Origin of the sequence: Streptomyces sp. NPDC005017 (genome assembly GCF_042873115.1) — a bacterium.
GTDB lineage: Bacteria > Actinomycetota > Actinomycetes > Streptomycetales > Streptomycetaceae > Streptomyces.
Genome location: NZ_JBIALD010000031.1, coordinates 1 through 56473 on the forward strand (window position 1 = coordinate 1; position 56473 = coordinate 56473).

Annotated in this window: 50 protein-coding genes, 1 pseudogene and 1 riboswitch (1 of these 52 cut by a window edge); of the genes and pseudogenes, 34 read left to right on the plus strand and 17 right to left on the minus strand. The window is 72.3% G+C overall.

Annotated features, from left to right (window positions below):
- Positions 1 to 91 precede the first annotated feature (91 nt).
- Complete coding sequence (locus tag ACFYR0_RS32720; RefSeq protein ID WP_389336311.1) at positions 92 to 2236, minus strand: MMPL family transporter; 2145 nt, start codon at positions 2234 to 2236, stop codon at positions 92 to 94.
- A 161-nt stretch (positions 2237 to 2397) separates the two neighbouring features.
- On the opposite strand from ACFYR0_RS32720, the gene rpe reads away from it, so the two are divergent.
- The 6 genes from rpe to ACFYR0_RS32750 all read left to right on the plus strand — a co-directional run bounded on the left by rpe (position 2398) and on the right by ACFYR0_RS32750 (position 8554).
- Positions 2398 to 3084, plus strand: coding sequence for a ribulose-phosphate 3-epimerase (gene rpe / locus ACFYR0_RS32725; protein ID WP_389336314.1), 687 nt, complete (start codon positions 2398 to 2400; stop codon positions 3082 to 3084).
- 107 nt (positions 3085 to 3191) lie between these two features.
- A complete protein-coding gene (locus ACFYR0_RS32730) occupies positions 3192 to 4235 on the plus strand; it encodes a sugar-binding transcriptional regulator (RefSeq protein ID WP_389336317.1) in 1044 nt (347 codons plus the stop codon).
- Between the two features lie 163 nt (positions 4236 to 4398).
- The gene (locus tag ACFYR0_RS32735; protein ID WP_389336320.1) at positions 4399 to 4716 is read left to right on the plus strand and encodes a barstar family protein; all 318 of its coding nucleotides are present in this window, start codon (positions 4399 to 4401) and stop codon (positions 4714 to 4716) included.
- A gap of 129 nt (positions 4717 to 4845) precedes the next feature.
- Positions 4846 to 6288, plus strand: coding sequence for a GuaB1 family IMP dehydrogenase-related protein (locus ACFYR0_RS32740; protein ID WP_389336490.1), 1443 nt, complete (start codon positions 4846 to 4848; stop codon positions 6286 to 6288).
- Between the two features lie 318 nt (positions 6289 to 6606).
- Complete coding sequence (locus ACFYR0_RS32745) at positions 6607 to 8091, plus strand: amino acid permease (protein ID WP_389336323.1); 1485 nt, start codon at positions 6607 to 6609, stop codon at positions 8089 to 8091.
- A gap of 10 nt (positions 8092 to 8101) precedes the next feature.
- Positions 8102 to 8554, plus strand: a complete 453-nt coding sequence (locus ACFYR0_RS32750) for an Lrp/AsnC family transcriptional regulator (protein WP_205385847.1) — start codon at positions 8102 to 8104, stop codon at positions 8552 to 8554.
- Between the two features lie 359 nt (positions 8555 to 8913).
- Here the strand turns inward: ACFYR0_RS32750 and ACFYR0_RS32755 are convergent, their stop codons facing one another.
- Positions 8914 to 9654 carry a GntR family transcriptional regulator gene (locus ACFYR0_RS32755; protein WP_389336327.1) on the minus strand — a complete coding sequence of 247 codons (741 nt, stop codon included), beginning with the start codon at positions 9652 to 9654 and terminating at the stop codon, positions 8914 to 8916.
- A gap of 336 nt (positions 9655 to 9990) precedes the next feature.
- On the opposite strand from ACFYR0_RS32755, the pseudogene ACFYR0_RS32760 reads away from it, so the two are divergent.
- From ACFYR0_RS32760 to ACFYR0_RS32785, 6 genes and pseudogenes are all read left to right on the plus strand, one after another.
- A pseudogene (locus tag ACFYR0_RS32760) lies at positions 9991 to 10389 on the plus strand (hydrolase); the annotation flags it as partial.
- A 209-nt stretch (positions 10390 to 10598) separates the two neighbouring features.
- Complete coding sequence (locus ACFYR0_RS32765; protein ID WP_389336330.1) at positions 10599 to 12932, plus strand: nitrate- and nitrite sensing domain-containing protein; 2334 nt, start codon at positions 10599 to 10601, stop codon at positions 12930 to 12932.
- Positions 12929 to 13354: a roadblock/LC7 domain-containing protein gene (locus ACFYR0_RS32770; RefSeq protein WP_389336333.1), complete on the plus strand. Its 426-nt coding sequence runs from the start codon at positions 12929 to 12931 to the stop codon at positions 13352 to 13354. The genes ACFYR0_RS32765 and ACFYR0_RS32770 overlap by 4 nt, the downstream gene beginning before the upstream one ends.
- A 7-nt stretch (positions 13355 to 13361) precedes the next feature.
- The gene (locus tag ACFYR0_RS32775; protein WP_389336336.1) at positions 13362 to 13745 is read left to right on the plus strand and encodes a DUF742 domain-containing protein; all 384 of its coding nucleotides are present in this window, start codon (positions 13362 to 13364) and stop codon (positions 13743 to 13745) included.
- Between the two features lie 338 nt (positions 13746 to 14083).
- Positions 14084 to 14872, plus strand: coding sequence for a carbon-nitrogen hydrolase family protein (locus ACFYR0_RS32780; protein WP_389336339.1), 789 nt, complete (start codon positions 14084 to 14086; stop codon positions 14870 to 14872).
- A gap of 53 nt (positions 14873 to 14925) precedes the next feature.
- Positions 14926 to 16626, plus strand: coding sequence for a flavin monoamine oxidase family protein (locus ACFYR0_RS32785; protein ID WP_389336342.1), 1701 nt, complete (start codon positions 14926 to 14928; stop codon positions 16624 to 16626).
- A 100-nt stretch (positions 16627 to 16726) separates the two neighbouring features.
- On the opposite strand, the gene ACFYR0_RS32790 is transcribed toward ACFYR0_RS32785, so the two are convergent.
- Positions 16727 to 17413: a DUF5995 family protein gene (locus ACFYR0_RS32790; RefSeq protein WP_389336345.1), complete on the minus strand. Its 687-nt coding sequence runs from the start codon at positions 17411 to 17413 to the stop codon at positions 16727 to 16729.
- 161 nt (positions 17414 to 17574) lie between these two features.
- Between ACFYR0_RS32790 and ACFYR0_RS32795 the strand changes: the two genes are divergently transcribed.
- Entirely contained in the window at positions 17575 to 18711 is a 1137-nt protein-coding gene (locus tag ACFYR0_RS32795; protein WP_389336493.1) for a glycoside hydrolase family 6 protein, read from the plus strand.
- 101 nt (positions 18712 to 18812) lie between these two features.
- Positions 18813 to 19271: an acyl-CoA thioesterase gene (locus ACFYR0_RS32800; RefSeq protein WP_389336349.1), complete on the plus strand. Its 459-nt coding sequence runs from the start codon at positions 18813 to 18815 to the stop codon at positions 19269 to 19271.
- Here the strand turns inward: ACFYR0_RS32800 and ACFYR0_RS32805 are convergent.
- On the minus strand, positions 19231 to 20451 hold the full coding sequence (locus ACFYR0_RS32805; protein ID WP_389336496.1) for an MFS transporter: 1221 nt from the start codon (positions 20449 to 20451) through the stop codon (positions 19231 to 19233). The genes ACFYR0_RS32800 and ACFYR0_RS32805 overlap by 41 nt on opposite strands.
- Positions 20452 to 20637: 186 nt before the next feature.
- On the opposite strand from ACFYR0_RS32805, the gene ACFYR0_RS32810 reads away from it, so the two are divergent.
- Entirely contained in the window at positions 20638 to 21816 is a 1179-nt protein-coding gene (locus tag ACFYR0_RS32810) for an ROK family transcriptional regulator (RefSeq protein ID WP_389336351.1), read from the plus strand.
- A gap of 278 nt (positions 21817 to 22094) precedes the next feature.
- Here ACFYR0_RS32810 and ACFYR0_RS32815 read toward each other — a convergent pair whose 3' ends face one another.
- From ACFYR0_RS32815 to ACFYR0_RS32825, 3 genes are all read right to left on the minus strand, one after another.
- On the minus strand, positions 22095 to 22850 hold the full coding sequence (locus ACFYR0_RS32815) for an SDR family oxidoreductase (RefSeq protein WP_389336354.1): 756 nt from the start codon (positions 22848 to 22850) through the stop codon (positions 22095 to 22097).
- Positions 22851 to 22951: 101 nt separating this feature from the next.
- The gene (locus ACFYR0_RS32820; RefSeq protein ID WP_389336357.1) at positions 22952 to 23842 is read right to left on the minus strand and encodes an RNA polymerase sigma-70 factor; all 891 of its coding nucleotides are present in this window, start codon (positions 23840 to 23842) and stop codon (positions 22952 to 22954) included.
- A gap of 163 nt (positions 23843 to 24005) precedes the next feature.
- Entirely contained in the window at positions 24006 to 26369 is a 2364-nt protein-coding gene (locus tag ACFYR0_RS32825) for a chitinase C-terminal domain-containing protein (protein ID WP_389336360.1), read from the minus strand.
- 184 nt (positions 26370 to 26553) lie between these two features.
- Positions 26554 to 26684: riboswitch (FMN riboswitch) on the plus strand.
- A gap of 150 nt (positions 26685 to 26834) precedes the next feature.
- Here ACFYR0_RS32825 and ACFYR0_RS32830 point away from each other — a divergent pair.
- The 9 genes from ACFYR0_RS32830 (at position 26835) to ACFYR0_RS32870 (ending at position 34288) form a co-directional block, all read left to right on the plus strand.
- Positions 26835 to 27440, plus strand: a complete 606-nt coding sequence (locus ACFYR0_RS32830) for a riboflavin synthase (RefSeq protein WP_386384338.1) — start codon at positions 26835 to 26837, stop codon at positions 27438 to 27440.
- Positions 27437 to 28075: a nicotinamide riboside transporter PnuC gene (locus tag ACFYR0_RS32835; protein ID WP_389336364.1), complete on the plus strand. Its 639-nt coding sequence runs from the start codon at positions 27437 to 27439 to the stop codon at positions 28073 to 28075. The genes ACFYR0_RS32830 and ACFYR0_RS32835 overlap by 4 nt, the downstream gene beginning before the upstream one ends.
- A complete protein-coding gene (locus tag ACFYR0_RS32840; RefSeq protein ID WP_389336367.1) occupies positions 28072 to 29379 on the plus strand; it encodes a bifunctional 3,4-dihydroxy-2-butanone-4-phosphate synthase/GTP cyclohydrolase II in 1308 nt (435 codons plus the stop codon). The genes ACFYR0_RS32835 and ACFYR0_RS32840 overlap by 4 nt, the downstream gene beginning before the upstream one ends.
- Before the next feature lie 53 nt (positions 29380 to 29432).
- Complete coding sequence (ribH, locus tag ACFYR0_RS32845; protein WP_356694597.1) at positions 29433 to 29918, plus strand: 6,7-dimethyl-8-ribityllumazine synthase; 486 nt, start codon at positions 29433 to 29435, stop codon at positions 29916 to 29918.
- Between the two features lie 34 nt (positions 29919 to 29952).
- The gene (locus ACFYR0_RS32850) at positions 29953 to 30225 is read left to right on the plus strand and encodes a phosphoribosyl-ATP diphosphatase (RefSeq protein WP_026249121.1); all 273 of its coding nucleotides are present in this window, start codon (positions 29953 to 29955) and stop codon (positions 30223 to 30225) included.
- A 50-nt stretch (positions 30226 to 30275) separates the two neighbouring features.
- Positions 30276 to 31124: an ATP phosphoribosyltransferase gene (gene hisG, locus ACFYR0_RS32855; protein WP_386384328.1), complete on the plus strand. Its 849-nt coding sequence runs from the start codon at positions 30276 to 30278 to the stop codon at positions 31122 to 31124.
- A gap of 15 nt (positions 31125 to 31139) precedes the next feature.
- A complete protein-coding gene (locus ACFYR0_RS32860) occupies positions 31140 to 31595 on the plus strand; it encodes a PH domain-containing protein (RefSeq protein WP_389336372.1) in 456 nt (151 codons plus the stop codon).
- 258 nt (positions 31596 to 31853) lie between these two features.
- Entirely contained in the window at positions 31854 to 33179 is a 1326-nt protein-coding gene (locus ACFYR0_RS32865) for a hemolysin family protein (RefSeq protein WP_389336375.1), read from the plus strand.
- Complete coding sequence (locus ACFYR0_RS32870) at positions 33176 to 34288, plus strand: hemolysin family protein (protein WP_386384322.1); 1113 nt, start codon at positions 33176 to 33178, stop codon at positions 34286 to 34288. The genes ACFYR0_RS32865 and ACFYR0_RS32870 overlap by 4 nt, the downstream gene beginning before the upstream one ends.
- A gap of 223 nt (positions 34289 to 34511) precedes the next feature.
- On the opposite strand, the gene ACFYR0_RS32875 is transcribed toward ACFYR0_RS32870, so the two are convergent.
- Both ACFYR0_RS32875 and ACFYR0_RS32880 read right to left on the minus strand, forming a co-directional pair.
- Positions 34512 to 36380: an AAA family ATPase gene (locus tag ACFYR0_RS32875; RefSeq protein ID WP_389336378.1), complete on the minus strand. Its 1869-nt coding sequence runs from the start codon at positions 36378 to 36380 to the stop codon at positions 34512 to 34514.
- A 461-nt stretch (positions 36381 to 36841) separates the two neighbouring features.
- Positions 36842 to 37435, minus strand: coding sequence for a uridine kinase (locus ACFYR0_RS32880; protein WP_389336381.1), 594 nt, complete (start codon positions 37433 to 37435; stop codon positions 36842 to 36844).
- A gap of 184 nt (positions 37436 to 37619) precedes the next feature.
- Between ACFYR0_RS32880 and ACFYR0_RS32885 the strand changes: the two genes are divergently transcribed.
- The 3 genes from ACFYR0_RS32885 to ACFYR0_RS32895 all read left to right on the plus strand — a co-directional run bounded on the left by ACFYR0_RS32885 (position 37620) and on the right by ACFYR0_RS32895 (position 40174).
- Positions 37620 to 38990, plus strand: a complete 1371-nt coding sequence (locus ACFYR0_RS32885; RefSeq protein WP_389336384.1) for a peptidase C39 family protein — start codon at positions 37620 to 37622, stop codon at positions 38988 to 38990.
- 93 nt (positions 38991 to 39083) lie between these two features.
- On the plus strand, positions 39084 to 39227 hold the full coding sequence (locus tag ACFYR0_RS32890) for an SCO1431 family membrane protein (protein ID WP_389336387.1): 144 nt from the start codon (positions 39084 to 39086) through the stop codon (positions 39225 to 39227).
- 287 nt (positions 39228 to 39514) lie between these two features.
- The gene (locus ACFYR0_RS32895) at positions 39515 to 40174 is read left to right on the plus strand and encodes a TetR/AcrR family transcriptional regulator (protein WP_389336390.1); all 660 of its coding nucleotides are present in this window, start codon (positions 39515 to 39517) and stop codon (positions 40172 to 40174) included.
- 46 nt (positions 40175 to 40220) lie between these two features.
- Here ACFYR0_RS32895 and ACFYR0_RS32900 read toward each other — a convergent pair whose 3' ends face one another.
- Entirely contained in the window at positions 40221 to 41444 is a 1224-nt protein-coding gene (locus ACFYR0_RS32900) for a glycoside hydrolase family 18 protein (protein ID WP_389336393.1), read from the minus strand.
- A gap of 352 nt (positions 41445 to 41796) precedes the next feature.
- Between ACFYR0_RS32900 and ACFYR0_RS32905 the strand changes: the two genes are divergently transcribed.
- Positions 41797 to 42969, plus strand: a complete 1173-nt coding sequence (locus ACFYR0_RS32905) for an acyl-CoA dehydrogenase family protein (protein WP_389336396.1) — start codon at positions 41797 to 41799, stop codon at positions 42967 to 42969.
- A 578-nt stretch (positions 42970 to 43547) separates the two neighbouring features.
- On the opposite strand, the gene ACFYR0_RS32910 is transcribed toward ACFYR0_RS32905, so the two are convergent.
- Positions 43548 to 43985, minus strand: a complete 438-nt coding sequence (locus ACFYR0_RS32910) for a hypothetical protein (RefSeq protein WP_389336399.1) — start codon at positions 43983 to 43985, stop codon at positions 43548 to 43550.
- A 300-nt stretch (positions 43986 to 44285) separates the two neighbouring features.
- Here ACFYR0_RS32910 and ACFYR0_RS32915 point away from each other — a divergent pair, with 300 nt between their 5' ends.
- The 4 genes from ACFYR0_RS32915 (at position 44286) to fxsA (ending at position 48557) form a co-directional block, all read left to right on the plus strand.
- The gene (locus ACFYR0_RS32915; RefSeq protein WP_386384404.1) at positions 44286 to 44726 is read left to right on the plus strand and encodes an Lrp/AsnC family transcriptional regulator; all 441 of its coding nucleotides are present in this window, start codon (positions 44286 to 44288) and stop codon (positions 44724 to 44726) included.
- 234 nt (positions 44727 to 44960) lie between these two features.
- The gene (locus ACFYR0_RS32920; RefSeq protein ID WP_389336402.1) at positions 44961 to 46562 is read left to right on the plus strand and encodes an amidohydrolase; all 1602 of its coding nucleotides are present in this window, start codon (positions 44961 to 44963) and stop codon (positions 46560 to 46562) included.
- Positions 46563 to 47123: 561 nt separating this feature from the next.
- A complete protein-coding gene (locus tag ACFYR0_RS32925; protein ID WP_389336405.1) occupies positions 47124 to 47915 on the plus strand; it encodes a polyprenol monophosphomannose synthase in 792 nt (263 codons plus the stop codon).
- Positions 47916 to 47999: 84 nt separating this feature from the next.
- Positions 48000 to 48557, plus strand: coding sequence for an FxsA family membrane protein (fxsA, locus tag ACFYR0_RS32930; protein WP_389336408.1), 558 nt, complete (start codon positions 48000 to 48002; stop codon positions 48555 to 48557).
- A 182-nt stretch (positions 48558 to 48739) separates the two neighbouring features.
- Here the strand turns inward: fxsA and ACFYR0_RS32935 are convergent, their stop codons facing one another.
- The 4 genes from ACFYR0_RS32935 to ACFYR0_RS32950 all read right to left on the minus strand — a co-directional run bounded on the left by ACFYR0_RS32935 (position 48740) and on the right by ACFYR0_RS32950 (position 52182).
- Positions 48740 to 49114, minus strand: coding sequence for an RNA polymerase-binding protein RbpA (locus ACFYR0_RS32935; protein ID WP_009187548.1), 375 nt, complete (start codon positions 49112 to 49114; stop codon positions 48740 to 48742).
- 278 nt (positions 49115 to 49392) lie between these two features.
- On the minus strand, positions 49393 to 50739 hold the full coding sequence (locus ACFYR0_RS32940) for an MFS transporter (RefSeq protein WP_389336411.1): 1347 nt from the start codon (positions 50737 to 50739) through the stop codon (positions 49393 to 49395).
- A gap of 52 nt (positions 50740 to 50791) precedes the next feature.
- Positions 50792 to 51562, minus strand: a complete 771-nt coding sequence (locus tag ACFYR0_RS32945) for a glycerophosphodiester phosphodiesterase (protein ID WP_389336414.1) — start codon at positions 51560 to 51562, stop codon at positions 50792 to 50794.
- Complete coding sequence (locus tag ACFYR0_RS32950; protein WP_389336500.1) at positions 51559 to 52182, minus strand: YitT family protein; 624 nt, start codon at positions 52180 to 52182, stop codon at positions 51559 to 51561. Before ACFYR0_RS32950 ends, ACFYR0_RS32945 begins: the two co-directional genes overlap by 4 nt.
- A gap of 141 nt (positions 52183 to 52323) precedes the next feature.
- Here ACFYR0_RS32950 and ACFYR0_RS32955 point away from each other — a divergent pair, with 141 nt between their 5' ends.
- Positions 52324 to 53829, plus strand: a complete 1506-nt coding sequence (locus tag ACFYR0_RS32955; RefSeq protein WP_389336417.1) for a PLP-dependent aminotransferase family protein — start codon at positions 52324 to 52326, stop codon at positions 53827 to 53829.
- 66 nt (positions 53830 to 53895) lie between these two features.
- Here ACFYR0_RS32955 and ACFYR0_RS32960 read toward each other — a convergent pair whose 3' ends face one another.
- Positions 53896 to 55758: a hypothetical protein gene (locus tag ACFYR0_RS32960; RefSeq protein ID WP_389336420.1), complete on the minus strand. Its 1863-nt coding sequence runs from the start codon at positions 55756 to 55758 to the stop codon at positions 53896 to 53898.
- A gap of 40 nt (positions 55759 to 55798) precedes the next feature.
- The gene (locus ACFYR0_RS32965) at positions 55799 to 55993 is read right to left on the minus strand and encodes a hypothetical protein (RefSeq protein WP_356694637.1); all 195 of its coding nucleotides are present in this window, start codon (positions 55991 to 55993) and stop codon (positions 55799 to 55801) included.
- A gap of 262 nt (positions 55994 to 56255) precedes the next feature.
- Here ACFYR0_RS32965 and ACFYR0_RS32970 point away from each other — a divergent pair, with 262 nt between their 5' ends.
- On the plus strand, positions 56256 to 56473 hold the 5' portion of the coding sequence (locus ACFYR0_RS32970) for an ankyrin repeat domain-containing protein (protein ID WP_389336423.1). Its footprint extends 175 nt past the window's final position; 218 of the gene's 393 nt are visible here — the first part of the coding sequence; the start codon lies at positions 56256 to 56258; the stop codon falls past the right edge of the window.

A 56473-nucleotide genomic window follows, 5' to 3' on the forward strand; every position in this document is an offset into this window, starting at 1 on the left:
GAGTTGCCTGCGCGTCACGATCGCCTTCCTACCCAATCCCCGTTACCAGGAGACCCGGATCGGCAAGATTGATCACGACATCACACAGTCCCTAGTTCGCCGGGGTTTGTTGGGTGGTTTCGTGGGGGGTTCCGGGGAACGTGGTGGGGTCTTCCTTCGAGAGCTGGTGGGGCCACCAGACCTTTGGGCCCACGTCCAGGAAGAGGGCGGTGACCAGGACCGAGCGGACGATGAAGGTGTCGATGAGGACGCCCAGGGCGACCGCGAAGCCGATCTCGGCGAAGGCGACCATCGGCAGGGTGCCCAGGGCGGCGAAGGTGCCCGCGAGCACCAGGCCGGCCGAGGTGATGACCGCGCCGGTCGCCGCGAGGCCCGTGACCACGCCCTGCCGGGTGCCCTGGCGCATCGCCTCCTCGCGGATGCGTGTGGTGAGGAAGATGTTGTAGTCGATGCCCAGGGCGACCAGGAACACGAAGACGAACAGCGGGAAGTCCGTCGACTCGCCCGCGTAGTCGAAGATGTACCGGAACGCGAACGCGCTGATGCCGAGGGCCGCCGTGAACGACAGGATCACCGTGCCGATCAGCAGCAGCGGGGCGAGCAGCGCCCGCAGCAGGACGCACAGGATCAGCAGCACCACGAGCAGCACCAGCGGGATGATCACGATGTTGTCGTGCGTGGTCGCCTTGTCCATGTCGAGCAGCGCCGCCGTGCCGCCGCCGACCTGGGCGTCCGCGTCGGGCACCGCGTGCACGGCGTCCCGGACCCGCTCCACGGTCTGCTTCGCGGCCTCGCTGTCGGCCGGGTCGGTCATCGTCGCCTCGAACAGCACCTTGCCCTCGTGCACGGGTTTGGTGCCCGGTGGCAGCCCGAGCGAGGTCGGCACGACCCCTTCGGTCCCGGCGACGGCCAGTCCCACCTGCCGGGCCTGGGCCTCGTTGGAGATGATGACGAGCGGATCGCCGCTGCCCGCGGGGAAGTACTCCTCCGAGATCTCCTGACCCGTGATCGAGTCCGGTTTCCCGGTGAACGCGTCCGCGTTGGAGATGCCCTCCGCGCGCAACTGGATCAGACCGAGCGAGCAGACCGCCAGCACCAGCGCCGTGATCACCCAGACCATGCGCGGCCGGACGGACATCCGGCGGCCCATCTTGGCCCAGACGCCCCGCTCGTGCGGGTTCGGGGCGCCGAGATGCGGGATCACCGGCCAGAAGATCCACCGGCCGAAGATCACCAGCAGGGCCGGGAACAGCGTCATCATCGCCACCAGGGCGACGGCCACACCGATCGCGGCGACCGGGCCGAGGCCACGGGTGGAGTTCATCTCCGCCGCGAGCAGCACGAGCATGCTCAGCACGACGGTCGCGCCGGAGGCGATCACCGCCGGGCCCGCCCGGTGCAGGGCCAGGGCCATCGCCTCGTGCCGGTCCTCGTGCCGGCGCAGTTCCTCGCGATACCGGGCGACGAGCAGCAACGCGTAGTCCGTGCCCGCGCCGAACACCAGGACGGTCAGAATGCCCGCGCTCTGGCCGTTCACGGTCAGACCCGCGTGCTCGGCGAGGAAGTAGATCACCGCCTGCGCCGTGAACAGCGCGGCGATCACCGCCACCAGCGGCACCAGCAGCAGGGTGGGGCTGCGGTAGGTGATCAGCAGCATCACGATGACGACGCCCATCGCGGCGAGCAGCAGCGTGGAGTCGATGCCCTCGAAGGCCTCCGAGAAGTCCGCCGAGGTGCCGCCCGGTCCGGTGATGTGCACCTGCATCCCGTCGCTCTCCCCGACGACGTCCCGGATGGAGTCGACGGCGGGCGCGATCCGGTCCCAGCCCTGCTCGTCCATGGTGATCGGCACGTACACCTGCGCGGCCCGTGGGGCGACCTCGCGGTCGTAGACCGGCCCGCGCGTCTCGTCGCCGATGATCCCGTGCGCGGTGAGCTGTTTGAGCTGCGCCACGTCGTCCTGGATCCGCGCCCGGTCCTCGACGGTGAGTCCGCTGTCGCGGGCGTAGATCACGACGGCCGGGATCTGCTCGGGCCGGAAGTCCTTGGACGCCTCCAGCACCTGTGTGGACTCCGCGGAGCCCGGCAGCCAGGAGGCCGCGTCGTTGTCCTGCGCGTCGGCCAGCTTCGACGCGAAGGGGGCGGTGAGGAACAGCAGGATCAGCCAGAGCACGAGCACGACCCACTTGGCCCGCCGCCCGCAGACGAGATGCGCGATACCCCGGTTGCCTGTCATGGAGACCTCCGCACGAGCACCCTGGGGGCGCGCGTCTGTGTCCGATGTGCGGCTGACGCCGCGTGGGCGCGACCAGCCACACGGAACCCGCCGTCGAACCGATGCACAAGCCCTCCGGAACCCCTACGCTCCCGGGTCGGCGCAGCGCATAGGCTAAGGACATGGCCGCGCAGATCAACCCCAGCATCCTGTCCGCCGACTTCGCCCGCCTCGCGGACGAGGCCAGGGCGGTGGAGGGAGCCGACTGGCTCCACGTCGACGTCATGGACAACCATTTCGTCCCGAACCTCACGCTCGGCGTGCCGGTCGTAGAGTCTCTGGCCCGTGCGACGGACACCCCGCTGGACTGCCATCTGATGATCGAGGCCCCCGATCGCTGGGCGCCCCAGTACGTGGAGGCGGGTGCCTCCTCGGTCACCTTCCATGTCGAGGCGGCCGCCGCTCCGGTGCGGCTCGCGCGGGAGATCAGGGCGAAGGGCGCCAGGGCCTCGATGGCGCTGAGGCCGGCGACGCCCATCGAGCCCTACGAGGACCTCCTGCCCGAGCTCGACATGCTGCTGATCATGACCGTCGAACCGGGCTTCGGCGGCCAGGCGTTCCTCGACATCATGCTTCCGAAGATTCGCCGCACCCGCGAGTTGATCAGCAAGCACGGTCTCGAGCTGTGGCTCCAGGTCGACGGAGGCGTCTCGGCCGCCACGATCGAGCAGTGCGCGGACGCCGGTGCCGATGTCTTCGTGGCGGGTTCGGCGGTGTACGGGGCCGAGGACCCGGCCGAGGCGGTGCGGGCCCTGCGCGCGCAGGCTGAGCAGGCCACGGCCAAGGCCTCCTGGGCCTGTGACCACTGAGTAAGTCCTCCTTGGCATGCGACCACTCGGCCAAGGAAACGTGAACGGCGCCCATCAGGGCGGATCAAGCGCGCCGGATCTGCAAGGATGAACGGCGAATCCAGAGTGTGAACAGCAGTGAGGAGAACGCCGTGTCGGGTATGTCGGCGGGCCGGTCAGCCATGCGGATGGGACCCGCTGAGCTGGTGCAGGCGGCGGCCATGGCCCGCCGCTTCTACCTCGAGGGCAAGTCCAAGATCCAGATCGCCGAGGAGTTCGGCGTGAGCCGTTTCAAGGTGGCCCGGGTCCTGGAAACCGCCCTCGAACGGGATCTCGTACGCATCGAGATCCGCGTGCCGGCCGAGCTGGACGCCGAGCGTTCCGACGCTCTGCGCGCCCGCTACGGCCTGAGACACGCCGTCGTGGTCGAGTCCCCGGCCGAGGCCGAGGAGACCCCCGACCCCGAGAACCTCGGCGAGGTGGCCGCCGACCTGCTCGGCGAGCTCGTCAACGAAGGGGACGTCCTCGGCCTGGCCTGGGGCCGCTCCACGATCCACATGGCGGCGGCGCTGGACCGGCTGCCCCCGTGCACGGTCGTGCAGCTGACGGGCGTGTACGACGCCGGGACCGCCGAGCGCGGCTCCGTGGAGGCCGTGCGGCGTGCCGCGCAGGTCTCCGGCGGCGACGCGCACCCCATCTACGCGCCGATGCTGCTGCCCGACGCGGCCACCGCGGCCGCGCTGCGCAACCAGACCGGCATCGCGCGGGCCTTCGAGTACTTCGACAAGGTCACGGTCGCCTGTGTGTCCATCGGCTCCTGGGAGCCGGGCATCTCGACGGTGCACGACATGCTCAGCGACGAGGAGCGGGCGCACTACGCCTCGCTCGGTGTCGCCGCCGAGATGTCCGCCCACCTGTTCGACACGCAGGGGCGCAGGGTCGGCCGGGACCTGGGGGAGCGCTGCATCACGGTCAAGGCCGACCAGCTCCGCCGGATCCCCGAGGTCGTGGCGATCGCGGGCGGTCAGCGCAAGGCGTCCGCGATCGACGCGGTGCTCCGCTCCGGGCTCGTCACCTCCCTGGTGACCGACACCTCGGCGGCCGACTACCTGATGACCGCGGGCCCGGCCCCCAAGCCCGCCCTCAACCGGGCCGACCCGGACGGGGTCTGACGGAGTGTGACCCGGGGGCGGCCGTGGCAGCATCGACGACATGCCGCCGCGGTTCGTCCCCCGGGCCCCCGCTGTGCCTGCTCCTGCCGCTGACGAGGTGGGACCGGCACGCCCACGAGCGCGGCCGCTCCGACCACTACGACAGCTTCCGGGTGGTGCCGAGATGACGGCGTACGTAGTCGAGCTCGACCTCGACGGGGTGACGGACAAGGCGGGCCTGATGGACCGCTGCGCCGAGACCCTCGCCCTTCCCGCGTGGTTCGGCCGCGACTGGGACGCCCTCGCGGACAGCCTCGCCGACCCGGGCGTGTGGCCCGACGAGGTCGGCGACCGCGATCTGCTGCTGCTCGTGCGTGGCTGGCGGCCGTACGCCCGGGTCCGGCCGCAGGAGTGGGAGACCGCCCTCGACGTGTTCACCCGGGCGATGGGCGGCATGCCGGCCCTCACCGTGCGGCTCGCCCTTGGAGGATCCTCCCAATGACTCCCTGAACAGCCTGGACGAACCGACCGTGTATCGCGAACCGGCCGGCATGGGACAATGAAGTACGTGCTCATTCCCCCTGGCTGACCTGTCCGGGGGCCGCCTCTGATCGACTGGGATGTGCAGCACGTGCGTTTCCTCAACGGCGTCCAGCCCTCGTACGACCTGACCTACGACGACGTCTTCATGGTGCCGAGCCGCAGCGCGGTCGGCTCCCGGCAGGGTGTGGACCTCAGCTCACCGGACGGTACGGGCACCACGATCCCGCTCGTCGTCGCCAACATGACCGCCATCGCCGGCCGCCGCATGGCCGAGACCATGGCGCGGCGCGGTGGTCTCGTGGTCATCCCGCAGGACATCCCGATCGAGGTCGTCACCGAGGTCGTCTCCTGGGTCAAGAGCCGCCACCTGGTGCTGGACACCCCGATCGTGCTGGCGCCGCACCAGACGGTCGCCGACGCGCTGGCGCTGCTGCCCAAGCGCGCGCACAACGCCGGGGTCGTCGTCGACGAGCACCACCGGCCCATCGGCGTCGTCACCGACCAGGACCTCACCGGCGTGGACCGCTTCACGCAGCTCGAGGTCGTCATGTCCAAGGACCTGCTGCTGCTCGACGCGGACATCGACCCGCGCGAGGCGTTCACCACCCTCGACACCGCCAACCGGCGCTACGCCCCGGCCGTGGACGGCGAGGGCCGGCTGGCCGGCATCCTGACCCGCAAGGGCGCCCTGCGCGCCACTCTCTACACCCCGGCCGTGGACGCCCAGGGCCGGCTGCGCATCGCGGCCGCCGTCGGCATCAACGGCGATGTGGCCGGCAAGGCCAAGCAGCTGCTGGACGCGGGCGTGGACACGCTGGTGATCGACACCGCGCACGGCCACCAGGAGTCGATGATCAGCGCGATCAAGGTGGTGCGGGCGCTCGACCCGCAGGTGCCGATCGTCGCGGGCAACATCGTCTCCGCGGAGGGCGTCAAGGACCTGATCGACGCGGGCGCGGACATCGTCAAGGTCGGCGTCGGCCCCGGCGCGATGTGCACCACCCGGATGATGACCGGCGTCGGCCGCCCGCAGTTCTCCGCGGTGCTGGAGTGCGCCGCCGAGGCGCGGAAGTACGGCAAGCACGTCTGGGCCGACGGCGGTGTGCGTCACCCGCGTGACGTGGCGATGGCCCTCGCGGCCGGTGCCTCCAACGTGATGGTCGGCTCCTGGTTCGCGGGAACCTACGAGTCGCCCGGCGACCTCCAGCACGACGCCGAGGGGCGGGCCTACAAGGAGTCGTTCGGCATGGCCTCGGCGCGGGCCGTGCGCAACCGCACCTCCGAGGAGTCGTCCTACGACCGGGCCCGCAAGGCGCTGTTCGAGGAGGGCATCTCCACCTCCCGCATGTTCCTCGACCCGGCCCGTCCGGGCGTCGAGGACCTGGTCGACTCGATCATCGCGGGCGTCCGCTCCTCGTGCACCTACGCCGGCGCCAACTCCCTGGAGGAGTTCGCCGAGAAGGCCATCGTCGGCATCCAGAGCGCGGCCGGCTACGCCGAGGGCAAGCCGCTGCACGCCAGCTGGAGCTGACGCTCCGACACCCTTCACGACGGCCCCCGCCACCCGGCGGGGGCCGTCGTCGTCGCGCGCCCGACCGCCCGCGGACCGTCCGAAAACGCCCGAACGCAACACTCGACAGCCCTCGTGCAACGAAAGTCCACCGCTGTGCGAGGAACGCAACGATCTTGCGGACATGCGCAAGGTTGCTGCATTACGACGGCAACGTCCCGGCTCATAGGGTGCTGCGCTGTACGAGGTGTGGCGGGGAGTCCGCTCGGTGCGGTTCCCCGCGGGGCGGGGCGCCGCCGTGTCCCCGTCCCCCAGATCGGCAGCGATAAGGAGCCGCGCGTGCTCGACCAAGGCGCACCCATGCAGGACCGCAGAGAGACCGTTCCCGTGTCCCCCGGGATCGGTGCGCGCCTGATGCGCAGGAAGCCCGTGGAACAGCTGGTCGCCGAGGGGGGCCAGGGCGAAGGGGGAGCGCTGCGGCGCTCCCTCGGGCTGTGGCAGCTCACCATGATCAGCATCGGTGCCACCCTCGGCACCGGCATCTTCGTCGTCCTCGGCGACGCCGTCCCCGAGGCCGGTCCGGCCGTCACCCTGGCGTTCGTCATCGCCGGTCTGACCGCCCTGTTCTCGGCCCTGTCCTACGCCGAGCTGGCCGGCTCCATCCCCGTCGCCGGCTCCTCGTACTCGTACGCGTACGCAACGATGGGCGAACTCGTCGCCTGGGTCTGCGGCTGGTGCCTGGTGCTGGAGTACGGCGTGTCGGTGGCCGCGGTCGCCGTCGGCTGGGGCGAGTACCTCAACGAGCTGCTCGACGGCACGATCGGTGTCACCATCCCCGCCGCGCTGTCCTCGGCGCCCGGCGAGGGCGGCATCGTCAACCTGCCCGCCCTGATCGTCGTCCTGCTGGCGATGGTGTTCCTGCTCGGCGGTGTCCGGGAGTCAGCCCGCGCCAACACCATCATGGTCGCGGTGAAGATCGCCGCCCTCGTGCTGTTCTGCGCGGTCGGCTTCATGGGCTTCAAGTCCGGCAACTACCGCGACTTCATGCCGCTCGGCATGGCCGGTGTCAGCGCCGCCGGTGCCACCCTGTTCTTCTCCTACATCGGCTTCGACGCCGCCTCCACCGCCGGTGAGGAGGCCAAGGACCCCAAGCGGGACCTGCCGCGGGCGATCATGCTCTCGCTGATCATCGTGACCGCGCTGTACGTGCTCGTCGCGGGTGTCGCCGTCGGCGCCTGGCACTGGACGAAGTTCGAGGGCTCCGAGGCCTCCCTCGCCACGATCATGAACGACGTCACCGGCCAGACCTTCTGGGGCACGCTGCTCGCGCTCGGCGCCGTCATCTCCATCGCGAGCGTGGTGCTCACCGTGCTCTTCGGCCAGACCCGCATCCTGTTCGCTATGGCCCGCGACGGTCTGGTGCCCAAGGCGCTCGGCAAGGTCGACGTCCGCACCGGCACCCCGCGGCTGAACACCGTCGTCGTCTCCCTGTTCTGCGGTGTCCTCGCGGCGATGATCCCGCTCGGCAAGCTCGTCGACGCCACCAGCATCGGCACGCTGTTCGCCTTCGCCCTGGTCAACATCGCGGTGATCGTGCTCCGCTACAGGCGGCCCGGCCTGGAGCGCACCTTCAGGGTCCCGTTCGGTCCGGTGCTGCCGGTGCTGGGCTTCCTGTTCTGCGCCTGGAACATGTTCAGCCTCGACACCGTCACCTGGGTGGTCTTCGGGTGCTGGATGGCCGTGGGTCTCGTGTTCTACTTCCTGTACGGCCTTCGCCGTTCCCGTCTCGAGACGCCCGAGGCGTCCGTAGCTGAAGTGAAGTGAACCACCCGCAGTGCTGAACGATCTCGACGAACGCATCGTGCACGCCCTCGCCGAGGACGCCCGTCGCTCCTACGCGGACATCGGGCAGCTCGTCGGCCTGTCCGCGCCCGCCGTGAAGCGGCGCGTGGACCGGCTGCGGGCCACCGGGGCCATCACCGGTTTCACCGTGCGGGTGGATCCGGCGGCGCTCGGCTGGGAGACGGAGGGGTTCGTCGAGATCTACTGCCGGCGTAATACCTCGCCGGAGACTATTCAGCGGGGGCTCGAGCGGTACCAGGAGGTTGTGGCCGCGTCCACCGTCACGGGTGAGGCGGACGCGGTCGCTCAGGTCTTCGCCTCCGACATGCGGCACTTCGAGCGGGTGCTCGAGCGGATCGCTGGGGAGCCGTTCGTCGAGCGCACCAAGTCCGTGCTGGTGCTGTCGCCGTTGCTTCGGCGGTTCTCCTCGGGCTCGCCCACGTGACCGCTGCGCGCGGCTAGCCGAAGTCTTCTTCTCGCGCGGCCCTGGGGGGCGGGTGCGGGTGGGTGGTGGCTTTCGCGCAGTTCCCCGCGCCCCTGATCGGTGGGTGCTGGGTGTGGTCGGCTTTTGCGTAGTTCCTCGCGCCCCTTTGTGGGTGGGTGCGGGTCGTGGTCGCTTTTTGCGCAGTTCCCCGCGTCCCTTAACGATGGTCTCGGTCGGGGGAGGTGGGGTGCTGCGGGTGTGGTCAGGGGCGCGGGGAACCGCGCGAGTGACCACCGGCCGCCCGCGGTCGACCTGCGAGCGGTGGAGGCAGCCGCGGCGTCGTACCGGAGGCGCGGGGAACTGTGCGTCGGGTGGTGGGGTCAGCCGGCTGGTTTGCGGGCCAGGGCGTTGTTGCCTATCGAGTTGTGCACGCTGAAGCTCACCGCGTCGGAGCGGTAGCGGTCGTCGGACCACTCGACGGGCCGGCCCTCGCGGGTCGTGGTCACCCGGCGGACCCGCAGCAGCGGACTCGTGCGGCGGACGCCGAGCAGCTCGGCGTCCTGCGCCCCCGCGGCGACCGCGTCGATCACATGCTCGCCGTAGGCGAAGACCAACCCCGTGTCGTCGTAAAGGCGTTGGGTGACCGACGGGCAGTCAGGCTCGATCGCCTCGACCGCGGACGCGATCCAGTCGGCGTACACCGTCCGCTCCAGCAGCACCGGCTCGCCGTCCAGCCCACGCACCCGCAGCACGTGCAACACGGGCGTCCCCTCGCGCAGTTGGAGGCGCACGGCGTCCTCCCTGGAGGCGACCCTGTGCTCCTGGGCGACGACATGTCCGGTCGCCTCACGGCCCATCGCACGCGCCCACTGGGCGAAGCTGCGCAGTTCGGCGAAGCTCTGGCTGCGGCGGCCGGCCAGCACCACGCGACGGGCGCCCCGCCGGGAGCCGACGAGTCCCTCGGACGTCAGCGCGGCGACCGCCTGACGGACCGTGCCACGCGACACGCCGTACTGGGCCGCGAGGTCCGTCTCCGCGGGCAGCAGGCTGCCGACGGTGTACTCCTCGCGGTCGATCGCACGCCGCAGTGCCTCGGCGATCTCCTCGTGTCGTGCCGCCATGCTTCCCCTCTGAGCCGGTCGCTGTGCGCAGCGTGACCAGCTTAAACGAGAGGCAGGGGTGCTCGGCGGCGGTCGGGACTGTGCGTGCGACCCGGGTTCAGGGTTCCGGCGCCGTTCGCCGGAGCGACACTCGGACCGGGCGTACCTAGGCCAACTTGTTCAGACAGGTTGATCCCGAACGTCTCCATCATCCTCGCGCACCCCTTGGAAAGACCCGTGTCCGTGTCCCTGTCGAGAACCGCCCCTCTCGGCGCCCTCCTCGCCGTCGCCGCGCTCGCCCTGAGCGCCTGCGGTGCCGCCCCCCACAACGAGTCCACCACCGCCGACGGCACCGACCCCGGCGTGCCGGTGGTGCTGGTCGGCGACTTCAACTGCCCGTCCCACCTGGACCGGCCGGACGTCGCCTGGCCGGTGACCCTGGCCGCCGAGGAGGCGGGGCTGCGCGACTCCTACCGCGAGGCCCACCCCGACCCGGCGGCCGACCCCGGCCACACCTGGTCGCCGGTCCACACGCTGCACGAGGACGGCAGCGGCCGCCCCGAGCCGCAGGACCGGATCGACTTCGTCCTGCACCGGGGGCTCACGGTCCTGGACTCGCGGACCCTCGTCCGGGGCACGCCGCGGTGCTGGCCGGACGTGGCCGCCAACGAGTGGCCGTCGGACCACGCCGCGGTGATCACCGACTTCACGGTGCCGTTGGCCGGTGTCGCCGAAGGTGCTTTCACGTCTCGGTGACGGTCCCCGGCGCCGTGCCGTTGGCCGGTGTCGCCGAAGGCGCCCTCACGCCTCGGTGACGGTCCCTCGCGCCCTGCCGGTGGTCGGTGTTACCGGGGGCAACCATTGCGACCGGAGGGGTCGTCCCGTAGGTTGTGCCGCACTTTCTACCCGCGGGTAACACCCGGGTGAGTCCGGCCCACCGACCGTCCTGCCGCACCGGGGAGTCCATGCGCCCGCCCTTCGGCCGTCACGCCACCGTCCGGTCCCGGATCGTGGCGCTCGCCGTCGCCCCGGTGCTCGCCCTGATGGCGCTGTGGAGCTTCACCATGGTGTCCGTCACGGGCGAACTGCGCGCCCTGGTACGGCTGGAGGGCGTCTACGACGACTTCGGCACCCCCGTCGACACAGTCGTCGGGCAGATCCAGATCGAACGCCGCTACGCCGCCGCCTACCTCGGCGCGCCGCACAGCAACGACGCGGCCCTGGACCTCATGGCACAGGAGCGCCGCACCGACCGGGTGGTGACCGCCCTGCGCGACGCCGTGCGCGAGGGCGACCGCGACCGGCTGTCGGACCGTCAACGGCAGGTCCTCGACGCCATGGTGAGGGCGGCCGGACGGCTGGACGGCCTGCGTGAACGGGTGCTCTCCCGGCAGCTGTCCTGGGAGGCGGCGGTGGCGGAGTACAGCGCGCTCGTCGAGCCCGGCTTCGACGTCCAGTCCGCCCTCACCGCGCTCCAGGCCGGACAGCTCGCGCGCGAGGCACAGGTCGTCATCGAGCTGGTGCGGGTACGGGAGTTCGTCTCGAGGGAGGACGCCCTGGTCGCCGGGGCGCGGGCGGCGGGCGGGCTCACCGACGCCCAGTACGACACACTGACCGCGACCATCGAGGACCGCCGGATCTTCGAGCGGACCTACGTCCCCGATCTGCCGGCCGACTCGCGGGCCCTGTTCACCGGGTTCCGGGCCGGGGCGCTGCACCGGGAGCTGACCCGGGCCGAGGACGCCCTGCTGCGGGCGGGCGCGGACGGGGCCGGGCGGGCCGTCGCCGCGGACTCCTGGCGCACCACCACCGACCGGGCCGTGCGCCAGTACATGCTGCTGTGCACCGCGTCGGCCGAGAACTCCGCCGAGCGCGGGCGGTCCTTCGCCTACCGCGAGCTGACCAAGGCGGCCGTCGTCGGGGCGCTGGGGCTGGCCGCCGTAGGACTGTCGCTGTGGTTCGCCGTACGCGGTGCCCGGAAGGTCTCCCGGCGGCTGGAGGCGTTGCGGGACGCGGCCGACCTGGCCGCGGGCCAACTCCCTTACGTCATGCGGCGGCTGGGTGCCGGAGAGGAGGTGGACGCGGCGGCCGTGGCGCCGCCGCTGGCCGACGCCACGGCGGGCGGCGACGAGATCGCCCAGGTCGGCCGCTCCTTCGACACCGCCCGGCACGCGGCCGTGGAGGCCGCCGTCGTCCAGGCGGCCCTGCGCCGCGGGCTGTTCGCGGTGCTGCTCACCATCGCCCGCCGCAACCAGGCACTGGTGCACAGGCAGTTGAAGCTCGTCGACTCGCTGGAGCGGCGCACCGAGGACCCGGACGTGCTGCGGGAGCTGTTCCGCATCGACCACCTGACCACCCGGATGCGGCGGCACGCGGAGAACCTGATCATCCTCGCCGGGGCGGCACCCGGCCGCCGTTGGCGCAATCCGGTACCCGTCGCCGACGTGGTCGCCTCCGCGGTGGGGGAGATCGAGGAGTACGCGCGCGTGGAGGTGCCGCCGATGGAGCGCGTCGGTGTCGCCGCGGACGCCGTCGCCGACGTGGTGCACCTGATCGCCGAGCTCGTCGAGAACGCCACCGTGTTCTCGCCGCCGCACACCCGCGTCACCCTGCGCACCGGCCGGGCCGGGGGCGGCTTCGTCCTGGAGATCGACGACCGGGGGCTCGGCATGGACGCCGAGCAGATCGACGATGCCCACCGCACCATCACCCGCCCCGACGCCTTCGACCCCACCCGCCACGACCGGCTCGGCCTGTACGTCGTCGGCCGCCTCGCCGCCCGGCACGGCATCACGGTCACCCTGCGCGACTCGCCGTACGGCGGGACGACGGCGGTGGTGCTGCTGCCGAGCGGGGTGCTGGCGGAGGCGGGGCCGGAGCGGGGCGTCGGTGCGGGGGGCGGCGTGGCGGAGGGGGCGGACCCGAAGGGCGTGCCGTCGCACCGCGCTGAACCGCTCCGGGCCGAACCGCACCGGCACGCGCCGGACCACCCCGAGCCGCCCCCCTCCCAGGTCCCCACACCGCCCCCCACCCCCCTCCCTCAGGAAGCCCCCACCCCCGCCCCACCCCTCCCCACCCGCGTCCGCCAGGCCTCCGTCACCGCCCGCCCCGCGCCCGCCCCCACGCCCGCCCCGGCGGAGCGCGAGGTGACGGCCGAGGAGATGCGGGCCGTGTTCGGCGCGTTCCAGCGCGGACTGGACCGTGGACGCCGGGGACTGCCCCTGCCCACGGGCGACGGCCCCGCCCCGGACGACGAACCGCACGGCCACACCGAGGAAAGGGACGGACGACGACCATGAGCACTGAGCCCACCCAGCGACCCGGCACGGACCTCGGCTGGCTGCTCGACGACCTCGTGGCCAGGACCGGCCAGGTCCGCCAGGCCGTGCTGCTCACCGCGGACGGCCTCCCGCTGAGCACCTCGGAGGGCATGCGGACCCGCGACGTGGAGCACCTCGCGGCCGTCTGCTCCGGCTTCCACGGGCTGGCCCGCTCGGTGGGGGAGCGGTTCGAGGCGGGCGAGGTGCGGCAGACGATGGTGATGCTCGACGACGCCTACCTCTTCGTCACCCCGGCCGGTGACGGCACCCGCCTCGCCGTGCTCAGCGAGGCGGGCACGGACGTGGGACAGCTCGCGCACGAGATGGCGCTGCTCGTCCGCCGGGTCGGGCGGCACATGAACGCCGGCACCCGGTCGGCGGCCGACCCGGGGACTCCCTGATCCGGTCGTGTCGGACGAGCACTGGTACGAGGACGAGACGGGCGCGATGGTGCGCCCCTACACGGTCACGCACGGGCGCACCCGGCCCGCGCGGGGCATCAGCGTCGATCTGCTGTCCCAGGTCACGGCCCTGGAGCCGGAGGCGGGCGGCAGGCCGGGCGTCGACCACGCGCGCACCCGGCTGCTCGCCCTGCTGGGGTCCCGTCCCCGCCCGGTCGTGGAGCTCGCGGCGGACGCCGATCTGCCGTTGACGGTCGTCCGGGTGCTGCTGGGCGATCTGGCCGAGGCCGGTCTCGTGCGCATCGACGCGCCCCGACGGGCCGCGGGCCCCGCCGCGCAGGCCGACCCCGAGCTGCTGCGCGAGATCGTGGACCGCCTGCGCGACCTGTGAACCGGGACGTCCCGCCGTCCACACCCCCACGGCATGCGATCCGCGATCCGTGAAACCCACGACGTCCGCCGCCCGAGCCCTGGTGCCGTCGCCCGCCCACACCGCCCCTGACCAGGCAGGTCGGCCGAATCCGGCCCAGGCGCCGGCGCCCGGCGATCCCGGTTCCCGCCGGACGGGGCAAGGGGCGCGTGAGGGGCGCGCAACGAATCGCCGCGAGTGCCCCGACGCACGCAACGATCAGCGCACCGGCGCGCAACGGCTTCTCCTTGTCCCGGCCGCTCGGCCGCCCGTACCTTCTATGTGGCCCCCACACCCATTCGTCCCGGTGAGGAAAACGCATGCGCACCGCCCTGCTCCAGAGCTCCGGCCGCCCCGGCTCGACCGTCGAGAACCTCAAGGTCCTCGACGAGGCCGCGGGCCGCGCCGCCGCCGCGGGTGCCGGGCTGCTCGTGACGGCGGAGATGTTCCTCACCGGCTACGCGATCGGCGACGACATCGCCCGGCTGGCCGAGCCCGCCGACGGCGAGGCCGCCGACGCGGTAGCCGAGACCGCGGCCCGGCACGGCCTGGCCGTCGCCTACGGCTACCCCGAGCGGGACGGCGACACGGTCTACAACGCGGTCCAGCTGATCTCCGCCGAGGGCACGCGACTGGCCAACTACCGCAAGACCCATCTCTTCGGCTGCTTCGAGCGCGACCACTTCACCCCGGGCGACACCCCGGTCGTCCAGGCCGAGCTGAACGGCCTCACCGTCGGCCTGATGATCTGCTACGACGTGGAGTTCCCGGAGAACGTCCGCGCCCACGCCCTGGCCGGCACCGATCTGCTGCTGGTGCCCACCGCGCAGATGCACCCCTTCCAGTTCGTCGCCGAGTCGGTCGTACCGGTCCGCGCCTTCGAGAACCAGATGTACGTCGCGTACGTCAACCGGGTCGGGCCCGAGGGCGAGTTCGAGTTCGTCGGCCTGTCCACGCTGGCCGGCCCCGACGGGGTCGCCCGCACCCGCGCCGGCCGCGACGAGCAGCTCGTCCTCGCCGACGCCGACCCGGTGTTCCTCGCCGGGTCCCGCGAGAACAACCCGTATCTGAAGGACCGGCGTCCCGGCTTCTACGGCTCCCTCGTCTGAGCCGCTCCCCCCAGCCTCCCCCAGTCTCGTTCCGCGCAAGGAGTCCGTACCCCATGACGTCCACCGTGCCCAACGCCGTCGAGCACGTCGACGAGCCGCAGCAGCCGCCGATCACCATGTTCGGCCCGGACTTCCCCTACGCCTACGACGACTTCCTGGCGCACCCGGCGGGCCTCGGCCAGATCCCCGCGACCGAGCACGGCACCGAGGTCGCGGTCATCGGCGGCGGCCTGTCCGGCGTCGTCGCCGCGTACGAGCTGATGAAGATGGGCCTCAAGCCCGTCGTCTACGAGGCCGACCGGATCGGCGGCCGGCTGCGCACCGTCGGCTTCGACGGCTGCGACGAGTCGCTCAACTGCGAGCTGGGCGCGATGCGCTTCCCGCCGTCCTCCACCGCCCTCCAGCACTACATCGACCTGGTGGGCCTCCAGACCCGGCCCTTCCCCAACCCGCTGGCCGAGGCGACCCCCTCGACCGTGGTCGACCTCAAGGGCGAGTCGCACTACGCCGAGACGGTCGACGACCTGCCGCAGGTCTACCGCGACGTCGCCGACGCCTGGAACCGCTGCCTCGAAGAGGGCGCCGACTTCTCCGACATGAACCGCGCGATGCGCGAGCGGGACGTGCCGCGCATCCGCGAGATCTGGGCCAAGCTCGTCGAGAAGCTGGACAACCAGACCTTCTACGGCTTCCTGTGCGACTCCGAGGCGTTCAAGTCCTTCCGGCACCGCGAGATCTTCGGCCAGGTCGGCTTCGGCACCGGCGGCTGGGACACGGACTTCCCCAACTCCATCCTGGAGATCCTCCGCGTCGTCTACACCGAGGCCGACGACCACCACCGCGGCATCGTCGGCGGCTCCCAGCAGCTGCCGGAGCGCCTGTGGGAGCGCGAGCCGGAGAAGATCGTCCACTGGGCGTACGGCACCTCGCTCGCCACGCTGCACGAGAACGGCGAGCCCCGCCCGGCCGTGACCCGGCTGCACCGCACCGCGGGCAACCAGATCACCGTGACGGACGCGGACGGCGACATCCGCACCTTCAAGTCGGCGATCTTCACGGCCCAGTCCTGGATGCTGCTCTCCAAGATCGCCTGCGACGACGCGCTGTTCCCGATCGACCACTGGACCGCCATCGAGCGCACCCACTACATGGAGTCCAGCAAGCTCTTCGTGCCCGTGGACCGGCCCTTCTGGCTGGACAAGGACGAGGAGACCGGCCGGGACGTCATGTCGATGACGCTCACCGACCGCATGACCCGCGGCACCTACCTGCTGGACAACGGCCCGGACAAGCCCGCCGTCATCTGCCTGTCCTACACCTGGTGCGACGACAGCCTGAAGTGGCTGCCGCTGTCCGCGAACGAGCGGATGGAGGTCATGCTGAAGTCGCTCGGCGAGATCTACCCGAAGGTCGACATCCGGAAGCACGTCATCGGCAATCCGGTGACCGTCTCCTGGGAGAACGAGCCCTACTTCATGGGCGCGTTCAAGGCCAACCTGCCGGGCCACTACCGCTACCAGCGCCGCCTGTTCACGCACTTCATGCAGGACCGGCTGCCCGAGGACAAACGCGGCATCTTCCTGGCCGGCGACGACATCTCCTGGACGGCCGGCTGGGCCGAGGGCGCCATCCAGACCGCGCTGAACGCGGTGTGGGGCGTCATGCACCACCTCGGTGGCGGGACCGACGCCACCAACCCCGGCCCCGGCGACGTCTACGACGAGATCGCCCCGGTCGAGCTGCCCGAGGACTGACCGGGCCCGCACACCGAGGCGCGGGCGGCCGGACCGAGACGCCGGCCGCCCGCGCCTTCTCGAACCCCGGAGAGTCCCTCCCCCGGGCAGCGCTCCGCGCTCAGTCCCGCAGCGGCGTGAGCAGCATCCGCCCCGCGAAGCCCACGGCCGCGTCCAGCCGCAGGGTGAACTCCCCGGCCACATCGGGGAGCCGGCGCAGCGCCCACAGGGCACGCGCGGCGGCCCAGGTGGCGTCGCGGGCGCGGTCCAGGCTCCAGGCGCCGATCAGATGCGTGAGCGGATCGGCGATCTGGAGCAGGTCGGGACCCGGCATCAGTTCCTCGCGGACCCGCTCCTCCAGCGTCACGAGGAGCTCGCCCACCCGGTCGAACTCGTCCTCCAGATCGGCGGGTTCGCAGTCCAGACTGCGGCAGGCGTCCACCACTGCCAGCGCCAGATCGTGCCCGATGTGCGCGTTGATCCCCGCGAGCGCGAACTGAAGGGGACGTACACCGGGATGGCGGCGGAGCTGGAACAGCGGCCGCCAGCAGGCGGGCGGACGGCGGTCGTCGGCGGCCGCGTCCACGGCGTCCAGATAGCGCCGCGCGAACCGCACGTCCAGGGTGACCGCGGCGGCCGGGTCGGTGAACCGGCCGGTGTCGATGTGCCGGTCGACCTCCTCGGTGACGGCCAGATAGACACGGTTGAACACGGCGACCCCGTCCCGTTCGGGAAGGGCCGCTTCCAGCGCGCGCATCCGGGAGACGACCGTGTCGACGGGTGTGGTGAACTGTTCCAACTGCGCCATGGGGGCAGCGTCCCAGCCATGGGCCGATCGGAGTGCCGGCGGGCCCGACGCTTCCCCAGAACGGGGGAACGTCCCCCGCCGCGCGGGAGGGGGAGAACACTGTGGCAGGCTCACGCGCCCGCCGGCTGACCGAGCGCAGACGGGCGCTGCGGCGCCACGCGCTGGTGGGCGCCGCGTCGTTGGTGGTGGCCGTCGGCACCGTCACCGGCCTGGTCGCCGCCGCCGACGACCGGTCCCGCTCCGACGAGGCCCGGCCGCCGCGGCTGACCGGAACACCCCGCGTCGCGCAGCCCTCGGTCCGCCCGTCGCCGTCCCCGTCCACGTCGCCGAGCCCGTCCCCCTCGCCCAGCGCGTCCGAGAGGCGCGTCCGGCCCCGGGTCACGGCGAGGGCGCCTTCCCCCGCACCCAGCAGGACGCCCGGCGCCGCTCCGGCGGACGCCCGGCTGTACCGGCATCCCGACTCCCAGGTGCTCGCCTGGGTGCGCGCCCACCCCGACGACCCGCGCCGGCCGGTGATCGAGTCGCGTATCGCCGGGCACCCGGCGGCGGTGTGGTTCGCCGACTACACGCCCGGTGCCGTCACCGACCGGGTCGCCGCCGTGACCTCGGGCGGCGCCGCGCAGGGCCGCGTGCCGGTCCTCGTGCCGTACGTGATCCCGAGCCGCGACTGCGGCGGGTACTCCGAGGGCGGGGCGCCCGACCTGGCCGCCTACGACGCCTGGATCGACGCCTTCGCGGCCGGACTGGGCTCGGGCGAGGTCGTGGTGATCCTGGAACCCGACTCCGTCGCCGACTCCGACTGCCTGAACGAGGACGAGCGCACCGGCCGCTTCGCCTCGCTCGCTCGCGCGGGCCGGGTGCTGAAGGCGGCCAACCCCCGTGCCCGTGTGTACTTCGACGCGGGCCACTCCCACTGGAACACCGCCGCCGAGCAGGCCGCCCTGCTGCGCCGGGCCGGCGCGGCCTCGCCGGCGTCCTCGGACGGCGTCTTCAGCAACGTGTCCAACTTCCAGGCCACCGCCGACGAGATCGCCTACGACCGCCGGGTGCTGGACGCCCTCGGCGGCCCGGCCGGCCTCGGGGCCGTCATCGACACCAGCCGCAACGGCAACGGCGCCCCGGCCGACGGCGAGTGGTGCGACCCGGAGGGCCGAACCCTCGGCCGCCCCCCGGCCCTGGCCACGGGTGAGGCACGGATCGACGCCTATCTGTGGGTCAAGCTGCCGGGGGAGTCCGACGGCTGCAAGGGAGCCCCGGGCACCTTCACCGCCTCCTACGCCTACGAACTGGCCCGCTGAGCCCCGTCACCGGAAGGGGCGTCCGAGGCACCGGCGAACCGGTGCCCTGAGCGGGCGCTTAGGATGTGGTGGTTGAACCGTCCACCACAGGAGACCCTCTCGTGACCGCCGAAGCCCCGACCGCACCCGTCCTGTCGTACGGCCGGCTCATGCCCGTCACCGTCCACTTCGACGACCTCGACGCGCTCGGACTGCTGCACAACGCCCGCTATCCGCTGCTCGTCGAGCGTGCATGGGCCGAGCTGTGGCAGGGGCACGGTATCACCTTCGAGGGCGACTGGGCGGCGGCCGGGGACGCCTGCAACGCGGTCAAGGAGCTGACCATCGGCTACGACGCCCCCGTCACCCGCCCCGGCGCCTACGCCGTGCACCTGTGGCTGGACCGCCTCGGCACCACGGGCCTCACCTACGGCTTCCGCTTCTGCTCGGCCGACGGCACCACGACCTACGCGCACGGCACCCGCGTCCTGGTCCGGCTCGACGCCGCGACCCTGCGCCCGGCGCCGTGGAGCGAGGGGTTCAGGGCCGCGGGCCGGGAACTGCTTCGGCCGGCCGGCTGACCTTCGGACGGTTGCGGTCCCCGGCGCGCAGCACGCCCGCGAGCACGGCCAGCGCGGCCGCCAGCACCGTCACCACGGCGAACGACACCGTCAGGCTGGTCACCTGGGCCAGACCGCCGGTCGCGCCCGGCGCCACCAGCCCCGAGGTGTACGTGATCGTCGCGACGCCGGCGATGGCCAGACTGGGGTTGGGCCCGCTGCGCCCGGCCGCCGCGAAGCACAGCGGGACGACGACCGCGACGCCGAGCCCCATCAGCGCGAAACCGGCGATGGCCGCGGCCGGGTGACCCGCCAGCACGATCAGCAGTCCGCCGAGCCCGGCGACCACACCGCCCGCGCGGACCGTACGGACGGCGCCGTACCGGTCGACCACCTTGTCGCCGGCGATCCGGGCCAGCGCCATCGTCAGCGTGAATCCCGTGGTGCAGGCGGCGGCGAGACCCGGTGAGGCGTCCAGCCGGTCCTCCAGGTACACCGCCGACCAGTCGAGGCTCGCGCCCTCCGCGAACACCGCGCAGAAGCCGACCGCCCCGATCAGCAGGGCCGAGCGCGGCGGCAGGGCGAACCGCGGCGGCGGCTCCTCGTCCTCGGCGGGCTGGAGGTCCAGCACCCAGGCGCAGGCCACGAACCCGAGCGCGGTCAGCACGCCCGCCGCTGCCACGTGGTGCAGCCGGGCGTCCACGTCGAGATGGGCGGCCAGCGTGCCGCCCACGGAGCCGATCAGGGCGCCGGCGCTCCACATGCCGTGCAGGCCCGACATGATCGACCGGTCCAGCCGGTTCTCCACCTCCACGCCCAGCGCGTTCATCGCGACGTCCGACATGCCTGCCGTGGCGCCGAAGACGAACAGCGCGAGACAGAGCGTGACCAGGTCCGGCGCCTGGGAGGGCAGCACCAGCGCCAGCGTCCACAGCGCGAGCAGCCCGCGCAGGGCGGTACGGGCGCCGAAGCGATGGGTGATCCTGCCCGCGAGCGGCATGGCCAGCGAGGCGCCGAGCGCGGGGAACGCCAGGGCCAGACCGAGCTGCCCGGGACCGACCGAGGCGTGGTCCTGGATCCAGGGCACACGGGTCGCGAACGAGCCGGTCACCGCGCCGTGCACGGCGAACACGGCGGCCACCGCGTAGCGGGCGCGCACCACCGCGCGCCGGTCGACGACACCGGACACCACGTCGTCCATCATCCGTCCCTCCCCGTAAGCCGGCCCCTTGCGGCCCGCTCCGCCGCCGTAAACTATCAGGGACCCTGCCTGATAGATAGTGGGATTCAGCGGGCCCTCCATGGCTCCGGCCCGGCGGCCCGCGCAGGAAGCCTTTGCCAGTCGGCCGTGATCCTTACGGCCCCGCGCGTCTGGGAGGATCCCGGCATGGCCGCATCCCCGAGCACCGCCCGAGCCCTCAACGACCGGCTCGCCCTGCGTCTGTTGCAGGAGGAGGGCCCGCTCACGGCCCCGCAGCTCAAGCGGCTCACCGGACTGTCCCGGCCGACGGTCGCGGACCTCGTCGAACGGCTCACCGCCGCCGGGCTCGTCACCGTCGTCGGCGAGGCCGGCGAGCAGCGGCGCGGCCCCAACGCCAGGCTCTACGGCATCGTCGCCGACCGCGCCCATCTCGCCGCCCTGGACGTGCGCACCGAGGGCGTCACCGTGCTCGTCGCCGACCTGCTGGGCCGGGTGCTCGCGGAGGCGGCCGTGCCGATCGGCGGGGACACCGGCACCGGGTCCGCGGTCGAGCAGTCCGTGGCCCTGGTCGAACGGACGCTGAAGGAGGCCGGCGCGGACCGGCTGCACACGGTCGGGATCGGCGCGCCCGGCCTGATCGACCCGGCGGGCGGCGAACTGCGCGACACCACCAAGCTGCCCGAATGGCACCGCCGTCTGGTGGCCGCCCTCCAGGAACGGCTGCCCGAGGCCCGGGTCAGCGTAGAGAACGAGACCAACCTCGCGGCCCTGGCCGAGCAGCGCGAGGGTGCCGCCCGCGACCGCGAGACCTTCGTCCTGCTCTGGCTCGGCCACGGCACCGGCGCGGCCGTCGTCCTCGACGGTGCCCTGCGCCGCGGCGCCTCCGGCGGCACCGGTGAGATCGGCTTCCTGCCCGTTCCCGGCACCGACGCCCTGCCCTCGCGCACGGACTGCGGCGGCGGCTTCCACGCCCTGGCCGGGGCGGAGGCGATCGAGCGGCTGGCGGACGAGCACGGGGTGCGGGCAGAGGCGGCCGGGGCGGAGCCCCGGGCCGCCGCACAGGTGCGGGCGGCCGTGGCCGAAGGCTCCGGTGCCTTCCTCGACGCCCTCGCCGCGCGGCTCGCGATCGGGGTCGCCTCCGTCGTCGCCGTGCTCGACCCGGGCTGCGTCGTCCTCGGCGGCGAGATCGGCCGGGCCGGGGGAGAGGAGCTCGCCCGGCGGGTCGAGGATCAGGCCCGCCGTATGTCGCCGCTGGACACCGAGGTCCGCCCCGGCACACTCGGCGGCGCCGCCGTCCTGCGCGGCGCGCTGCTCACCGCCCGCGACCGCGCCCAGGACGAGCTGTTCGCGCCACGGGAGCGCTGAGGCCCGCCCCGCGCTCCGGGCCCACCGCCGTTTCCCGCCCGGCGTGACGCCGATGCCCGCCGGCCCGTCGGGCGGCACGGGAGCGGCGGGCCTCGTACCAGCCCGTTCCGGCCCCCACGGGACCCCGTGGGCCGCCCGCCCTTGCCCGTTCCGGCCCCCACGGGACCCCGTGGGCCGCCCGCCCTTGCCCGTTGCTGCTCTCGCGGGACCCGTGGGCCGTCGGCCCGCGCCCGTTGCTGCCCTGACGGGGTTTCGCAGGCCGCCGGCCCTCGCCCGTCTCAGGCCCTCCGCCCGCCGAACCTGCGCTCCAGGTAGTGCTCGAACGTGCCCTTGCCCACGGCGTGTTCCGGGGTGAGGTGGCCGCCCGCGCGGAAGGCGCGGTAGGCGGCGCCCCACAGGGGCACGTTCAGCGGCGCCCGGCGGCGGCCCCTGGCGGCCAGGTAGGAGCGGGTCAGTGACTCGAAGCCGCGCACCTCGGGCCCGCCCATGTCCTCGACCCGGCCCGCGGGAGCCCCGGTGGCCAGCTCCGCCAGCCGGTCGGCGACCTCGGCGACCTCGATCGGCTGGTCGCTGACACCGGCGGGCAGCGGCATCACCGGCGACTTGGCCAGCGCCTCGAACAGCTGGACCAGCAGATCGTGGAACTGGGTCGCGCGCACGATCGTCCAGCCCAGCCCCGACTGCTCGACGAGCCGCTCCACGGCGAGCTTGGTCCGGTAGTAGGGGAAGGGCACCCGGTCCACCCCGACGATCGAGATGTACACCAGATGGCCGACCCCGGCCCGCCGGGCCGCCTCGATCAGGTGGGCCGCGGCCTTCTCGTCGGCCCCGCCCCGCGGCGAGGTCGCGCAGTGCACGATCGTGTCGACGCCCGTCACGGCCGCGTCCAGACCGCTGCCGCCCTCGAGCAGGTCGACGGCGTACGGCTGGGCGTGCCTGCTGAGCACCCGCACCTCGTGGCCGTCCGCCCGCAGCCGCTCGGTGACGAGCCGGCCGAGGGTTCCGGTACCGCCGGTCACCAGGATCGTGGTCATGCTGTTCAGCCCCTTAGGGAGGTCCGGCACCCCTCGTCGGGCGCCCTTCACCAGCTATGACCGGACGGACCCCGGAAATGTGACACCCCGGGGGCGGCGTTTCAGGTACCGGTCAGCTGGCGCCGCAGGAAGTCCAGCTTCTGCGGGTTCAGTACGTTGTGCACCTCGCTGATCAGCCCGTCGCGCTGCTCGACCGCGGCCACCGAGACGATCTGCCCGCCCTCCCAGGCGATCAGCGCGGCCGCGCCGTTGACCTCGGCCGTCGTGAAGGTGATCCCGCTCAGATAGCGCTCGGAGATGCCCAGCAGGAAGCGGACGACCTTGTCGCGGCCCTCGATCGGCCGCAGGGCCGCGCTGACCTTGCCGCCGCCGTCGCTGAAGAAGGTGACGTCGGCGGCGAGGATCTTCTCCAGGCCCGCCAGGTCGCCGTCGCGGGCCGCGTTCATGAAGGAGGTGACCAGTTCCTCCTGGAGCTCGGGCGCCGGCTCGAAGCGGTGCTCCTCGTCGGCGATCCGGCGGACCGCCCGGCGGTAGAGCTGCCGGCAGTTCGCCTCGCCGAGGTCCAGGACGCCCGCGATCTCCCGGTGGCCGTAGCCGAACGCCTCGCGCAGCACGTACACCGCGCGCTCGGTCGGGGTCAGCCGCTCCAGCAGGACGAGCATCGCCACGGAGACGGCCTCGCGCCGCTCGGCGGACTCCAGCGGGCCGAGCGTGCCGTCGGAGGTGACCACCGGCTCCGGCAGCCAGGTGCCGGTGTAGGTCTCGCGCCGGGCCCGCGCCGAGGTCAGCCGGGTGAGGCAGAGGTTGGTGACGACCTTGGCGAGCCAGGCCCCGAGGCGGTCGATCTCCGCGCGGTCGGCGCCGCTGAGGCGTAGCCAGGCGTCCTGGACCGCGTCCTCCGCCTCGTCCGCGGAGCCGAGCAGCCGGTAGGCCAGGCCGAACAGCCGGGGTCGGTGCGACTGGAACTCGTCGGCGAGCGCGGTGACGGTCATGCCTTCACCCTGCCACGAAGGCCTCCCCGCCGGAGGGACGGGGAGGCCTGGCGGGCGGGGAGACCTTCGTGGTGCGGCAGCCTGTTCGGCGGCGCGGGCTTGAGAAGACCCGGCGGCGGGGCAAGGGCCGTCGTCACCCGCCGCCGGGCCCGTCCATCGGGGTTCAGCAGGCGCCGAGGTCCTGCCACACACCCCATTCACCGGTGGTGCCGGGCTCCTCGCCCTGCGTCCACCACTTGGACTTCCACGAGTGCCCCTTATGGGCGACCGTAGTGCCGCCGCCGTAGGTGCCGGTCGCGCTCCAGGCCGGGGCCGTGCAGGTCCCGCCGGTCGGCGTGGGCGTCGGGGTCGGGGTCGGGCTGCCCGTCGGGGTCGGCGTGGGGGTCGGGGTCGGGGTGGGCGTGCCCGGGTCCACCACGGTGGTGCCCCGCGCCAGGTCGTCGGCCAGCGCGTAGGTCTTCCCGCCGAAGGTCACCGTCCAGTTGGACGGGGTGGAGACCGGCAGGTAGTACACGAAGTCCAGTTCCACCGAGGCGCCCGGCGCCAGCGTCTGCCAGGCCGGCAGCTTCAGCGACACCCGGTTGTACGGGCCCTTCAGACCGCCGACGTTGCTGCCCGAGTGGTCGCTGCGGATCACCGAGGTGCCCCAGCCGGACTGGTCCTTGGCGTTGGCGGGCGCGGAGGTGCCGTAGTCGAACTGGAACTCCGTGCCGCCCGGCAGCGTCGCCGACGTGCTGTTGGTGATCTTCAGCTTGGGGCTGATGGGGTAGTTGGAGTCACCGAGGGGGAACTGTCCGAATTCCACGTCGATGTCGACGGCCTGGGACGGAAGAGCGATCGTGGAACGCTTGGCTCCGTACGGAGCCGCGGACTTGAACTTCTCGTACATCGCCGTAGTCAGGGTCGAGCCCGGCTCGTACTGGCCCTTGGCGGCGTTCCACCGGTAGTCGCCGGCGAGCTCCCAGATCATGGTTCCGCCGAGGCCGCCCGCGACGACGTAGTCCGCCTTGGCGTTCACCGACTGCTCGTCCTCGGTGGACAGGAACACCTTCTTCTCGGCGTTCCACAACCAGGGCGCGACCAGGGTGGAGTCGTACTTGCGGGCGTAGGTGCCGGTCAGCCTGGTGTCGGCCGGGAACCCGTACTTGGTGACATAGTCGCCGACGACACCCTTCTCAAGGTTCTTGGCGTGCCACATAGGATTCGAACCGGCCGGTGACTCCTTGCCGTTGGTGTCCAGATCGTGCCAGAGGTTGTCGATGCCGCTGGCACCGTCGCCGCACTTGGTGAGGCCGGACCCGGCCGGACAGGTGGTCGTCGCCGCCTTGCCCCACAGACCGTCCGTACCGCCGGTGACGTTCTTGAATCCGCGGGTGTAGTACGGCAGGCCGATGTTGATACGGCCGGCCGGCATCGAGCCGCGGAAGTAGTGAACGGCCCAGTCGGTGTTCAGATATCCGATTCCCCCGTACTGGGAGGTGGAATACACGCCCGCGGCGGCGAGTTCGGCGTCCTTTCCGTCGTCGAACAGCGAGGCGTTCGGGCCGACGTACTCGTTCCAGGCGCCGTGCAGGTCGTAGGACATGATGTTTACGTAGTCCAGGTACTTCTGGACCTGGAACGTCTCCATACCGCGCAGCAGATATCCGGAGGAGGGAGCGGCGACCGAGAGGAGGTAGTGCTTCCCGTCGGCGGCGCCCGCGCGGTCGAGCTTCTCGCGCAGCGTCTTCATCAGGGCCGCGTAGCCCTTGACCAGGCCGGCCCGGCGGGCGTTGGAGAGGGACCAGTCGAGCGGGTTGCCCGCGTCCTTCATCGTCGTCGGGTACTCGTAGTCGATGTCGACGCCGTTGAAGCCGTACTTCCTGATGAACTCGACGGACGAGTCGGCGAAGGTGTCGATGCCCGCCTGGTTCACCGAGCCGTCGGCGTTGGTGGCCATCGAGTAGAAGCCGCCGGAGTTCACCCGGCTGCCGTCGTCGGCGAAATAGCCGCCGGTCTCGGCCCAACCGCCCACGGAGATGAGGGTCTTGACGTTCGGATGCTGCTTCTTGAATTTGTTCAGCAGGTTGAAGTGGCCCTTGTAGCCGAATGCCGGGTCCATCTCGGCGCCCGCCACGCCGGGCCAGGTCATTCCGGTCGCGGAGTTCTTCGCGCCGTCCGAGCCGACGGAGATCCTGTGGGAGCCGTCGATGTGCGCGAAGGCGTAGTTGAGGTGGGTGACCTTGTCCCAGGGGATGTCGGAGGCGAGGTAGGCGGGGGTCCCGTCCTTGCCCGTGCGCCAGCCGGTGAAGTAGCCGATGACGCGGCGCTGGTGGTCGGCGCCCATCTTCTCGCGCCCGTCGGCGTCGTAGACGGAGCAGTAGGGGACTTCGACACCGGGCGTCCGGTACAGGCCGTCCGGACGGCAGGAGTCCTGGTCGGCGGCGTGGGAGACGGTGGCCGGGAGGCCGGCCAGCAACAGACCCGCGGCCGCGGCGGCGGCCGCGAACAGGGCGGGTCTCGCTGTGTTGCGCGAGGGGGACATCAAGTCGGTTCCTCTCCACGGAAGTTGCGCAGACCCTAGAGAGGACTAGACCAATGCGTCAATAGGTATGGACCAATCTGGTGCCCTGGTGGACCTCGAGCCTTCGTCGAGCGTTCTGTGAGCGAGCCCACAAACATCACCCGCATGGAGGAGTGCTCTCCGTGGCAGACTGGCCCTGTACCAGTAGCAGCGCACTCCGGGGTCGGTGAAAGTCCGAACCGGCGGTTACAGTCCGCGACCCGGTCGCCTCCAGCGGCCGGTTGACCAGGTGAAATTCCTGGACCGACGGTTAAAGTCCGGATGGGAGGCAGTGCGCGGCGGGCGAGCACATCCTGTGCGCGTCGCCGTACCGGTTCGCCTTTTCGGGCGAGCTCTGTCCGGCGTCGCTCCCGGTGTTCTCGTGCGCTCTCTCTGTCGTCATCGACAGGCCCCGGAGTCCGTGCCCGAAGAGGCAGGAGGACCCGGGAAGTGTTCACCGGAATCGTCGAAGAGCTGGGTGAGGTCACCGGCGTCGAGACTCTCGACGACGCCTGTCGCTTCCGGCTGCGCGGACCCGTCGTCACCGAAGGCGCCAAGCACGGTGACTCCATCGCGGTGAACGGCGTGTGTCTGACCGTCGTGGACCACGAGGGCGACGAGTTCACCGCCGACGTCATGGCGGAGACCCTCAAGCGCTCCAGCCTGGGCGCCCTCACCGTCGGCTCGCGCGTCAACCTCGAACGGCCCACCGCCGTGGGCCACCGCCTCGGCGGCCACATCGTCCAGGGCCACGTCGACGGCACCGGCGCGGTGGTCGGGCGCAGCCCCTCGGAGCACTGGGAGATCGTCACGATCTCCCTGCCCGCCGACCTCGCGCGCTACGTCGTCGAGAAGGGCTCCATCACCATCGACGGCATCAGCCTCACCGTCGTGGAGGTGGGCGCCGACTACTTCACCGTCAGCCTCATCCCCACCACCCTCGCGCTGACCACGCTCGGCCACAAGCAGGCCGGCGACCCGGTCAACCTCGAGGTCGACATCATCGCCAAGTACGTCGAGCGTCTGCTCACCACCGGCCGGGGGGAGGGGGCGTGAACTGGCTCGACTCCGAGGCGTTCGTCCTGTTCGACCAGCGCATCATCTGGTCGGACCTGGTCGGCAACGTCCTCGGACTGATCGCCCTCACCCTCGGCTGGCGCCGCTCGGTGCTGACCTGGCCCGTGCAGTTCCTGGCCGGTCTCATCCTCTTCGGCGCCTTCTACGGCCACCTCGCCGGCAGCGCCGGCAAGCAGGTCGTGGTCATGCTCGTCGCGCTGTACGGCTGGTGGCGGTGGAGCCGCCGGGGACGGACCGCGGACGGTCACGTCTCCGTACGCTTCGCCACCTGGACCGAGCGCGGCGCCATGGCCGCCGCGGCAGCCGCCGGCACCGTCGCCGTCGCCCTGCTGTTCAAGGCGTATCCGAGCCTGTCCTGGGATCCCTGGCCGGACGCCTACATCTTCGTCGGCACGATCGTCGCCATGTACGCGCAGGCACGCGGCATGGTCGAGTTCTGGCTCGCCTGGCTGCTCGTCGACCTCGTCGGCGTGCCGCTGAACTTCGCCAACGGTTACGCGTTCTCCGGTTTCGTCTACGTCATCTACGGCGCGCTCGTCCTGTGGGGCCTGCGCGACTGGTGGCTGCGCTCCCGCAACGGCGCGCGGCCGGCCCTGGAAGGAGCGCCCGCATGAACACCACCCCCGTCCTCTACAGCACGGACGACCTCGACGACTTCGTCCTGGACCCGATCGAGCGCGCCATCGCCGACATCGCGGCCGGCCGTCCGATCGTGGTCGTGGACGACGAGGACCGCGAGAACGAGGGCGACCTCGTCATCGCCGCCGAGCACGCCACCCCCGAGATCGTCGCCTTCATGATGAGCGAGTGCCGCGGTCTGATCTGCGCCCCCATGGAGGGCGACGAGCTGGAGCGCCTCCAGCTCCCGCAGATGGTCGCCGCCAACACCGAGTCGATGCAGACCGCGTTCACCGTCTCCGTCGACGCCTCCGCCGTCTACGGCGTGACCACCGGCATCTCCGCCTCCGACCGCGCCACCACGCTCCAGCTGCTGGCGAGCGGCACCGCCCAGGCCGACGACTTCGTCCGCCCCGGCCACGTCTTCCCGCTGCGCGCCAAGCCCGGCGGCGTCCTGACCCGCAACGGCCACACCGAGGCCGCCGTCGACCTCGCCCGCCTCGCGGGCCTGCGTCCGGCCGGCGCCATCGTGGAGATCGCGGGCGAGGACGGCACCATGCTGCGGCTGCCCGAGCTGATCCCGTTCGCCCGCAAGCACGGTCTGACGATCATCTCCATCGAGGACCTGATCGCCTACCGGCGCTCCACCGAGCCCACCGTCCGCCGCGAGGCCGAGACCCGGCTGCCCACCGCCCACGGCACCTTCACCGCCGTCGGCTACCGCTCCACCGTGGACGGCGTCGAGCACGTCGCCCTCGTCCACGGCGACCTCGGCGACGGCAAGGACGTTCTGGTCCGGATGCACTCCGAGTGCCTCACCGGCGACATCTTCAGCTCCCAGCGCTGCGACTGCGGCCCCCAGCTCGACGCCTCCCTGGAGCGCATCCAGGCAGAGGGCCGGGGCGTGGTGGTCTACCTCCGCGGCCACGAGGGACGCGGCATCGGCCTGATGTCCAAGCTGCGCGCCTACGAGCTCCAGGAGCGCGGGCGCGACACCCTGGACGCCAACCTCGAACTCGGCCTGCCCGCCGACGCCCGCGACTACGGCGCCGGCGCGCAGATGCTGAAGGACCTCGGCGTCGTCAGCGTCCGCCTGATGACCAACAACCCCGACAAGACCGACGCGCTCGTCCGGCACGGCATCGAGGTCACCGAGCGCGAGCCGATGCCCGTGCACGCGGGCGAGCACAACCTCCGCTACCTGCGTACCAAGCGGGACCGGATGGGACACGATCTGCCCTGGCTGGACACACCCGCCGCGGCAGCCCCCGCGTCGACGTCCACCTGCGAGAACCAGTAACCGACCGGCCATCTGCGACATCCGGCAACAGACCAGCGAGGAGACACAACACCGTGAGCGGCAAGGGCGCACCCAACCTGTCCGTACGCAACGTCGGCGACCTTAGGGTCGCGGTGATCGCGGCGCAGTGGCACGAGAAAGTGATGGACGGACTGGTCGACGGCGCCCTGCGCGCCCTGCACGACCTCGGCATCGACGAGCCGACCCTGCTCCGGGTCCCCGGCACCTGGGAACTCCCCGTCGTCGCCAAGGTCCTCGCCGGCCGCGGCTACGACGCCGTCGTCGCCCTCGGTGTCGTCATCCGCGGCGGCACCCCCCACTTCGAGTTCGTGTGCCAGGGCGTCACCCAGGGCCTGACCCAGGTGTCCGTCGAGACCGGCGTCCCCGTCGGCTTCGGCGTGCTCACCTGCGACACCGAGGAGCAGGCCCTGGACCGGGCCGGTCTGCCCGGCTCCAACGAGGACAAGGGGCACGAGGCGGTCACCGCCGCCGTCGCCACCGCGGCCACCCTGCGTTCAGTATCCGAACCGTGGCGCTGACCGGTGCCGGGGACCGCGTAGGGTAAGGACCACCATGTCCAAGAAGACGTTCGAGGAGCTCTTCACCGAGCTCCAGCACAAGGCCGCCACCGGCGACCCCGCCACCTCCCGCACCGCCGAACTCGTGGGCAAGGGCGTCCATGCCATCGGCAAGAAGGTCGTCGAGGAGGCCGCCGAGGTCTGGATGGCCGCCGAGTACGAGGGCAAGGAGGCGGCAGCCGAGGAGATCTCCCAGCTGCTGTACCACGTCCAGGTGATGATGGTCGCCCGCGGCATCTCCCTCGACGACGTCTACGCCCACCTGTAAGCACCCCGCACCCGTCCGCCGCAAGACATCACGCAAAGGAAGCCGACCTCATGCTGCGCATCGCCGTCCCCAACAAGGGTTCCCTCTCAGGCCCTGCGGCGGACATGCTGCATGAGGCCGGCTACCAGCAGCGGCGGGAGTCCAAGGAACTGCGGATCGTCGACCCGGAGAACGAGGTCGAGTTCTTCTACCTCCGCCCCCGCGACATCGCGATCTACGTCTCCTCCGGCCGCCTCGACATCGGCATCACCGGGCGCGACCTGCTGATCGACTCCGGCGCCAACGCCGAGGAGATCCTCCCGCTCGGCTTCGCCCGCTCCACCTTCCGCTACGCCACCAAGCCCGGCACCGCCAAGGGCGTCGAGGACCTCGGCGGCATGACGGTCGCCACCTCCTACGAGGGCATCGTCGCCAAGCACCTCGCCGACAGCGGCATCGACGCCTCGGTCGTCCACCTCGACGGCGCCGTCGAGACGGCCATCGAGCTGGGTGTGGCCGAGGTCATCGCGGACGTCGTCGAGACCGGCACCTCGCTGCGCAACGCGGGCCTGGAGGTCATCGGCGAGCCGATCATGAGGTCCGAGGCGCTGGTCGTCCGGCGCACCGGCGCCGACCCCGACGACCCCAAGGTCCAGCAGTTCCTGCGCCGCCTCCAGGGCGTCCTGGTCGCCCGGACGTACGTGATGATGGACTACGACATCCGCGCCGAGCACCTGGAAGCGGCCGTCGCCATCACCCCCGGCCTGGAGGGCCCGACCGTGTCCCCGCTGCACAACGAGGGCTGGGTCGCCGTCCGCGCCATGGTGCCGACCAAGGAGGCGCAGCGGATCATGGACGACCTGTACGCCATCGGCGCGCGGGCCATCCTGACCACCGCCATCCACGCCTGCCGGCTCTGACGGGGCGCGCACGACATGTCGGAACTCCCCGCCCTCCCCGTCACCTTCCGGCCCGGCCGCACCCGCGCGGTGCTGCTCACGGCCGCCACCTCGATCTTCGTGGTCGTCTCGGCCGTCGCGCTGCTCCTGGAGCGCCTCAGCCCCGGTGAGCGGATCAGCTTCGTCCTCACGGCCGCCCTGCTCTCCGGCGTCGTGCTGATGCTGGCCCGGCCCAAGGTCGTCGCCGACGAGAACGGCATCACCGTCGTCAACTTCGCCAGCACCCGCCGACTGGGCTGGCCGGAGATCGTCCAGGTGAACCTGCGCGTCGGCGACCCCTGGGTGTTCCTCGACCTCAGCGACGGCACCAGCCAGCCCGCCATCGGGATCCAGCCCGGCATCGCGAAGGAGCAGGCCATCGCGGACGCGCGGACGCTGCGCGCGCTCGTCGAGGCCCGTTCAGGGCACGACCCCGAGACGTCCCGGAGCTGAGGTCCGGGGTGATCCCGGGGCCGACTCCGGGGCGTCCACCCTGCCGCACGGGCCCGTGTCTTGATTAATCTGGTGGCGGAGGCGTTTTCGCTGCGCCTCCGCCCCTGTGGCACCGTCCGGTGCACAGGGGTTCCTGCTACCCGAGGAGTGACCCTCTCCGGCGATGGACGGATCGTCCTGCAGTACCTGCGCCGCCCCCTGCCGACATAGCACGCACCCCTTCACCGGAGTCCGTGCCCTTGCGCAGGCGGTGGCACCATGAGCACCCCCCTGCTGCTTCTCGCAGCCGCGTTCCTGCTCATCCTGGCCAACGGCTTCTTCGTGGCGGCCGAGTTCGGTCTGGTGACCGTCGAACGCCCCGAGGCCGAGAAGGCCGCCGCCGAAGGCGACCGCCGCGCCCGTACGGTCGTGGAGTCGCTGAAGGAGCTCTCCTTCCAGCTCTCCGGCACCCAGCTCGGCATCACCATCACCTCCCTCGTCGTCGGCATGCTCGCCGAACCCGCCCTGGCCAAGCTGCTCGACGGCCCGGTCACCGCGCTCGGCGTACCCGAGGGAGCCGTCTCCGGCGTGGCCGTGATCATCGGCATGCTGTTCGCCTCCGCCGTCCAGATGGTCGTCGGCGAACTGGTGCCCAAGAACTGGGCCGTGTCCCGCCCGATGCAGGTCGCGCGGTTCGTCGCCGGCCCGCAGCACGCCTTCGCCCGGCTGTTCCGGCCGGTGATCGCCGGGCTCAACGCGGTCGCCAACCGGCTGGTCCGCGCCCTCGGCGTCGAGCCCACCGAGGAGCTCGCCTCCGCCCGCACCCCCGGTGAGCTGGTCTCCCTGGCCCAGCACTCCGCCCAGGCCGGCGCCCTGGAGCAGGACACCGCCGACCTGTTCGTGCGCACCCTGTCGCTGGCCGAGCTGACCGCCCAGCACGTGATGACGCCCCGGGTGAAGGTCAGCGCGCTCCAGTCCTCCGCCACCGCCGAGGACGTCGTCAACCTCACCCGCGCCACCGGTCTGTCGCGCTTCCCCGTCTACCGGGAGAAGATCGACGAGATCGTCGGCATGGCCCATCTGAAGGACGCCCTGGCGGTGCCCGTGCAGGAGCGGCTGCGCACCCCGGTCGCCCGGATCGCCCGGCCCGCGCTGCTCGTCCCCGAGACCCTCCCGGTGCAGCCGCTGCTGGCCCGGCTGCGCAGCGAGCAGCCCATCGCCGTCGTCGTCGACGAGTACGGCGGCACGGCAGGCGTGGTCACCCTGGAGGACATCGTCGAGGAGATCGTCGGCGAGGTCCGCGACGAGCACGACGGCCAGGACACCCCCGAACTGGCCCCCGCCCCGGCGGAGGACGGCCGGCCCGCCTGGGACGTGGACGGCAGCTGCCGCGTCGACACCCTGGCGCGGATAGGCATGGACGTGCCCGAGGGCCCCTACGAGACCGTCGCCGGCCTGGTCGCCGATCTGCTCGGCCGTATCCCGGCCGCCGGTGACCGGGCCGAGCTGCCCGGCTGGCGGCTCTCCGTGCGCCGGGTCGGTCACTACAGGGCCGAGCGGGTGCGCCTGGTGCGCACCGCCGCCGTCCGGGAGGCCGCCCGATGAGCGTCCTGCAACTGCTGTTCGCCGCGCTGCTGGTCCTCGCCAACGGCTTCTTCGTCGGCGCCGAGTTCGCCCTGGTGTCGGTGCGCCGCAGCCAGATCGAGCCGCTCGGCACCGCGCGGGCCCGCCAGGTGCTGCACGGCCTGGAGCGGCTGCCGCGGATGATGGCCGCCGCCCAGTTCGGCATCACCATCTGCTCCCTGACCCTGGGCGCGGTCGCCGAGCCGACCGTGGCGCATCTGCTGGAGCCCCTCTTCGAGCGGATGCATCTGCCGCACGGCGTGATCCACCCGCTCGGCTATGTCATCGCGCTCGCCGCCGTGGTCTTCTTCCACCTCGTCATCGGCGAGATGGTCCCGAAGAACCTCGCCATGGCGGCCCCCGAGAAGACCGCGCTCTGGCTCGCCCCCGGCCTGGTCGCGTTCGCCCGGGTCTGCGGGCCGGTCACCCATGCCCTGGGCTACTGCGCCCAGGCCGTCCTGCGCCTGTTCCGGGTCGAGCCCAAGGACGAGGTCGAGGCGGTCTTCACCAGCGTCCAGCTCGGCCGGCTCGTCGAGGACTCCGGTCAGGCCGGTCTGCTCGACCCGGAGGAGCAGGAACGCCTGGAGGACGCCCTGGAGCTGGCCTCCCGCCCGGTGACGGACGTGCTGCTGCGCGGCGAGTCCCTGGTGACGGTGGGCCCGTCGGTCACCCCGGGCCGCATCGTGGAGCTCACGGCGAGGACGGGCTACTCCCGCTTCCCCCTCGCCGCCGACAACGGGGTCTACATGGGGTACGTCCACGTCAAGGACGTCCTCGACCTGGAGGACTCCGACCGGGCCGTCCCCCAGCACGTCTGGCGCCATATGACGACCCTCCGGTCCGACCTGCCCCTCGACGACGCCCTCACGGTCATGCGCCGGGCGGGGACCCACCTCGCCCAGGTGGCCGACGCCTCGGGCCGCGTGCTGGGCCTGGTCGCCCTGGAGGACGTGCTGGAGCTGATCGTCGGCGAGGTCAGGGACCCGGCCCACCGGGCTCCGGCACCCTCCCCGGCACCCGTCTCGGCCCCGGAGGTACGGGTCACCGAGCCGAGGCCGACGGGGGAGCCGGAAGGAGTGCTGGCCTCGTAGCCGCGCCGCCGGGGGTGCGGGCCGGGTCGACGGCCCGCCCGCACCTCACGCGGTACGGTCCCGCGCGGGGAACGGCGCAATCTTTCAGGGGCGCGGGGAACTGCGCGACCCGGGCCACGAGGAACCGGGCGATCCTGGGGCTCGCGAGCGCAGAACTCACCCTTGAGGGGCGCGGGGCCGCGAACAACGCCCCCGCATCCCCGAAGGACGGGCCGTACCGGCCCTACAGGGCGGACGGGTCCTGCGGGCCGCGCCCCGACAGCACCTCGCCGTAGGCCTGCATCAGATCCGGCAGCCGCAGGGTCGCCAGGTCGTCCCTGGACAGGCTGCCGGGGTAGGCGGACAGCCGCAGATCCCGGTAGGCGCAGCTCTTCTCGTACAGGGTCCGCAGGAAACGGCCGTTGCCCAGCTCGTCGATCCACCCCTGGTCGACGACGTGCCCCGCGATGGACCGCAGTTCGTCGATCGCCTCGTCGTCCCAGGCGTCGCCGTTCTCGGCGGCCAGCACCTCGCCGATCGCGGTGAGTTCGAGCGGGCGGTAGGAGGGGAAGTCGACCCGGGTCGTGAACCGCGAGGACAGCCCGGGGTTGGCGGCGAGCAGCCGGTCCATGCCCTCGGGGTAGCCGGCCAGGATCACCACGAGATGGTCGCGGTTGTCCTCGGCGCGCTTCAGCAGCACCTGGAGGGCCTCGTCGCCGTACGCGTCGCCCTTGCCGTAACCGGAGTTGGAGAGCGAGTAGGCCTCGTCGACGAAGAGGACGCCGCCGAGCGCGGAGTCGATCAGCTCGTTGGCCTTCACGGCGGTCTGCCCGAGGTACTCGCCGACGAGGTCCGCCCGCTGGGCCTCCACGAGATGGTCCCCGCCCAGCAGGCCGAGGGCGTAGAAGACCCGGCCGAGAATGCGGGCCACCGTGGTCTTGCCGGTGCCGGAGGGGCCGGAGAAGACGAAGTGCCGCTTGGGCGGCTGGACCGGCAGCCCCTGACCGGTCCGCAGCCGTGCCATGTTCAGCTGTGCGGACAGGGCCTTGACCTGGCGCTTGACCGGCTCCAGGCCCACCATGCGCTCGAGTTCCGCGAGCGCCTCGTCGAGTAACGCGGGGTCCGTCGGACCTGCGGGCAGCGGCCCGGAGGGCACCACGGTCTTCTCGCGCACGGCCGGGTCGGTCACGGCGGGCAGCGGCGCGGCCGGCGGCAGCAGATCGGGCTCGGGCAGCCGCAGATCACGGCCGTCCATGCCGAAGAGCGGGTCGAGGACGTCCATCCCGTCCACGCTGTCCTGCCCTGCGCCGGCCAGGGTGATGGCCGCCAGGTCGGAGGTCTCGTCGTAGCCGTCGCCCTCGGAGATCGCGGCGAGCCGGGCCGAGGTGTCCATGAACGCGGGATCGACGCGGTGCACGGCCCGGTACAGCGGCAGCGCGGCCGCCGAGCGGCCGGTGCCCTCGTGGGCGCGGGCCAGCCAGTAGCGCAGCTCCTTGCGCTGCGGCTGCTCGCTGCGGCAGCGCATCAGCGCGGCCGACAGCAGCGGCTCGGCCTGTCCGTACATCTCCAGCCGCACCCGGGCCATGCCCCCGAACAGCCCGGCCTCGATGCCGAGCAGCGGGTCGTCGATCAGCGAGTCGGTGTGCCGGACGAGCTGCTCCCAGTCCTTGACCAGATAGGAGCGGCAGGCGTGCAGGAACCGCACCTGCGGGTCGGCGTCCACGGGCGGCAGTCCGGCCAGCGCCCGGTCCAGCTCGGGCACATGGCGTCCGTCCAGCCAGTGCGAGGCGTGCGCGAGCAGGAGATCGCGCGGACTCTCCAGCACCGGCTGCACCCACCAGCCCAGCCAGTACCAGGAGTTGAGCGTGCGCCTGTGCCGGGCGCGCTGTTCGCCGAAGCGGTCGCGGTGCCGGAACATCCGCAGCAGCGCGGTCGTCGTGTCCACCCGCAGCGCGTGCAGTCCGAGCCAGCCGTCCGCCATCCCGGGGTCGAGCCGTACCGCGGAGCGGAACTCCTCCTCCGCCTGCGGATAGGCGCCCATGGTGTAGGCGTCGACCCCTCGCAACCAGGCGAGGTCGGCCGGGGCCTCGGGGCCCTGCGTGCCGAAGTCCATCACGTCCCCCACAAGCCGTGCCCCCGCTGGTTCACCGGCGGGCGCTCGCCCGTCGGCCGTCGCGCTCGAACCGCCCTGCCGCGGACCGGAGTTGCCCGACGCGACCTTCGTACGAAGGTCGCTCCGAGGGCATCGTACCTGCGTGGGTGTCGCCCGCCGAAGGGTGCGGCACCGGCCGTTCGGCGCGCCGGGAGGGGGCGGGGGCGCACCCCGATCCGGTGACCGAGGGTGAGCATGCGGCGCCTCACAGCGCTCGGCCGGGGGTGTGAGGACAGAACGAAGCCCCCGGTCACGGGGGAACAACCGGGGGCTTCGCGTCGATGGGGCGCCCTTTCGGTGCGCACATTGAGAACGTAAGTCCTGTACGGCCTGACGGTCAAGCGGAGTTGGGGCACCGGTCAAAGTTCAGATGACGCGATCTCCACAGTTCCATCACATTGTCTACAGTTGCTTACGGAGTGTCACATTGCGGCGTCGGCAGCCGGTCCGGGCAGTACCTCGTACCCCTCTTGCACCTGCCGCACCACGAGATCGGCAAAGGGGCGCGAAGGGTCCTCGGCGAAGTGCCGCCGCTCCGCCGGGACCCAGCCGTCCCAGAACACGCGCTGCTCCGCACCGTCCCGCGCCCGCCCGCGGTCCCACGCCTCCCGCGGCGGCATCTCCATCCACAGCAGCCGCGCGAGATACGGCCGCAGCGCCCGGCGCCCCGCGCCGACCCCCTCGATCAGCACCACCTCGGCCGACGGCAGCTCCCGCGGCGGCCCGAAGCGCCGCGCACGCCAGTCGTACGGCCGGTATGCGGCCGGTTCGGCCCGCGACAGCGGCTCGACGACCTGCCGCAGCACCCGGTCCGTCCAGGCGAACAGCTCCTCGTGCGTGGCGATGTCGTCCAGGCGCAGCACCGGCGCCCCGCCCAGCGCCCCGGCCAGCCGCCCGGCGAAGGTCGACTTCCCGGAACCGGCGTGTCCGTCGACGGCGACCAGCCGGACGGGCCCGCAGGACGGCGGCAGTGCCCGCAGACGGCGGGCGAGGTCGGGCAGCGAGGACGGGTTCACCCGCCCATCATCCCCGCCGCTCCCGCCATGCCGAGGTCCAGGTCATGCCAGTGGTCGAAACCAATATTGGTGGCCGCGGCATGCCCCGAGATGCTGGCTGGAGCAGGGTGCCTGCGGCCATAGTTGGCGGACGCAGCCATGCATCGGGCCCGCCCCGACTCGGACACCTGGGAGTCACACACCCATGAGCAGAGCCGAACAGCCGTCCCGCAGAAGCGTTCTGGCCGCCGCCGTCGCCGCCGCGGTCGTCACCGGCGCGGGCCCGGCGGCGGCCGACGCCGCGGCCGGGAACGGCACCGGCACCGAGGGGGCGGCGGGCGCCGACCGCCTCGTCGACAACCGCGCCTGGACCTCGTACACCGACTGGCGCTCGGGCACTGCCCGCGGCACCCGCGCGGTCGCGGGCGCCCGCCCGGCGCTCGTGCTCGCCACCCCGGCCGGCACCGCCGACTACACCGACCCGCACACCGGCACCACCGCCGCGTGGGAGTACGCGACCTGGACCTCGCCGCTCCACGCGCTCTCCGTCCCCGCCACCGAGGTCATCGCGTCCTGGAACGCCGACACCCCGGCCGGCACCTGGATCCAGGTGGAACTGCTCGGCACCTACTCGGACGGCACGCGGACCCCGTGGTACGTGCTGGGCCGCTGGGCCGCGGGCGACCAGGACATCCGGCGCACCTCGGTCGACGACCAGAGCGACGGCCGCAGCAGCGTCTGGACCGACACCTTCGCGATCGACGACGCCTCGACCGGCCTGCGGCTGGCCTCCTACCGGCTGCGGCTGACCCTGTACCGCCGTCCCGGCACCAAGGCCACCCCGGCCGTGTGGCGGCTCGGCGCGATGGGCTCCGACGTCCCCGACCGCTTCGCCGTCCCCGCCTCCACACCCGGCCTGACCAGGGAACTCGGCGTCCCGCGCTACTCGCAGGAGATCCACAAGGGCCAGTACCCCGAGTACGACAACGGCGGCGAGGCGTGGTGCAGCCCGACCTCCTCGCAGATGATCGTCGAGTACTGGGGCGCCCGGCTGAGCGAGGAACAGCTGTCCTGGGTCGACCCGGCCTTCGCCGACCCGCAGGTGTGCCACGCGGCCCGGTACACCTACGACTACCAGTACGCGGGCTGCGGCAACTGGCCGTTCAACGCCGCCTACGCCGCCACCTTCCGGGGCCTGCAGGGCGTGGTCACCCGGCTCCACTCGCTGGCCGACTTGGAGACGCTGATCGAGGCCGGTATCCCGGCCATAACGTCCCAGTCCTTCCGCGCGGACGAGCTGACCGGCGCCGGGTACGGCACCTCCGGGCATCTGATGACGGTGATCGGCTTCACCGCGGAGGGCGATGTGATCGCCAACGACCCGGCCTCGCCGAGCAACGAGGCGGTGCGCCGGATCTACCGGCGCCGCGAGTGGGAGAACATCTGGCTCCGCACCAAGCGGTACAACGCCTCCGGCAAGGTCGCCTCCGGCACCGGCGGGGTCTGCTACCTCTACTTCCCGGCCCACCCGACCCCTCGGCAGCGCCGGGCGCTGGCGGCGGTGGGGGTGCGCTGAACGCGGCCGGGCCGTCCCCGGCGAGGGACGGCCCGCCCGGCTGTGAGCAAGCTCTCCACCGCAAAAGCCGCCTCGGGTGGCAAGGTGGACAGCATGACCACGAACGCAGCCGCCTCCGCCCGGGTGACCACGGGCGGGCCCACGGAGGACGACGGCCCGAAGATCGCCGAGCACGCCATGGGCTGGACCCTCGTCGTGGTCGTCGCGATGCTGGTGACCCAGCTCGGTCTGCTCTGACGCGATTCCGCCGACCGCGGCGCGGGCTCCGCGCGCCCCGGGAACAGTCTCCGCCCGTCCTGGCCCGTTTCGCCCCGGCCGTCACTGCCCGATCCGCCCCGATGGTGACCGTCCCGGCCGAAACCGAGCCTCCCTGCCCCGTATCGAGGTAATTCCCCACCCGTTACCGGAGCCCCCGGGGGCCGACTCCGGCCGCCGTAACCGGCCCCCGGACCTCTGTGACCTGAACCACCCATGACCTGACATACTGCGGGGGTCCCGCCGCCCGTTGGATTTCAGGTTCGAAATTGGACATCAGTCACCAGCGTGACGCCGCCCGCCCGAGGGTGCGCGGCACCGACCGCTCGCTGGCGCGCCGCGCCGAACTCATCTCCATCGGGCGCAAGCTGTTCGCCGACACGTCCTACGACGCGCTCTCCATGGACGACATCGCCCGCCAGGCCCATGTCGCCAAGGGCCTGATCTACTACTACTTCCAGTCCAAGCGCGGCTACTACCTGGCCATCGTCGAGGACTCGGTCGCCGACCTGGTCGGCTTCGCCGCGGGCGGGCTCGAACTGCCCGCGGTGGACCGGGTGCAACGGACCATCGAGGGCTATCTGCGCTACGCCGAGCACCACCACGCCGCCTACCGCACCATCGTCAGCGGCGGTGTCGGCTTCGACGCCGAGGTGCACGCCATCCGGGACGGGGTGCGCGAGGCGATCGTGACGACCATCGCCGAAGGGGCGTACGGCCGCCGGGAGATCGGGCCCGTGGCCCGGATGGGGCTGCTGGGCTGGGTCTGCGGTGTCGAGGGCGCCACGCTGGACTGGATCGACCGGCCCGGACTGTCCCGCGACGACATGCGCGAACTGCTGGTGAAGATGCTCGGCGGCACCCTGCGCGCCATCGAGGAACTCGACCCGGCCCACCCGGCCCCCGAGCCCGCCCGACGGCCCGTGTGAGCGGGGCGGGAGAGTCGCTCCCGCCCCACCCCGCCCCGGAACAGGGTCAGTTGATCGCGCGGATCAGCTCACCGTTCGCGGTGTCCCCGCTCAGCTCCCAGAAGAAAGTGCCGCCGAGGCCCTGGCCGTTCTTGTAGGCCATCTTCCCCGCGATGGTCGCCGGGGTGTCGTAACTCCACCAGTTGCTGCCGCACTTGGCGTACGCGGTGCCGCCGACCGTGCCGGTCACCGGGCACTTGGTCCTGAGGACCTTGTAGTCCTCGATGCCCTGCTCGTACGTGCCCGCCGCCGGACCCGTCGCGGTGCCGCCCGGCGCCGCCTTGGTCACACCGGTCCAGCCGCGGCCGTAGAAGCCGATGCCGAGCAGCAGCTTGGAGGCCGGGATGCCGAGGCCCCTGAGCTTGGCGATGGTCGCCGAGGTGTACAGGCCGGCCTTCGGGATGCCGCTGTAGGAGTTCAGCGGCGAGTGCGGGGCGGTGGGGCCCGCGGCGTCCCAGGCGCCGAAGTAGTCGTACGTCATCGGGTTGTACCAGTTGACGTACTGCGCTGCACCCGCGTAGTCGGCGGCGTCGATCTTGCCGCCGGCGGTGGCGTCGGCGGTGATCGCGGCGGTGACCAGGTTGCCGGAGCCGAACTTGGCGCGCACGGCCTGCATCAGGTTCCTGAAGGCCGCCCGGCCGCTGGTGTCGCAGCTCGCGCCGCAGGCGTTGGGGTACTCCCAGTCGATGTCGATGCCGTCGAAGACGTCCCGCCACTTGGAGTTCTCGACCAGGTCGTAGCAGGACTGGGCGAAGGCCGCCGGGTTGCGGGCCGCCTCGCCGAAGCCGCCGGACCAGTTCCAGCCGCCGAAGGACCAGAGGACCTTGAGGCCGGGGTGCTTCTTCTTGAGCTTGCGCAGCTGGTTGAAGTTGCCGCGCAGCGGCTGGTCCCAGGTGTCGGCCACGCCGTCCACCGACTCGGCGGCGGTGTAGGCGCGGTCGGTGGCGGCGTAGCCGTCGCCCATCACGCACTTGCCGCCGGTGACGTTGCCGAAGGCGTAGTTGATGTGGGTCAGCCTGGAGCCGGAGCCGGAGGTCTCGATGTTCTTGACGAAGTACTTGCGGTCATAGGTGCCCCATTCGGTGAAGTAGCCGACGACCTTCGAGCCGACGGCGGCCCCGGCCGCGGGGGCGGTCGTCGTCGCGGTGGCGGTGCCCGCGCCGGCCAGCAGTCCGGCGCCGAGCGCGCCGCTACAGAGCGCGGCGACGAGGGTACGCAGGGGAGTTCGCATCGGTGTCTCCTCGTGGGGGAGAGGGGGACATGCGCCGGCACGGCCGCCCATGGGCAGGGCTGCCCTATTGGCATGGACGCGATAAATGCCGGTGATCCGACACCGTAGGAGGACTAGACCACTGCGTCAATGGTGCGTACCAATCCCGTAGGCTGTGGGATTACCAGAAGTAAGCGCTCGTTAACCAGTGACTCGAGGCCGCCGATCGGGCATACTCACAGCGCCGAGCCGCTGGTCAGCAGCCTTCCGAGACCCGGAACTGCGAGCATCGACCGGCACCCAGCCAGACCAGGCGGTGCCGCCCACACGACGGGCCGGACCGCCCGTGCCCGACAGGGAGGAGAGCGTCGCCATGCCCGACCGCGCCCCGCAGCCGGTGGACCGTCAACTGCCCACGGACGAGGCCCGGGATCTGATCTCGCTCGTCCGTGACATCGCGCAGCGCGAGATCGCTCCGGCGGCGGCCGAGGAGGAGGACGCCGGGATCTTCCCCCGTGAGACCTTCACCCTGCTCTCCCGCTCGGGCCTGCTCGGCCTGCCCTACGACGCCGAGTACGGCGGCGGCGAGCAGCCCTACGAGGTCTACCTCCAGGTCCTCGAAGAGCTCGCGATGGCCCGGCTCACGGTCGGTCTCGGCGTCAGCGTCCACACCCTCGCCTCCTACGGGCTCGCCGCCTACGGCACCAAGGAGCAGCAGACCGAGCACCTGCCCGCCATGCTCGGCGGCGGTCTGCTCGGCGCCTACTGCCTCTCCGAGCCCGCCTCCGGCTCCGACGCCGCCTCGCTGCGCACCAAGGCCGTGCGCGACGGCGACGACTGGGTGATCAGCGGCACCAAGGCGTGGATCACCCACGGCGGCATCGCCGACTTCTACACCGTGATGGCCCGCACCGGCGAGGACGGGGCGCGCGGCATCACCGCGTTCCTGGTGCCCGGCGACGCCGAGGGGCTGAGCGCGGCCGCGCCGGAGAAGAAGATGGGCATGAAGGGCTCGCCCACCGCCCAGGTCCACCTCGACGGCGTCCGCGTCCCCGACAGCCGCCGCATCGGCGAGGAGGGCCAGGGCTTCTCCATCGCCCTGTCCGCGCTCGACTCCGGGCGCCTCGGCATCGCGGCCTGCGCCATAGGCGTCGCCCAGGCCGCCCTCGACGAGGCCGTGGCGTACGCGAAGGAGCGCCGCCAGTTCGGCCGTCCGATCGCCGACTTCCAGGGCCTGCGGTTCGTGCTCGCCGACATGGCCACCCAGATCGAGGCCGGTCGCGCGCTGTACCTGTCGGCGGCACGGCTGCGCGACGCCGGGCTGCCCTTCGCCAAGCAGGCGGCCATGGCCAAGCTGCACTGCACGGACACCGCCATGAAGGTCACCACCGACGCCGTCCAGGTGCTCGGCGGCTACGGCTTCACCGCCGACTTCCCGGCCGAGCGGTTCATGCGCGAGGCGAAGGTGCTTCAGATCGTCGAGGGCACCAACCAGATCCAGCGGGTGGTCATCGCCCGTCACCTCGCGGGTCCGGAGACCCGCTGAACTGACCGGGCCGCACCACGGGCGCCGCGAGCCGCACCCACTCGGGGTCGTGGCGCCCCGGCAGGGTGCGGCCGCGACTGGCCCAGGCGCGCATCAGATCGCGGTAGATGGGCGGATCCGCGGGCGGCGGCGCCGCGGCCATCGGCGGCGGCAGCGGAACCGATTCCGCCAGGGTCGGCACGAAGGATCGGAGCTGACGCCCGGTGGCGGTACGGGTGGGGGTCATACCGGTCCAACGCCGCGGGAGGGCCAGGGGTCACGGTCGGCCCGCCCGGCCGCGCCTTCACGAGTGACTCATCCGCGAGTCGCGGGCGTACACGCGTGCGGTCGTTCCCCGGAGCCTCGCTGCTCGCCCCCGTCCGGCGTCGGAGCCGCCGTGCGGCGCCCTGACGCGCCTGGGCAGTCGAGGAAACGGCACACCGGCCCCTGGGCTCGGCCACCCTCACCTGGCCGCGGGCACAGTCGGCTTTCGCCCCCTCGCCCGGCTGCGGACACACCGAACCCGCACCACGGCGGTCCGCGAGCCGTGGTGCGGGGCGGTTACCGGTGCTGAACGCGAAGAACGCGAAGAACGCGGCTCAGGCGGCCTGGCGCCGCATCGAGGGGACCCGCATCGGGCGCGAGCCCGGCCCGCCGACGTGCGAGAAGGGCTGCATCCGCCAGTCGAGTCCCTGCGGGAGCGTCAGCAGCAGCGCGGTGTCCTGCTCCTGCGGCTCGAAGGTCTCGTCGGCCGGCCGGGCCTCGGTGGCGCCGCGGCCGGTTCCCGGGCACACCGTGAGCCCGAACGGGTTCCACGGCGACGCGCACAGCGCGTGCTCCGGCAGGGACTCCTCGTCCGCCAGGAGCGCGATGGGCTGCGCGCAGTCCGGGCAGATCACCCGGAACATCTCGAAGGTGTCGTACGTGTCGTCGAAGTCATCGCCGAAGACGTCGGATTCGACGCCCTCCGGAGCGGGCTCGACGACCGGCTGCTGCCGCTTGGGCGCGGTACGACCAGGACGCTTAAGACTCTGCATGGGTTCTCCCCCTCGGGCTGGGCCGTGAAGGCACTGCGGCCTCGACCACAGCAAGCACTTCCCGTCCGGCATCGGGGGTAATCACGACAGCATCACGGACGTCACCCCGGGCCTGTGGTGTTCGTCACACGGCGTTCGAAAGTGCAGGAAAACGGCGTGTCGGGGTCCCCTATCCGCTCCGGATCCGCCCCCTGCCCGCTCCGGCGGAGCTCCGCCGAGCCTCTGCCAGATCACGAACCGGGCATGACCACGGCTGTCGAGGTATCCGAGGAGATCAAGCGCACTGTAGGTTCTTGCGCCATGGAGGAGCTGGACCGTCAGATCGTGCAGCTGCTCGTCAAGGACGGGCGGATGAGCTACACAGACCTCGGCAAGGCCACGGGCCTGTCCACGTCGGCCGTGCACCAGCGGGTGCGCCGGCTGGAGCAGCGCGGTGTCATCCGCGGTTACGCGGCCGTGGTGGACCCCGAGGCCGTCGGGCTGCCCATGACCGCCTTCATCTCGGTCAAACCCTTCGACCCCAGCGCCCCCGACGACATCGCCGACCGGCTCGTCGGCGTGCCCGAGATCGAGGCGTGCCACAGCGTCGCGGGCGACGAGAACTACATCATCAAGGTCCGTGTGGCCACGCCCCACGAGCTGGAGGGCCTGCTGGCCCGCGTCCGTTCGCTGGCCGGGGTCTCGACGCGCACGACGGTCGTGCTGTCCACGCCGTACGAGGCACGACCGCCGCGGATCTGACGACGGGGCCCACGGGCGTACGGCGGCCGCGGACACACCCCGGCCCGCTGCTCCCACCCCCGCTCCCCGTGTACGGCGGTCGCGGACGCACCCGAGCCCCGGCTCCCGGCCCGCTGCTCCCACCCCCCGCTCCCGGCGTACGGCGGTCCCCGGCCCTGCCCGGTTCTCCGGACGTGAGGCGTGTCCGGCGCCCTGCGTGCGGGGCGGTCCGTCCGAGGCGCGAGACTGTTCCCCATGAGTGAGCGCCCCGCCCCGCCGAAGACCGTCCTGCTCCGCCGAGGAGAGGTCCACAGCCCCGCCGACCCCTTCGCCACCGCCATGGTCGTCGAGCGCGGCCAGGTCGCGTGGGTCGGCTCGGAGGGCGCGGCCGACGCCTTCGCCGACGGGGTCGACGAGGTGGTCGACCTGGACGGGGCGCTGGTCACCCCCGCGTTCACCGACGCGCATGTGCACACCACGGCCACCGGCCTGGCCCTGACCGGACTCGACCTGTCCGGGACCCCTTCGCTGGAGGCCGCCCTCGCGCTGGTGCGCGAGTTCGCCGCCGCGCGTCCCGGCGACCGGGTCCTGCTGGGCCACGGCTGGGACGCCGCCCGCTGGCCCGGCGGCCGTCCCCCGACGCGCGCGGAACTGGACGAGGCCACCGGGGGACGCCCGCTGTACCTCTCCCGGATCGACGTCCACTCGGCGGTCGTCACCACCGCGCTGCTGGACATGACCCCCGGCGCCGGCCGCCCGGACGGCCCCCTCACCGCCGACGCCCATCACGCCGTGCGGGCCACCGCGCTGTCCTCGGTCACCGGGGCGCAGCGGGCCGGGGCCCAGCGGGCGGCCCTCGCGCACGCGGCCTCCCTCGGCATCGGCTCCGTCCACGAGTGCGGTGGCCCGGAGATCTCCTCCGAGGACGACTTCACCGGCCTGCTGCGACTGGCCGCCGAACAGCCCGGCCCGCGGGTCGTCGGCTACTGGGCGGAGCGGGACGTCACCAGGGCGCGTGAGCTGGGCGCGGCCGGGGCCGCGGGCGACCTGTTCGTGGACGGCGCCCTCGGCTCCCACACGGCGTGTCTGCACCAGCCGTACGCCGACGCGGGCCACACCGGCACCGCCTACCTCGACGCGTCGGACGTGGCCACCCATGTGGTCGCCTGCACCGAGGGCGGACTCCAGGCGGGCTTCCACGCCATCGGCGACGCCGCGGTCGGTGCCGTCGTGGAGGGCGTGCGCGCCGCAGCCGAGAAGGTGGGGCTCGATCGTGTCCGGGCCGCCCGGCACCGCGTCGAACACGCCGAGATGCTTACCCCCGAGGACATCGCGGCGTTCGCCGAGCTGGGCCTGACCGCGTCCGTGCAGCCCGCCTTCGACGCGCTGTGGGGCGGCGAGGACGGCATGTACGCGCGGCGGCTGGGCGCCGAGCGCGCCCGCACCCTGAACCCGTACGCCGCCCTGCTGCGGGCCGGTGTCCCGCTCGCCCTCGGCTCCGACAGCCCGGTCACCCCGCTCGACCCCTGGGGCACGGTCCGTGCCGCAGCCTTCCACCGCACGCCCGAACACCGTGTCTCCGTGCGTGCCGCCTTCACCGCCCACACGCGCGGCGGCTGGCGGGCGATCGGCCGGGACGACGCCGGCGTCCTGGTGCCGGGCGCCCCCGCGGACTACGCCGTGTGGCGCACCGGCGAACTGGTGGTGCAGGCCCCCGACGACCGGGTCGCCCGCTGGTCCACCGACCCCCGCTCCGGCACCCCCGGCCTGCCCGACCTGACCCCCGGCCGTGAGCTGCCGGTCTGCCTGAGCACGGTCGTCGGCGGGCGGACCGTCTACGTACGGCCGGGCGAGTGATCTGCGGCGGCGGGCGGTCCCCGGACCCTGCCCGCCGCCCGCCGTCCCACCTGCGCGTCCTCCCCGCCACCTCGCCCACCCGGCGTGGATGCGCAGGTCAAAGGGCTGTTGACAGGCCGCGGCCCGGGGCGGGTAGGTTCTGCGAGTCCACCACAGGACGCCCGACCGGGGCACGTTCGCACACTCGCCGCCCCGCCGCTGGGTCAGGACGGTGCACCGCACGGCACCGCCACCGGGAGCCAGGCCCAGCGCCCGCGCAGCGGCGAGAGAACGTTCCGGCCGGTCGGGAGGTGTGACCCGGGTGGGGCCCGGACGCTCAGTAGACAACGGCTCTCGGTCGATCCGCCGCCAGCGGGTCCCAGGCCGGCCCGAAGGGCGCCGGGCCCCCATCCGCTGCCCCGCCGGATCCCAGGCCGGCCCGCAGGCCGCCCGGGCCCCCTCCGCTGCCCCGCCGGCCCGGCCGCTCTCGTGACATCGCCACGAGCATACGAACGCCAGTCACGTCATCGCAGGACGCGGCCACTATGGTGGACGCCTGCGCACGGACACGAAGGGGCAGCAGTGAACGACGGCGACGCGACCGGGGCGGGACAGCTCCAGGGCAGGCGTTTCGGCCCGCTCGGTACGGCCTTGGTGATCATTCCGACCTACAACGAGGCGGAGAACATCAAGTCGATCGTGGGGCGGGTGCGGGCGGCGGTGCCCGCGGCGCACGTCCTCGTGGCCGACGACAACAGCCCCGACGGCACCGGCAAGCTGGCCGACGAACTGGCCGCGGGCGACGAACAGGTCCACGTACTGCACCGCAAGGGCAAGGAGGGCCTCGGCGCCGCCTACCTCGCGGGCTTCCGCTGGGGTCTGGAGCGGGACTACGGCGTGCTGATCGAGATGGACGCCGACGGCTCCCACCAGCCCGAGGAACTGCCCCGGCTGCTGACCGCCCTCAGGGGCGCGGACCTGGTCCTCGGGTCGCGCTGGGTGCCCGGCGGGCGCGTGGTGAACTGGCCGCGGACCCGTGAGTTCATCTCCCGGGGCGGCAGCCTCTACTCCCGTGTCCTGCTGGACGTCCCGATCCGGGACGTGACCGGCGGCTACCGCGCCTTCCGCCGCGAGACCCTCGAAGGGCTCGGCCTGGAGGAGGTCGCCTCGCAGGGCTACTGCTTCCAGGTCGACCTGGCCCGCCGCACGGTCAGGGCGGGCTACCACGTCGTCGAGGTGCCCATCACCTTCGTGGAACGCGAGCTGGGCGACTCCAAGATGAGCCGGGACATCCTGGTCGAGGCGCTGTGGCGGGTGACGACCTGGGGCGTGGGGGAGCGGGTCGGCAAGGTCGTGCACAAGCGACGGCCGTAGCCGCCGCCGTCTGGATCCCGCCGACGTCGACAACCCCTCGCCGGGCTTATCCCGGCCTGAGCCGCGTAGAGGCACACTGGACGCATGACAACAGGTGCCCCGACCCCGACCCAGCCGGCGAGGCCCCGCCGGTCCCGGCTGCGCAGGTTCCTGCCGCTGGGCCTCGCCGTATGGCTGGTCCTGGAGGTCTGGCTGCTCACCGTGGTCGCGGACGCGGCCGGCGGGTTCGCCGTGTTCCTGCTGCTGCTCGCCGGCTTCCTGCTCGGCGCGGCGGTCGTCAAGCGGGCCGGCCGCCGGGCGTTCCAGAACCTGAACGAGGCGGTGCAGCGCGGCGGCACCCCCACGGGCGGCGGTGGCAACGGCTGGATGATGCTGGGCGGCCTGCTGCTGATGCTGCCGGGGCTGATCTCCGACGTGTTCGGCCTGCTCCTGCTGATCCCCGTGGTGCAGAAGGCCGTCGGCCGCTCCGCGGAGCGCACCTTCGAGCGCAAGCTGCGCACGGCCGGCGCGGGCAGCCTCGGGGACGCCTTCCAGCAGGCCCGTATGCACCGCCCCGACGGCAAGGTCGTCCAGGGCGAGGTCATCCGGGACGAGCCGGGCGGGGGCACCCCGCAGGAACCGCGCCCGCCACTGACGCGCTGAGGCACCGAACACGCGTAGGGCCCCCGGTCACCGGGGGCCCTACGCATGTTCGCCGAGACTTCCCACTTCCGGACATACGGTGTCCGGTCCGGGCATGCGCAGACCGCGGGCGCCGTACGTCGAAACGTACGGCGCCCGCGGTCATTGTCGGCATGCGCTGCCGCAGCCTGGTCCGCCGGGACCTATGCGGACTTGCGGCTGTCCCGGGGGTGAACGGCGATGTTCATCGCCCCGGAGCGGAGAACCGCCAGGCGCTCCTCGAGGACCTCTTCGAGTTCCTCACGGGTGCGCCGCTCCATCAGCATGTCCCAGTGCGTACGCGCGGGCTTGGCCTTCTTCTCTTCAGGGCCGTCGCCGTCCACGAGGAGTGCGGGGGCCCCGCAGACCTTGCACTCCCACTCCGGCGGGATCTCCGCCTCGACCGAGAAGGGCATCTCGAACCGGTGCCCCTTCTCGCATGCGTACTCCACGGCCTGGCGTGGGGCCAGGTCGATGCCGCGGTCCGTCTCGTAGCTGGTCACCACGAGGCGCGTGCCGCGAAGAGCTCGCTCACTCATGAATCGTGCCTCCCGGGCTTGTCGCCCACAGGACAGGTGTCGCTGTCGTCGTCATCCGGTCAACGTCCGGTCGGCGGTAAAGATTCCCGTCCCGTTTCCCGTTCCGGGTCGTGCGTCGCCGTCGTAGCCGCAGCCTTGTCAATCAGTGCAGTACCCACCGGCGCCCGGTTTGTCACCTCTGCTAGGAGATGTCACCCGGCGTTTCTGAATCTTTGACGCGCAGTAACGGTACGCCTGGCAGGCCAAAGGCGTACACTACCGCCCTTTCGCCCTGAGTGCTAAATCTTCTCGGGAACGGGATTGCCCGCGTCGCTGATCGCCCGGTGTACCGGAACCCGCGCGAGCAGGACGAATCCCAGGACGAAGAAGGCGACGAGCGAGATGATCGCGTCCCGGTAACTGCCTGTCAGCTGGAACGTCAGCCCGAACAGCAGCGGCCCCAGCCAGCTCATCCCGCGGTCGCTCAGCTCGTAGGCCGAGAAGTACTCGGCCTCCTTGCCGGGCGGGACGAGGTGGGAGAACAGCGAGCGGGACAGCGCCTGGCTCCCACCCAGGACCAGCCCGATCCCGGCCGCCAGCACGAAGAACCACACCGGCTGGCCGGCGGGCAGGAAGTAGCCCGCGGCCAGGGTGACCGTCCAGGCGACCAGCGACCCGAGGATCGTCCGCTTGGCCCCGTAGACACGAGCCAGTCGGCCCAGTCCCAGCGCGCCCGCCACCGCGAGCACCTGGACGAGCAGTACCGCCGTGATGAGCGTCGACTGCTCCAGGCCCAGCTCCTCCGAGCCGTAGACCGAGGCCTGGGAGATCACCGTCTGGATACCGTCGTTGTAGACCAGATAGGCCAGCAGGAAGCCCAGCGTCAGCGGATGGCGGCGCATGTCGCGGACCGTGGCGGCCAGCTGCCTCAGGCCTGGGGCGGTCGCCTCACGCACCGGGGTGCGGCGGTCGCGCAGCCGGCGCAGCGGGATCAGCGCGAAGGCGCCCCACCACAGGCCGGCCGAGGCCAGGCAGATCCGTACCGCCATGCCCTCGGACAGGCCGAAGCTGTCGTGGGCGAGATAGAGGACGAGATCGGCGACCAGCACCAGGGCGCCGGCCGCGTAGCCGAACGCCCAGCCCCGCGAGGAGACCCTGTCCCGCTCCTCGGGGGTGGCGATCTGCGGCAGATAGGAGTTGTAGAGCATCATCGCCACGGACTGCGCGGCGTTCGCGACGATCAGCAGGGCGCCGCCGAGCAGATAACGGTCGCCGTCCAGGAAGAACATCCCGGCCGTCGCCCCGGCCCCGATGTACGCGGCCACCCCCAGCAGCGGCTTCTTGCGGCCGGTGCGGTCCGCGGCGGCGCCCACCAGCGGCATGGCCAGCACTGAGACGATCACCGACAGGGACACGGCGTAGGGGAAGAAAGCCCCCGCGCGCACCGGGATGCCGAGCGGGTGCACGAACCCGTCGGCGCCCGCCGCGTTCTCGGCCACCGAGGTCAGATAGGGGCCGAGGAACACGGTGAGCACACTGGTCGAGTAGACCGAGCACGCCCAGTCGTAGAAGTACCAGCCGCGCTGTTCGCGCCGCCGGTCCGCGGCCTCGTCGACGGCCGCCGTCCCCACGGTGTCGGTCCCCACGCGCGCCCTCGCTTCCAGGTGCTCACGCCGCGCGCGGGCGCCGTCCGGGGCGTCAGACCCAGACGCCCCGGTCCTCCATGACCTTGCGCAGTGTGTCGATGTGATCGGTCATGATGCCATCGACACCGAGGTCCAGGAGCCTGTGCATCCGCTCGGGTTCGTTGATCGTCCACACATGCACCTGGAGGCCGCGCGCGTGGGCCGCGTGGACGAAGCGGTGGTCGACCACCTTGACGCCCGACTGGGACTCCGGAACCTGCGCCGCGACCGCCGAGGCGCGCAGTGCCGCGGGCACGCCCCAGGAGCGCAGCCGCAGGTTCAGCACCCCGCGTGTGCCGTACGAGGTGGCCAGGCGCGGTCCGGCCAGCCGCTGTGCACGCACCACCCGCGCCTCGGAGAAGGACCCGACGCAGATCCGGTCCCAGGCGTCGGTGCGGTCGATCAGCTCCAGGAACGGGCGCAGCGCCGGCTCCGCCTTGAGGTCGACGTTCCAGCGCACCTGCGGGAACTCCTTCAGGAGCTCCTCGAACAGCGGCACCGGTTCCTGCCCCGCCACCCGCGCGCGCCGGACCTCGGCCAGGGTCAGGTCCCCGATCCGCCCCGCCCCGTCGGTCACCCGGTCCAGCGTCGAGTCGTGGAAGGCCACGATGCTGCCGTCCCGCGTGGCGTGGACGTCCGTCTCGATGTACCGGTAGCCCAGCTCGACCGCGCGCCGGAACTGGAGGGTGGTGTTCTCCAGGCCGTCGGCCGCCCCGCCGCGGTGGGCGAACGGTATGGGGCCGGGGTGGTCGAGGTACGGGTGGCGTATACGGGTGCTGGTCACGGACGCAGTATGGCTCCTCGGGGTTGACCGGTGGCAACGACCGTGCTGCCGTCCGATGCCGGGGGAACGGCGAAGACACGCAGGAAGAACTGGGCCAGCGGGCCGATGGACAGCGCGTAGAACAGCGTGCCGACGCCGATGGTGCCGCCCAGCGCGAAGCCGGACACCACGACCGCGACCTCGATCGCGGTGCGCATCAGCCGGATCGAGCGGCCGGTGCGCCGGTGCAGTCCGGTCATCAGCCCGTCGCGCGGACCGGGGCCGAAGCGGGCGGCGATGTACAGGCCGGTGGCGACACCGTTGAGCAGGACGCCGGCCAGCATCAGGGGCACACTGACGGTCAGCCCGTGGACCTCGGGGAGGGCCGCGAGGGTGGCGTCCATGGCGATGCCCACCACGAAGACGTTGGAGACCGTGCCGAGCCCCGGCCGCTGGCGCAGCGGGATCCACAGCAGCAGCACCGCCGCGCCCACGACGATCGACACCACGCCGATCGTCAGGCCGGTCAGCTCGGCCAGACCCTGGTGCAGGACGTTCCACGGCTCCAGTCCCAGGCCCGACTCCACCAGGAGGGCGGAGCTGGCGCCGTACAGGGCGAGGCCGGTGTAGAGCTGGATCAGGCGGCGGACGAGCCCGCTCCGCGTGGCGCCTCTCGTGTGCAAGATGTCCCCCCGGTGGTGGAAGTGGCCTGGCGCATGACACTCTGTGGCTTGGGAACCAGCGCCATCCATGGCCAATTCCGGGAAGGTGGACTGAAAAGCATGGCCCAGTGGACCTCCGCCGTCGGGGCGGCCCAGCTCGCCCGGCTCCTCAAGTCGCAGCAGGAGCGCCCCGCGGGCCCCGGCACCCGCCGCCCGCCCGCCTACCGAGCCCTCGCCGACGGCATCCGGCTGCTGGTGCTGGAGGGCCGCGTCCCGGTGGCCGCCCGGCTGCCCGCCGAAAGGGAACTCGCCCTCTCGCTGTCCGTCAGCCGCACCACCGTCGCGGGCGCCTACGAGGCGCTGCGCGCCGAGGGCTTCCTGGAGTCCCGGCGCGGCGCGGGCAGCTGGACCGCCGTGCCCGCCGGGAACCCGCTGCCCGCGCGGGGCCTGGAGCCGCTGCCGCCCGAGGCGCTCGGCTCGGTGATCGACCTCGGCTGCGCCGCCCTGCCCGCCCCCGAACCCTGGCTCACCCGCGCCGTGCAGGGCGCCCTGGAGGAGCTGCCGCCGTACGCCCACACGCACGGCGACTACCCCGCCGGGCTGCCCGCGCTGCGCACGATGATCGCCGAGCGGTACAGCGCGCGCGGCATCCCGACCATGCCCGAGCAGATCATGGTGACGACCGGCGCGATGGGCGCCATCGACGCCATCTGCCATCTCTTCGGCGGCCGAGGGGAGCGCATCGCGGTCGAGTCGCCCTCCTACGCCAACATCCTCCAGCTCATGCGGGAGGCCGGGGCCCGCCTGGTACCCGTCGCGATGGCCGAGGGGCTCACCGGCTGGGACGTGGACCGCTGGCGCCAGGTCCTGCGCGAGGCCGCGCCGCGCATCGCGTACGTCGTCGCCGACTTCCACAACCCGACCGGTGCCCTGGCCGACGAGGACCAGCGCCGTCAGCTGGTGGAGGCCGCCCGCTCGGCCGGGACCGTGCTGGTCGCCGACGAGACGATGACCGAGCTGTGGCTGGACGAGGGGATCGCCGCGGCCATGCCGCGTCCCGTGTGCGGCTTCGACCCCGCCGGATCGACCGTGATCACCGTCGGCTCGGCCAGCAAGGCCTTCTGGGCCGGTATGCGCATCGGCTGGGTGCGCGCCGCCCCGGACGTCATCCGCAGCCTGGTCGCCGCCCGCGCCTACGCCGACCTGGGCACGCCCGTGCTGGAGCAGCTCGCCGTGAACTGGCTGTTCAGCACCGGCGGCTGGGAGTCCGCCGTCGAGGTGCGCCGGGCCCAGGCGAGGGAGAACCGGGACGCGCTGGTCACGGCGGTCCGGCGGGAGCTGCCGGACTGGGAGTTCGAGGTGCCGCAGGGCGGTCTGACCCTCTGGGTGCGCGCCGGTGGCCTGTCGGGGTCGCGGCTCGCCGAGGCGGGGGAGCGGGTCGGCGTACGTGTGCCGTCCGGGCCGCGCTTCGGGGTCGACGGCGCGTTCGAGGGCTATGTGCGGCTGCCGTTCACCGTCGGCGGAGCCCTCGCGGAGGAGGCGGCGGTACGGCTGGCCGCGGCGGCCCGGCTGGTGGAGAGCGGGGCGACGGCGGGTGCCGAGGCGCCCAGGACCTTCGTGGCGTAAGGCCCGGTACGACAGGAGAGCCGGGGCGGGGGGACCCGTCCCGGCTCTCGGCTGTGCGGTGCCGCCTCAGCTCTCCGCGGCCATGGCCTCCGTCGGCACCTTGTTGACGGCGGCCTCGCCGATCGGCACCTTCTCGACCGGCACCTTCGTGACGGGCACCTTCTCGAAGGGAGCGTCGTCGGCCGAGGCGCCGGCCAGGGAGACCATGGCCACGGGCACGCTCTCCACGGGGACCTTCTCGACGGGCAGCACGGGGATCTTCCCGGCCGGCGTACCCGGGACCGCCGCCGGCTCCGGCCGCACGTCCGCCCGCTCCGGTAGGACGTCCACCGGTTCCGGCTGCCCGTCCACCGGTTCCGGCAGGGCTTCCACCGGCACCTGCTCCGGTAGAGGGTCCACCTGCTCCGGCACGGCGTCCTCGTCCTGCGGGCGCGGCGGCAGCAGGCCGAGGACGGCCTGGCGATGGGCGTCGCTGGTGGCGTCGTCGTAGGGGTCGGGCGTGGCGGGCACCTGGAGGCGGAGCACTGGGCCGGTGCCCAGACGGGCGTAGCCGCGGCCGGGCGGCACCTGGGGGACGGGCGTGGTGTGCGGCGGAGCGCCCAGCACCGAGCGGAGCTGCTCGGCGGTGGCCGGTCCGAGCACGACACGCGCGCGTGTGTGCTGTCGTACGGCGTCCCCGAGCAGGTCGAGATGGTCGAACTGTTCGGCCACCACCACCGTCACCTGCGCGGCGCGGCCGTGCCGCAGCGGCAGCTGGAGCAGGGACAGCGGGTCCGGCCGCCCTTCGGCGGGGACATGGCCGAGTGCTCCGGGGCGGTCCAGCAGGATCCACAGCGGACGCCGGGTGTCCTCTGGTGGCGGCTGTCCCGCCTGGCGGGCGCGGTTCAGCTCGATGAGCCGGCGTTCGGTCTCGTGCGCCGCCCACTCCAGGGCGGCCAGCGCCCCGGACGCGCCGCACTCGACCGCGAGGACGCCCTCCCGGCCGGTGAGACAGGCGTACTCGCCGGTGCTGCCGCCCTCGACGATCAGTACGTCGCCGTGCTGGAGCGCCTGGAGGGCGATCGAGCGGACGAGGGTGGAGGTGCCGCTGCCGGGCTGGCCCACGGCCAGCAGATGCGGCTCGGTGGAGCGGATGCCGGTCCGCCACACGACGGGCGGGACGTCGCGCCGCTCCTCCCCGTGGGTGAGGGGGAGCGTGCGCGGGACCTCGCCGGGATCGGTGAAGCCGAGGACCGTCTCGCCGGGTGAGGTGACGAACCGCTGGGCGGCGATGTCGGTGGGCAGCGGGGCCAGCACGCTGACCGTGAGCTGGTTGCCCTCCTCGTCCCAGAGGAAGTGGTACTCGCGGCCGCGCCCCGACTTGGCGGTGAGCAACTGCTCGATCCGCGTCCGGGCGGCCGGTTCACCGTCCGTGAAGTACGCCGGGTAGCGGACCACGAGGTGGCTGATCCGGCCCGAGTCGTCGAACTCGAAGCCGGACAGCCCCTTCTCCCAGTCGCCGCCGTGGGTGTACAGCGGGGCCGGGTCCTCGGCGGCCGAGAAATAGGGGACCAGGGCCTCGTAGAGCGCTTGGAGGCGCTCCGTCTGGGACTCGTCGGGGCCCTCGGGGGCGGGCGGGGTGCGGTCCCTGCCGTGCCAGGCCGCGGCCGCCATCAGGGTGATGACGGCCAGCAGCGGGCCGTACGGCACCAGCGCGACGACCAGGACCACCGACGCCACCAGGAACAGCAGCGGTCCGCGCTTGTCCTTGGGGGTCTCGGTCCACCTGCGCCGTCCGGCGGACGCCAGCCGGCGCAGACCGCGGGTGATCGTGATCAGCGGATGGAGGACGTCGGTGGCGCTGTCGGCCGCCGTCCGGGCCAGCTCCCGGCTCCGGGCGATCTGTGTGCTGCCTGTGCTCAGGATGCGGGGGAGGGGGCGCCGGGCCACTTCTGTCTCCTGAAGGTGCGTACGGACGGGATCTGCGGCGTCAGAACTTGATGCCGCCGAGCAGGCTCGCCAGGCTCTCGCCGCCTGCCTTGATGCTCGGCGCGATGGCCGTACTGGCCAGATAGAAGCCGAAGAGGGCCGCCACGAGGGCGTGCGACGCCTTGAGTCCGTCCTTCTTGAAGAAGAGGAAGACGATGATGCCGAGCAGGACCACGCCAGACATGGACAGGATCATTTGAGTTCTCCTGGTTCGCGGGGACAGTCACCATGAGTACTTCCAGGCTCACAGGATGTATCCATACGATAAAAGGTGCAAATGAGGGAAATTCTCAATATTTCCCCCAGGTGGCGGAGTCATGGCGGCGTCGCCTGAGCAGGCAAGTTGCGTCGAACGGGTCTCGCGGTGATCTTTGCCTCGGGCGGCTCCGGCCATGTGCGCCCGTAGCCAGTACCCTGGCGATTCACCTGAACGGCTGCGAGGAAGGGCGGACCGGCCCATGAGTGAAGCCCCCGACCCCGAGGTCGTGGAGCTCGCGACCAAGATCTTCGATCTGGCCCGGCGGGGGCGGACCGAGGCACTCGTGGCGTATCTGGACGCGGGAGTTCCGGCCAACCTCACCAATGACCGCGGCGACTCCCTCGTGATGCTCGCCGCCTACCACGGCCACGCGGACGCGGTGCGCGAGCTGCTCGTCCGCGGGGCCGAGGCGGACCG

Bases quoted from the DNA above. Each gene is read 5' to 3' on its own strand.
- ACFYR0_RS32720 (WP_389336311.1), bottom strand. From the start codon at position 2,236: ATGACAGGCAACCGGGGTATCGCGCATCTCGTCTGCGGGCGGCGGGCC.
- rpe (WP_389336314.1), top strand. From the start codon at position 2,398: ATGGCCGCGCAGATCAACCCCAGCATCCTGTCCGCCGACTTCGCCCGC.
- ACFYR0_RS32735 (WP_389336320.1), top strand. From the start codon at position 4,399: ATGACGGCGTACGTAGTCGAGCTCGACCTCGACGGGGTGACGGACAAG.
- ACFYR0_RS32755 (WP_389336327.1), bottom strand. From the start codon at position 9,654: ATGGCGGCACGACACGAGGAGATCGCCGAGGCACTGCGGCGTGCGATC.
- ACFYR0_RS32765 (WP_389336330.1), top strand. From the start codon at position 10,599: ATGCGCCCGCCCTTCGGCCGTCACGCCACCGTCCGGTCCCGGATCGTG.
- ACFYR0_RS32770 (WP_389336333.1), top strand. From the start codon at position 12,929: ATGAGCACTGAGCCCACCCAGCGACCCGGCACGGACCTCGGCTGGCTG.
- ACFYR0_RS32780 (WP_389336339.1), top strand. From the start codon at position 14,084: ATGCGCACCGCCCTGCTCCAGAGCTCCGGCCGCCCCGGCTCGACCGTC.
- ACFYR0_RS32785 (WP_389336342.1), top strand. From the start codon at position 14,926: ATGACGTCCACCGTGCCCAACGCCGTCGAGCACGTCGACGAGCCGCAG.
- ACFYR0_RS32790 (WP_389336345.1), bottom strand. From the start codon at position 17,413: ATGGCGCAGTTGGAACAGTTCACCACACCCGTCGACACGGTCGTCTCC.
- ACFYR0_RS32805 (WP_389336496.1), bottom strand. From the start codon at position 20,451: ATGGACGACGTGGTGTCCGGTGTCGTCGACCGGCGCGCGGTGGTGCGC.
- ACFYR0_RS32810 (WP_389336351.1), top strand. From the start codon at position 20,638: ATGGCCGCATCCCCGAGCACCGCCCGAGCCCTCAACGACCGGCTCGCC.
- ACFYR0_RS32815 (WP_389336354.1), bottom strand. From the start codon at position 22,850: ATGACCACGATCCTGGTGACCGGCGGTACCGGAACCCTCGGCCGGCTC.
- ACFYR0_RS32820 (WP_389336357.1), bottom strand. From the start codon at position 23,842: ATGACCGTCACCGCGCTCGCCGACGAGTTCCAGTCGCACCGACCCCGG.
- ACFYR0_RS32840 (WP_389336367.1), top strand. From the start codon at position 28,072: ATGAACACCACCCCCGTCCTCTACAGCACGGACGACCTCGACGACTTC.
- ACFYR0_RS32850 (WP_026249121.1), top strand. From the start codon at position 29,953: ATGTCCAAGAAGACGTTCGAGGAGCTCTTCACCGAGCTCCAGCACAAG.
- hisG (WP_386384328.1), top strand. From the start codon at position 30,276: ATGCTGCGCATCGCCGTCCCCAACAAGGGTTCCCTCTCAGGCCCTGCG.
- ACFYR0_RS32860 (WP_389336372.1), top strand. From the start codon at position 31,140: ATGTCGGAACTCCCCGCCCTCCCCGTCACCTTCCGGCCCGGCCGCACC.
- ACFYR0_RS32865 (WP_389336375.1), top strand. From the start codon at position 31,854: ATGAGCACCCCCCTGCTGCTTCTCGCAGCCGCGTTCCTGCTCATCCTG.
- ACFYR0_RS32870 (WP_386384322.1), top strand. From the start codon at position 33,176: ATGAGCGTCCTGCAACTGCTGTTCGCCGCGCTGCTGGTCCTCGCCAAC.
- ACFYR0_RS32875 (WP_389336378.1), bottom strand. From the start codon at position 36,380: ATGGACTTCGGCACGCAGGGCCCCGAGGCCCCGGCCGACCTCGCCTGG.
- ACFYR0_RS32885 (WP_389336384.1), top strand. From the start codon at position 37,620: ATGAGCAGAGCCGAACAGCCGTCCCGCAGAAGCGTTCTGGCCGCCGCC.
- ACFYR0_RS32890 (WP_389336387.1), top strand. From the start codon at position 39,084: ATGACCACGAACGCAGCCGCCTCCGCCCGGGTGACCACGGGCGGGCCC.
- ACFYR0_RS32900 (WP_389336393.1), bottom strand. From the start codon at position 41,444: ATGCGAACTCCCCTGCGTACCCTCGTCGCCGCGCTCTGTAGCGGCGCG.
- ACFYR0_RS32905 (WP_389336396.1), top strand. From the start codon at position 41,797: ATGCCCGACCGCGCCCCGCAGCCGGTGGACCGTCAACTGCCCACGGAC.
- ACFYR0_RS32910 (WP_389336399.1), bottom strand. From the start codon at position 43,985: ATGCAGAGTCTTAAGCGTCCTGGTCGTACCGCGCCCAAGCGGCAGCAG.
- ACFYR0_RS32915 (WP_386384404.1), top strand. From the start codon at position 44,286: ATGGAGGAGCTGGACCGTCAGATCGTGCAGCTGCTCGTCAAGGACGGG.
- ACFYR0_RS32920 (WP_389336402.1), top strand. From the start codon at position 44,961: ATGAGTGAGCGCCCCGCCCCGCCGAAGACCGTCCTGCTCCGCCGAGGA.
- fxsA (WP_389336408.1), top strand. From the start codon at position 48,000: ATGACAACAGGTGCCCCGACCCCGACCCAGCCGGCGAGGCCCCGCCGG.
- ACFYR0_RS32935 (WP_009187548.1), bottom strand. From the start codon at position 49,114: ATGAGTGAGCGAGCTCTTCGCGGCACGCGCCTCGTGGTGACCAGCTAC.
- ACFYR0_RS32955 (WP_389336417.1), top strand. From the start codon at position 52,324: ATGGCCCAGTGGACCTCCGCCGTCGGGGCGGCCCAGCTCGCCCGGCTC.
- ACFYR0_RS32965 (WP_356694637.1), bottom strand. From the start codon at position 55,993: ATGATCCTGTCCATGTCTGGCGTGGTCCTGCTCGGCATCATCGTCTTC.